Source organism: Kitasatospora paranensis (assembly GCF_039544005.1).
GTDB lineage: Bacteria > Actinomycetota > Actinomycetes > Streptomycetales > Streptomycetaceae > Kitasatospora > Kitasatospora paranensis.
In genome coordinates this window covers 3,804,865-3,860,884 of sequence record NZ_BAABKV010000001.1, presented here as the reverse complement: position 1 = coordinate 3,860,884, position 56,020 = coordinate 3,804,865, and the positions used below count along the sequence as shown (strand labels likewise).

The window sequence follows — 56,020 nt, the reverse complement described above, 5'->3', positions numbered from 1 at the left end:
GGCCGCCCGGTCCTCCGCGCGGTGCCGCGTGCGGATCCGCTCCGCCTCCGCGCGGGCCCGGGCCACGGCGGTGGTGTCGGCGCGTATCCGGTCCAGCCGCACCTCGCCGTCCGCGACCCGGCCCGGGTGGACCTCGGCGTGGCGCTCCGCGTGCGGGACGGTGTCGGTGATCCGGTCGGCGAACCGGCGGACGTCGTCCTCGTCGAAGTCCTTCCGGGAGAAGGTCACTTCCGTCGCCCGGCCGCGCGGCGGCCGCAGCCGCAGCCGCCATCCGCCGCCGTAGCCGCGGACGCTGACGTCGATCCCCGCGAGGGGGAACTGCTGCCGGCCCGCGATCAGCACGCGCTCGTGCAGCACCACCGTGCCCAGCGTGTCCAGCTCGCGGCCGGGGCCGGGGTCGCGCAGCTCGGCGAGTTCGGCCTCGGCGGCGGCCACCCGCTGCCGGTACTCGGCCTCCCGGCCGCGGACCTGGGCGTCGGCCTCCGTCCGCTCGCGGTTCTCCGTCCGGACTTCCGTGCGGACGCGCCGACGCGCCGCGGTGAGGTCGTCCCGGAGGGCGGCGTACTCGGTCCCGAACGCGCACTCCCGGCCGCCCGGGTAGCGGTGCAGGCGCCAGCCGAGACCGGCACCGCCCGCGAGGACGGCGAGCATGACCCATCCGATGGCCGCCATACCCGCCCCTTTCGCCGAGCCGACGCCCATCAGGTGCCCGGTTTGCCGGGATTCGACACATGATGATCCGACAGTCGGTCCGTCGTGGGCGACCTACCCGGGCGCCGCGCAGGTCGCCCGGGCGGCGTGCAGCGCGGCCCGCACCCGGGCCGCGCCCGAACGGGTGGCACCCGCCCCGCCGCCGACCGCCACCGTCCGCGACCCCAGACCCGCGCAGGGCCGGCAGATGCCCGGCCGGGGCACGGGGTCGTGGCACCGGGTGCACTCGGCGTACCGCGCCGGGGGCGGTCCGCCGGGTGGTCCGCCCGGCGGTTCGGTGGGAGGTCCGCCGGGAGGGTCGACGGCGGCTTCGGCGATGCGTTCGGGCGGCATCTTGCGGTGCAGGCGGTTGCGGAGGAAGCCCGCGGGGAGTGGACCGTCGCGGGCAGGCCCGGCAGCAGCGCCTGGGCCAACTCGACGGCAGTGCCGCCGCGTTCCAGCCACTGCGAGACCAGCGGTGCCAACTCCCCGGCCTCGGCGGCGCCCAGCCGCAGGCGCGGTTCGGGCCGGATCACCCGGAACAGCGTCGCCACCGCGGAGCGGGTCTGTTCGTCCGGTTCGGGTGCGGCCGGTGCGGGAGCGGCCGGTTCGGCCGGTGCGGCCGGGAGGGCGGGGAGGGAGGGTTCTTTCCCAGGGTTCTTTATAAGGACGCCAGTTGTATCGACGGGCGGCCCGCCGGAACCCGGACGGGTGGTCCCCGGTGCCACCGGCTGGGGCGTGTCGTACACATGGATCTCGGAGTGGATCGTGCCGTCGGGCATCCGCACCTTGACCACCCGGTAGTACCCGGCCGCGATCAGCTCCTTGACCGCCTTGCGGATCGCCGCGCGGCCCTGCGGACTGCTGTCGGCCATCTGCCGCGCGTCCTCGCGCCACCCGTCCGGGCGGGAGAGCAGATCGGCCAGCAGGCCGCGGGCGGTGTAGCTGAGCCGGCGGTCCTGGATCAGGACATTCGGCATTACCGTGAACTGGTGCCTCTGCGCGGTACGATGGATATGCATCAGGGGGCTTTTCCTGTTGCCGGACCCCGGGGTGTTGGTAGCGCCGCCGGGGTCATCTGCGTGCTTCGGTCACCACGGAACGTAGCACGGGAGTGACGCTGAGTTCCAAGCGTGGGCGTGTCGGTGCGACTGTTGACGATTCGTCAGATGATCCCAGCGGCAGGGCCGGTGGTGTCGCGGCGGGCCCGCTCCGGTCAGGAGTGCGGTCGGTACCGGACGGGTTCCGTGTCCGCCCACGGCCCGGTGGACTCCTCGCGGGGCACCCACAGGAGTGGCTGGGTGGCGCGACACGTCTCCTCGACGCCCTCGTCCCAGGGGAAGCGCCCTTGCTTGTCCGGCCAGAACATCTGGGTGATCGGCAGTGGCGGCCGCTGGTAGAAGTCGACGCCGGCGCCGAAGAAGCCGAGGTACCAGCTCGGGTGGACCGGCCGGATCGCCACCGAGAAGCCGCCGCCCAGGACGTCGTCGCGGCGCTGGTCCGGTTCGAGCGGATGCCCGGCGCGGATCTCGCGGGCGAGCACGTTGACGATCCGCATGCCGGTCTGCGGGGTGATCCGAAGATGCTGACCTCGGGGCTGCGCAGGGTGTGCCAGAGCCCGATCGAGTAGGACCAGTCGCCGGGCAGGCCGCCGCCGACTCCGTTGACGTTCCAGCCGTGCGCGCGGATGTTCGCCGCGATCCGGCTGTCGCGTGCGTCCCACGTGGATTCGTCGCCCGTGGTGTCGCAGAGCAGGCAGCCGCAGTCGGGGAGATCCATGCCGGTGAGCCTACGGCGGCCGATGGCGGCAATGCCCCTGGGGCTGCCCGCTCGTGCACCGTTCGCCGTCGGCCGGGCCGTCCCTCCGGGTCACCCCGAAGGGAGGATCAGGAACCGGCGAGGGCTCGGGTCAGGGCCAGACCAGGCAGTACAGCTGGTGGCCGGCGTCGTGCAGGCGGTTGGCGAAGTCCTGCCACTCGTGCAGCATCGTGTAGATCACGAACGCGTCGCGCGGGCCGCGCCGGTCCGGGACGGTCGACCAGATGAAGGCGGCGGCGCCGAGCTGGGTCTCGTCGGCCGTGCGCAGGGGTTCGACCACGTTCTGCGGGAGCTGGACGACGGCGTAGTCGGGGTGCAGGACGACCAGCTCCAGCGGCGGGACCTGGTGCAGCGGGACACCCGTGATGCCGGTCAGCACCATGGCGCTCATGGTCTCCGGCTTGATCTTGGTGGAGAGGTGGCCGTTCTCCGAGCCGCTGGTCTCCATGAGGTCGCCGAGGCGCCCGAGCGAGCCGAGCTCGCCCGCGTCCAGGCCGAGGCCGCCGGGGCCGAGCGCCGTGGGAACTCTGGCAGCCGTGGCCCGGTCGGGTGCGCCGAAGTACTTGTAGGTGACTCCCACGCGCCCCTCTCCCCGCTTTCCCCTGCCCGTACCCGTACCCCCGTGCGCGGCACCGGCGGGCCGACGGGAGCTACCCGTGACCTCGTCGGAACCGTCCTGCGCCTCGGACACTCGGACCATCCTCACCGGAATTCGCCGGAATCGACAGACCCCCGCACGCCCGGTGTCCTCCCGAACGTGCCACTTACCCGTCTTGTGCCGCCCTACACCGCCGAAAACGTGCGCGACGGCCGTACGGACACCGTACAGTCCGCGCGGCCGGCCGAGGCAGCAGCACACGGATCATCGTTCCAGATGATCGGGTCCGGCATGCAGAGGTCAAGGACACGATTTGAGAGCATGTTGAGGTGACCAACCCCGTGAGCACCCCCAGACCCCCCGAACACGGGCCCGCACGACGGCCCGGCCGGTTACCCGTACGAGGCCCCGCACTCCCAGGAGCTGTTCGAGCGCGCCTCCGTCGTGACCCCCGGTGGCGTGAACTCGCCAGTGCGGGCCTTCCGTGCGGTCGGCGGCACGCCCCGCTTCATGGTGTCCGGCACCGGCCCGTACCTCACCGACGCGGACGGCCGCGAGTACGTCGACCTGGTCTGCTCCTGGGGCCCGATGATCCTCGGCCACGCCCACCCGGCGGTGATCGACGCCGTCCAGCAGGCCGTCTCCCGCGGCACCTCGTTCGGCACCCCCGGCCAGGGCGAGGTCGAACTGGGCGAGGAGATCGTTGCCCGGATCGCCCCGGTCGAGCAGGTCCGCCTGGTCTCCAGCGGCACCGAGGCCACCATGTCGGCGATCCGCCTGGCCCGCGGCTTCACCGGCCGCGCCAAGATCGTCAAGTTCGCCGGCTGCTACCACGGCCACGTGGATGCCCTGCTCGCCGCCGCCGGCTCGGGCGTCGCAACCTTCGGCCTCCCCGACACGCCCGGCGTCACCGGTGCGCAGGCGGGCGACACCATCGTGCTGCCCTACAACGACCTCGACGCCGTCCGGGCCGCCTTCGCCGCGCACCCCGGCGAGATCGCCTGCGTGATCACCGAGGCCTCCCCGGCAACATGGGCGTCGTCCCGCCGCTGCCGGGCTTCAACCGGGGCCTCGCCGAGATCTGCCGCGCCGACGGCGCGCTGTTCATCTCCGACGAGGTGATGACCGGCTTCCGCGTCTCCAAGGCCGGCTGGTACGGCCTGGAGGCGGCCCACGAGGGCTGGGTGCCGGACCTGCTCACCTTCGGCAAGGTGATGGGCGGCGGCTTCCCGGCCGCGGCCTTCGGCGGCCGCGCCGACGTGATGGCCCACCTCGCCCCGGCCGGACCGGTCTACCAGGCCGGCACCCTCTCCGGGAACCCGGTCGCCACCGCCGCGGGCCTGGCCCAGCTGCGCCACTGCACCGACGAGGTGTACGCGACGGTCGACCGGGTCGCCGGGCAGGTCTCCGGCCTGGTGTCGGAGGCGCTCGCCAAGGAGGGCGTGGCCCACCGGCTGCAGAAGGCCGGGAACATGTTCTCGGTGTTCTTCACCGAGGAGCAGGTCACCGACTACGACGCCGCGCGCCGCCAGCAGGCCTACCGCTTCAACGGCTTCTTCCACTCGATGCTGAGCCAGGGCGTCTACCTGCCGCCGTCGGCCTTCGAGTCCTGGTTCGTCTCGTCCGCCCACGACGAGCGGGCGATCGAGCGGATCGCCGCCGCCCTGCCCGCGGCCGCCCGTGCTGCCGCCGAGGCCACCGAGGAGACCAAGTGACCAGCGAGACCACCGTCGTCCACCTGATGCGGCACGGCGAGGTGCACAACCCGGAGGGCATCCTCTACGGGCGCCTGCCCGGCTACCACCTCTCCGAGCTGGGCCGGCAGATGGCCGACCGGGTCGCCGAGCACCTCGCCGACCGGGACATCACGCACGTGGTGGCCTCGCCGCTGGAGCGCGCCCAGGAGACCGCCGAGCCGATCGGCAAGGCGCACGGCCTGGAGGTCGCCGTCGACGAGCGGCTGATCGAGGCCGACAACATCTTCCAGGGCAAGACCTTCGGCGTCGGTGACGGCTCGCTGCGCAACCCGGGCTACTGGCGGTACCTGACCAACCCGTTCAAGCCGTCCTGGGGCGAGCCGTACATCGAGCAGGTGGTGCGCATGATGGGCGCGCTCGCCGCCGCCCGGGACGCCGCGCGCGGGCACGAGGCGGTCTGCGTCAGCCACCAGCTGCCGATCTGGATCGTCCGCTCGTTCGCCGAGCGCCGCCGACTGTGGCACGACCCGCGCAAGCGGCAGTGCTCGCTGGCCTCGCTGACCAGCTTCACCTACGAGGGCGACCGGATCGTGTCGATCGGGTACCGCGAGCCGGCCCGCGACCTGCTGCCGGCGCACCTCGTCGGCAAGGGCGGCAAGGACAAGCCGGTGGGGAAGAGCTTCGGCGCCTGACGGCGCCCGCCGCCCCGATGATTTGCCCGGTTTAAGCGGATCATAAGTACAGGAACCGCAGGTCAGAGGGGTCCGACGCGCAACGTCGGACCCCTCAAATCTGCCCAAAGTCCCATGCGAAACTTTTCACATGTCTGGGACGCCGCACCGCCGCTTCCGCCTCGCCGCCGTTCTCGGCGCGGCCGCCGCACTCGCCCTCACCGCCTGCTCCTCGGGCGGTTCGACGGGTGGCGGCGGCAAGACCGGTTTCGTCACCGGCAAGGGGGCATCGCCACCGCGAGCCCCGGCAGCCGTACCGCCGCGCCGGACGTCACGGGCAAGTCGCTGGAGGGCAAGCCGGTCTCGCTCTCCGACTTCAAGGGCAAGATCGTCGTCCTGAACATCTGGGGCTCCTGGTGCGGCCCGTGCCGCGCGGAGGGGCGAACCTCCAGCAGGTCTCCCAGAAGTACCGCTCCCAGGGCGTCCAGTTCCTCGGCATCAACACCCGGGACGTCGACCCGGCCAACGCCGTGCGCTTCGAGCACGAGACCGGCATCGACTACCCGAGCCTCTACGACCCGGACGGCGCCCAGATCCTGCGCTTCCCCAAGGGCAGCCTCAACCCGCAGTCCATCCCCACCACCATCGTGGTCGACCGGGACGGCAAGCTGGCCGCCCGGGCGATGCGGGCGCTGTCCAGCGAGGACCTGGAGGCGATGATCAAGCCCGTGCTCGCGGAGCAGAAGTGAGCGCGGCCCTCGCGAGCACCATCGGCTACAACGACACGGTGGCGAGCGGCGCCCTGCTGCTGGCCCTGCCGATCGCGCTGGCCGCCGGCCTGCTCTCCTTCCTCTCGCCCTGCGTGCTGCCGCTGGTGCCCGGCTACCTCAGCTACGTCACCGGCTTCTCCGCCGCCGACCTCTCCGACGCGAGGGGCGCCAAGCGGGGGCGCATGCTGCTCGGTTCGCTCCTGTTCGTGGCCGGCTTCACCGCCGTCTTCGTCTCGACCGGCGCCCTGTTCGGGCAGTTCGGCAACGTCCTGAAGGACCACACCCGGCTCATCGACACGGTGCTGGGCGTGCTGACCATCCTGATGGGCCTGGCCTTCATGGGGCTGATGCCCGGCTTCACCATGCGGGAGCTGCGCTCGCACCGCCGGCCGGCGATCGGGCTGGTGGGCGCCCCGCTGCTGGGGATCGTCTTCGGCGTCGGCTGGACGCCGTGCATCGGCCCGACCCTCGCCGCGATCCTGAACCTCTCGGCCGAGCAGGCCAGCGCCGGGCGCGGCGCCCTGCTGATGACGGTGTACTGCGCCGGACTCGGCGTACCGTTCGTCCTGGCCGCGCTGGCCTTCCGGAAGGCCCTGAGCGCCTTCGGCTGGGTCAAGCAGCACTACCAGTGGGTGATGCGGATCGGCGGCGGGATGCTCGTCGTCGTCGGCGTGCTGCTGGTCACGGGTGCGTGGGACGCGATGGTGCAGCAGATGCAGTACCTGACCGACGACTTCTCGATCGGAATCTGACCGTGAGTGACACCAGGACCGGCCCCGCCGAGGACGAGACCGCCGACGCCTCCGTCGAGCGCATGAGCACCGCCCCCGAGGACTCCGCCGCGGACACCCCGGTCGGCATAGGACTCTGGGGCTGGCTGCGCTGGACGTGGCGGCAGCTGACCTCGATGCGGGTCGCACTGATCCTGCTCTTCCTGCTCTCGCTGGCGGCCATCCCCGGTTCGCTGATCCCGCAGGAGAGCGAGGACTCCTTCAAGGTCGAGACCTGGAAGGCCGCGCACAAGGGCATTTCCCCAATCTACGAGAAGCTCCAGCTGTTCCACGTGTACAGCTCGGTGTGGTTCTCCTCGATCTACATCCTGCTGTTCGTCTCGCTGGCGGGCTGCATCGTCCCGCGCACCTGGCAGTTCGTCGGGGTACTGCGGGCCCAGCCGCCGGCGGCCCCGCGCAACCTGACCCGGATGCCGGTCTACGCGGCCTGGCGCACCGACGCCGACCCGGAGGCGGTCGCCGCCGCCGCGCACCGGCTGCTGAAGCGCCGCCGCTTCCGGGCCGACCTCGCCGGCGGCGCGGTGGCCGCCGAGAAGGGCTACCTGCGCGAGGTCGGCAACCTGCTCTTCCACTTCTCGCTGTTCGCCCTGCTGACCGGCTTCGCCTGGGCCAGCCTGGCCAGCGGCACCGGCAGCAAGATCGTCATCGAGGGCCAGGGCTTCGCCAACACCACCACCCAGCTCGACGACTTCAAGGGCACGCGGTTCTACACCACCGACGACCTCGCCCCCTTCGGCTTCAAGCTGGACAACTTCACCGCCCGCTACCAGACCACCGGCGCGGACATCGGCACCGCCCGCGAGTTCACCGCGCACATCCGGTACTGGAACGGCAGCGACTCGGCAAAGCTCACCAAGGGCGACATCCAGGTCAACCACCCGCTGGAGATCGGCGGTTCCAAGGTCTTCCTGAACGGCCACGGCTACGCCCCGGTGGCGACCGTCCGGAACGCCAAGGAGAGGTCGTCTACTCCGGCCCGACCCCGTTCCTGCCGCAGGACTCCAACCTGACCTCGGTCGGCGTCTTCAAGATCAGTGACTACGGCGACAAGGACGGCAAGCGCACCCAGCTGGGCTTCTCCGGCATCTTCTCGCCGACCTCGCCCCTCACCCCCGACCCGGTCAAGGGCTGGAACTCGCTCTTCCCGGCCGCCGCCGACCCCCGGCTGGTCCTCACCGTGTACGCCGGCGACCTGGGCACCGACTCCGGCCTGCCGCAGAACGTGTACCAGCTGGACACCACGCACCTGACCCAGCTGAAGCAGGACGGCAAGCTGGCCAGCGCCGCGCTCAAGCCCGGCCAGACCTGGACGCTGCCCGACGGCTACGGCACCCTCACCTTCGACGGGTACCGCCAGTGGGCGCAGTTCTCCGTCTCGCACCGCCCCGGCAACGCGATCGCGCTGGCCGGCGCGGTCTGCGCGATCCTCGGCCTGATCGGCTCGCTCTTCGTCCAGCGCCGCCGGATCTGGGTCCGGGCCACCACCACCCCCGACGGCGTCACCCTGGTCGAGGTCGCCGGGCTCGCCCGCAGCGACTCCTCCCGGACGGCGGAGGAGCTCGCCGAACTCGCCGTGGACCTCCAGACGGACGCTCCGGCCGTGGACGACGAGGCCGGCTCCGACACTCTCGTACCGGCGGCAACCGCACCGGCAACCCCCGCAGACCCGGACTCCAAGGAGTAGACGGTGAATCTCGCCTCGGTCGACCCGCAACTGGCCGACCTCTCCAACAAGCTGATCTACTCGGCGATGGCCGTGTACACCCTCGCGATGTTCGCGCACCTCTTCGAGTGGACGTTCGGCAGCAAGGGCGCGGTCGCGGTGCGGTCCGCCGAGCAGTCGGGCGGCCTGGCGCAGACCCTGTCCGCCGCCGCCGAGTCCGCGAAGTCGGCCCGCAGCGTCACCGTCACGGTCGCCACCGCGAACGGCGGGACGACCACGCTGACCCGCACCGCGCTCGCCGACGCGGGCGCCACCGTGGTCACCAGCGGCCGCGGCGACGGCGTCCCGGAGGACGGCCCGGGTGCCGCCGGCACCAGCGAGAAGGGCGACCTGGCCGGCCGGATCGCGGTCTCGCTGACCGTCCTGGGCGCCCTGCTGCACGCCGCCGCGGTGTTCTCCCGCGGCATGTCGGTGATGCGCTGGCCGTGGGGCAACATGTACGAGTTCTCGTGCGCCTTCGCCCTCACCATGATCCTGGCCTACCTGGGCCTGCTGGTGGCCCGGCGCAACGTCCGCTGGCTCGGCCTGCCGGCCGTGCTGGCCGCGCTGCTCACCCTGGGCCTGGCCGTCACCGTGCTCTACACCGCCTCCGAGCAGCTCGTCCCGGCGCTGCACTCGTACTGGCTGGGCATCCACGTCTCCACCGCGATCATCTGCGGCGGCGTCTTCTACGCGGGCTTCGTGGTCACCGTGCTGTACCTCGGCAAGGAGTCCTACGAGCGCCGGATCGCCGAGGAGCGCCCGCTGGGCATGTTCGGCACGGTCTGGCACCGGCTGCCCGCCGCGGGCAGCCTCGACAAGCTGTCGTACCGGATCAACGCGCTGGTCTTCCCGCTCTGGACGTTCACCATCATCGCGGGCGCCATCTGGGCCGAGTCCGCGTGGGGCAAGTACTGGGAGTGGGACCCGAAGGAGACCTGGTCGTTCATCACCTGGGTCGCCTACGCCTGCTACCTGCACGCCCGGGCCACCGCCGGCTGGCGCGGCCGCAAGGCCGCCTACCTGGCGCTGCTGGCCTTCGCCTGCTGGCTGTTCAACTACTACGGAGTGAACATCTTCGTCACCGGGAAGCACTCGTACGCCGGAGTCTGACCCCGCCCGGGGTCACCGGACCGTGAGGTACCGCCCGTCCGGTCGTTGACCAGGACGTCCAGCAAGCCGCGAGGAGGGGCCGCCATGGAGAGCGAAGAGGTCATGCTGACCGTCCGGATCACCACTGCGGAGAGAGCGCTGCTCCGACGGCTCGCGCAGGGCCACCGCAGCGACGTCTCCGAGGTCGTCGCGGACGGGCTGCTGGACGTCCTGCCGAGTCTGCACTGCGCCCCGGACGCGTACCGGCTGCTGGCGGCCCTGACGCCGCCGGCGCCGTGCGCGCAGACGGTCTGGCTGCCCGCCGAGCTGGCCGACCTGCTCGTCCCGGCGACCACCCGGATCGCGCAGACCACCGGGGTGCGGCTGGGCTCGTCCTGCGTGATGCTCGGCGCGGCCGTGCGGCTCTGGCTGGGCCAGGACCCGCAGCTGCTGGCCGAGCACCTGTCCACCATGCACGCGGGCCGCCCGGCCGCCCTGGTGGCGGCCTGAGCGGCCCGGGAGACGACGTGGGGCCCCGTGCGGTGCGCACGGGGCCCCACGTGTCGTCAGGCGGCCTGCTGCCAGCTGACGGGGGAGTAGTAGGCCGGGCGGCGCTCCAGGCGCTGCCAGCTGGCGATCGGCTCGACGGACCGGGCGGCCCGGGCCTGCTGGGCGGCGGCGGCCCGGCTGAGCAGGACGGCGGTCAGGGCGGCCAGCTCCTCGTCGGTCAGCGAGCCGCGGACGATACGGACAAGGGATTCGGCGGAAGCGCTCATGGTCCTTGTTTCTCCCCCATGGTGAAGTCTGACGGGTTCCGGGCGGTGCAACGGCGGGTTACATCGGCGGGTTGCCGTGCTTCCGGCTCGGCAGGTCGGCGTGCTTGGTGCGGAGCATGGCCAGGGAGGCGGCGAGCACCTCGCGGGTCTCGGCGGGGTCGATGACGTCGTCGACGAGGCCGCGCTCGGCCGCGTAGTACGGGTGCATCAGCTCGCTCTTGTACTCCTTGATCTTCTGTGCGCGCATCGCCTCCGGGTCCTCCGCGGCGGCGATGTCCCGGCGGAAGATCACGTTGGCGGCGCCCTCCGCGCCCATCACCGCGATCTCGTTCGTCGGCCAGGCGAACGACAGGTCCGCGCCGATCGAGCGGGAGTCCATCACGATGTACGCGCCGCCGTACGCCTTGCGCAGGATCAGCGAGATGCGCGGCACGGTGGCGTTGCAGTACGCGTACAGCAGCTTCGCGCCGTGCCGGATGATCCCGCCGTGCTCCTGGTCGACGCCCGGCAGGAAGCCGGGCACGTCCAGCAGCGTCACGATCGGGATGTTGAACGCGTCGCACATCTGCACGAAGCGCGCGGCCTTCTCGGAGGCGTTGATGTCCAGCACGCCGGCCAGCGACTGCGGCTGGTTCGCCACGATCCCGACCACGTGCCCGTCGATCCGCGCCAGCGCCACGATCACGTTGGTCGCCCAGCGCTCGTGGACCTCCAGGAACTCGCCGTGGTCGACGACCTCCTCGATGACCTTGCGCATGTCGTAGGGCCGGTTGCCGTCCGCGGGCACGAGGTCCAGCAGCGACTCGCACCGCCGCTCGACCGGGTCGTCCACCGCCGTCGCCGGCGGCATCTCGCGGTTGTTCTGCGGCAGCAGCGACAGCAGGTAGCGGACCTCCTCGATGCACGACTGCTCGTCGTCGTACACGAAGTGCGACACGCCCGACGTCGCGGAGTGGACGTCCGCACCGCCCAGGCCGTTCTGCGAGATCTTCTCGCCGGTCACCGCCTGCACCACGTCCGGGCCGGTGATGAACATCTGCGAGGTCTCGCGGACCATGAACACGAAGTCCGTCAGGGCCGGGGAGTAGGCGGCGCCACCGGCGCACGGGCCGAGCATCACGGAGATCTGCGGGATCACCCCGGACGCCTTGGTGTTGCGCTGGAAGATGCCGCCGTACCCGGCGAGCGCGGTGACGCCCTCCTGGATGCGGGCGCCGGCGCCGTCGTTCAGCGACACCAGCGGGGCACCCGCCGAGATCGCCATGTCCATGATCTTGTGGATCTTCTGCGCGTGGGCCTCACCCAGCGCCCCGCCGAAGATCCGGAAGTCGTGCGCGTACGTGAAGACCGTCCGGCCGTGCACCGTGCCCCACCCGACGATCACACCGTCGGTGTGCGGCTTCTTCGCCTCCAGGCCGAAACCCTGCGCCCGGTGCCGCCGCAGCGGCTCCACCTCGTGGAACGAACCCTCGTCCAGCAGCAGCTCGATCCGCTCGCGCGCGGTCAGCTTCCCCTTCGCGTGCTGCGCCTCGGTGGCCTTCTCGCTCGGCCCCCGACGCACCCGCTCCCGCAGCTCGTGCAGTTCCGCCACCCGCCCGCGGGCATCGGCCGGGATCGCAGGGATCTCGCCGCCGACCGGCGCATCGTGCAGAACCGTCATCTCGAACCACTCCAAGTGTGAGGGAACTGTCCGGCAGGGCGGCCCGCGATCTGCGGCTGCTCCGGAGGCGAACACTTCTTCACCTACGACACTACGAGGCCGGGCCGCCGCCGCTCGGCGTCGATTCCGTACAAGGTCGGGGCCCAGAAGCTGTGCAGGGCTCACAGTGCACGTCGGCCGCTCGGCCGTTCGGGCGGGATCCGCCGAGGGCCGGCCGGGCTGTCGAAAGCCCGTTCACCCGGTCCGATCGAGGGCCGGAAGCGCCAGGTCAGCCCCGGTGCGACGGCTGGGCCGGACGGGCCGCGACGGCCGTGTGCACCGGATCCCCGGCCCGTCCGCGGGCGTGCCGGGCCGCCCGGCGGCCGGGGCGTGGATGGTAGGGAAGCGCCAAATCGGGATCAGCCCTGCGGGTCGTCCCCGGGCTCGTCCTTTCGGCGCAGCTGCTCCTCGCGGCGGCGCAGGTCGGCCTCCCACTGCCGGAGCCGATCCTCGTCCTGCCGGTTGGACCGGTCGAGGGACGCGAGGAACTCCGGGTTGTCGTCCGGGGCGACGAAGACCGGCGCCGGACGGCCCGCACCGAAGGCGTCGCCCGGCCGGGCGCTGGACGGTGCGCCGGCCCGCCGGACGCCGCCGCGCCGGCGCCCCGCCGCCAGCCAGGCGATCGAGCCCACCAGCGGGAAGAGCAGCACGATCACGATCCACACCACCTTGGGCAGGTGGCGGACCTCCTCCTCCGGGGCGGTCAGGCAGTCGATGAACGCCCATACCCAGAGCGCGAGCAGGAGAAGCAGCGGCAGGATGCGCAGCACGACGGTCGTCCCCCCGGGGAACAGCGGAGCAGTGGCAGAACACGGGCCCTTGGCGGGGCCAGGGTAACCGGTGGCGGATACTGACTGGCATGGCATACGACGATCTCCGCTCCTTCCTCCGCGCCCTGGAGCGGGAGGGCGACCTCAAGCGGATCAAGACCGAGGTGGACCCGTATCTGGAGGTCGGGGAGATCGTCGACCGGGTCCAGAAGGCCAAGGGCCCGGCCCTGCTCTTCGAGAACGTCAAGGGCTCCGACATGCCGCTGGCGATGAACGTCTTCGGCACCGAGCGGCGGCTGGCCAAGGCACTCGGCCTGAAGTCGCCCGACGACATCTCCGAGAAGATCGCCGGCCTGCTCAAGCCCGAGCTGCCGCAGGGCTTCACCGGCTTCCGGGACGCCTTCGGCAAGCTCGCCTCCATGGCGCACGTGCCGCCGCGGCACGTGAAGTCCGGCGACGCGCCCGTGCAGGAGGTGGTGCTCACCGGCGACGACGTCGACCTGGAGAAGCTGCCCGCGCTCTTCACCTGGCCGATGGACGGCGGCTCGTTCTTCAACCTGGGCCTCACCCACACCAAGGACCCGGACAGCGGCACCCGCAACCTCGGCCTGTACCGCCTGCAGCGCCACGACAGGCGGACCATCGGCATGCACTGGCAGATCCACAAGGACAGCCGCAACCACGCCGCGGTCGCCGCCAAGCGCGGCGAGCGGCTGCCGGTCGCGATCGCCTTCGGCTGCCCGCCCGCCGTCACCTACGCGGCCACCGCGCCGCTGCCGGGCGACATCGACGAGTACCTGTTCGCGGGCTTCGTGGCCGGCGAGCGGGTGCGGATGGTCGACTGCAGGACCGTCCCGCTGCAGGTCCCGGCCGACGCCGAGGTGGTGCTGGAGGGCTGGCTGGAGCCCGGCGAGATGCTGCCGGAGGGGCCGTTCGGCGACCACACCGGCTTCTACACGCCGCAGGAGCCGTTCCCCGCGCTGACCATCGACTGCGTGACGATGCGCCGCCGGCCGCTGCTCCAGTCGATCGTGGTGGGCCGGCCGCCGACCGAGGACGGGCCGCTGGGCAAGTTCACCGAGCGGTTCTTCCTGCCCCTGCTGAAGATCATCATCCCGGACATCGTCGACTACGACCTGCCCGAGGCCGGCGGCTTCCACAACTGCGTGATCGTCTCGATCGACAAGAAGTACCCGAAGCACGCCCAGAAGGTGATGCACGCCATCTGGGGCGCCCACATGATGTCGCTGACCAAGCTGATCGTCGTGGTGGACGCCGACTGCGACGTGCACGACTACCACGAGGTCGCCTGGCGGGCGCTCGGCAACACCGACTACAGCCGCGACCTGGTCGTCGTCGAGGGCCCGGTCGACCACCTCGACCACGCCTCCTACCAGCAGTTCTGGGGCGGCAAGGCCGGTATCGACGCCACCCGCAAGCTGCCCGAGGAGGGCTACACCCGCGACGGGGGCTGGCCCGAGATGGTCGCCTCCGACCCCGCGACCGCCGCCCTGGTGACCAAGCGCTGGAAGGAGTACGGGCTGTGACCACGGCCGCCGCATACGAGGTCCCGCCCGGCAGGATCAAGGCGTTCCTGCGCCTGGTCATGATCGAGCACTCGGTCTTCGCCCTGCCCTTCGCGTACATCGCCGCGCTGACCGCGATGTTCCTGGCCGACCGCCGGGTGCACTGGGGCGAACTGCTCGTCGTCACCGTCTGCATGGTCGGCCTGCGGACCTTCGCCATGGCCGCCAACCGGATCATCGACCGCGAGATCGACGCCCGGAACCCCCGCACCGCCGGCCGCGAACTCGTCACCGGCGCCGTCTCGCTGCGCACCGCCTACGTCGGCTCCGCCGTCGCCCTGGTCGTCTTCCTCGGCGCCGCGGCCCTGCTCAACCCGCTCTGCCTGGCGCTCGCCCCGGTCGCCGTCGTGCCGATGGTGGTCTACCCGTACGGCAAGCGGTTCACCGACTTCCCGCACGCCATCCTCGGCCTCGCCCAGGCGATGGGCCCGGTCGGTGCCTGGCTGGCGGTCACCGGCAGCTGGTCGTGGGAGGCGGTCGTGCTGGGCCTGGCCGTCGGCGTCTGGATCGGCGGCTTCGACCTGATCTTCGGCTGCCAGGACGTCGCCGCCGACCGCGCCGAGGGCGTCCGCTCGGTGCCCGCCCGCTTCGGCATCCCCGCCGCGCTGTACGGCGCCCGGGCCTGCCACGCCGTCACCACCGCGCTGCTCGCCTGGTACGCCGTCCTCACCGACGCCGGCCCGGCCTTCTGGGTCGGCCTCCTCGTGGTGGCCTGCGCCTTCGTCTACGAGCACTCCATCGTGAAGCCCGGTGACCTCTCCCGGCTCAACCGGGCGTTCTTCACCACCAACGGCTTCGTGGGCATCTCGCTGTTCGCCTTCGCCCTGCTCGACCTGATCACCCGGGGCCTGCGGATCTGACCGGCCGTGGGGCGGCCCGTCAGCCCGCCGCCCGCAGCGCCAGCCTGGCGTAGGCGCGGACGTCCGCGTCCGAGTCGGCGAGCCGCTCGCGCAGCGCGGCCCCGGCCACCGGGTCGCCGGTGTGCGCGGCCAGCGCCCGGACGGCGGACTTGCGGACGTCGGCGTCGGTGTCGCCGAGCAGGGCCGTCAGCGGGCCCACGGCGGCCGCCGCACCCAGGGCGGTGGCCGCCGCCTTGCGGACCTGCCAGGCCTCGTCCGGCACGGCGGCCAGCGCGGCCAGCGCCGGCGGGCAGCCGATGCCCGCCGCGCCCTGGTAGGCGGCGGCCCGGACCAGCGGGTCGGGGTCGGCCGCCAGGACGAGCAGGACGGGCTCGGCGGCGCCGTCCCCGACGGTGCCGAGCCCCTCGCCGACGGCCACCCGGACCTCGCGGGCGCCGTCGCCGGCGGCGGCCGCCAGCGCAGCCGCGTCGTCCAGGGCGACCAGCCCCCGGACGGCCTGCAGCCGGACGGGCACCGCGGGGTCGGCCAGCGCGGCCGCGTACAGCTCCGGGCCGCCCGTCCGCAGGGCCCGCGACAGGTCCAGGACCCCGGCCCGCACCACCGGGTCGGCCGACCCGGCATGCGCTGCCAGGGCGGTGCCCAGACCGCCGTCCAGCACCTCCACCAGCTCGCGCAGGCCCGCCACCGCGGCCGCCCGGACGCGCTCGTCCGGGTCGCCGAGCGCGACCGTCAGGGCCGGCCCGGTGCCCGCCGGCGCGCTCTCGGTCAGCACCGCGACGGCCGTCCTCCGCACGTCGGCCGCGGCATCGTGCAGGTAGGGCGCCAGCGCCTCCAGCGACGGCTGCGCCTCGGCCAGCCGCAGCAGGTCGAGCACCCGCGGCGAGGCCGAGGCCGAGGCCGTGGCCGCGGCCGGGGCCTGCGCCGGTGCGGCGACGACGCCGGTGCCGGCCCGGCCGACCGGGATCGGATGCACCTCGCCGATCAGGACACTCTCCCCGGCGGGCGGCTCCAGGCCCTCCACCGGGACGAGGTAGGGCGCCACCGGCCGGGTCAGGAACTCCATCGCGCCGTCCGCGGTGCGGCGCAGGTCGAGGTGGCGGAACCACCGCCGGTCGTCCCGCCCGGGGTGGTCGACGCGGTCGTGGTACAGCCCCCAGCGGCTCTCCTCGCGGGCCAGCGAGGACCGGGCGGCCATCTCGGCGCAGTCCCGGATGAAGTCGACCTCGACGGCCCGCATCAGCTCGTGCGGGGTGCGGGCGCCCATCGCGGCGATCTCGCCGCGCATCCGCTCGAAGTGCTCCAGGGCCACCGACAGCCGGGCCCCCGTCTTCGGCGGCGCCACGTAGTCGTTGACGAACCGGCGCAGCTTGTACTCGACCTGCGGCTGCGGCGGGCCGTCCGGGTTGCGCAGCGGCCGGTAGACCAGCTCGTGCGCGGCCTTCACCTGGTCGTCCGGCAGCTCGGCGCGTTCGGTGGGCAGATGGGCGACGGCGTGGCTGCCGGCCAGGTCGCCGAAGACGAACGCGCCGATCATGTAGTTGTGCGGCACCGACGCCAGGTCGCCGGCCGCGTACAGGCCCGGCACGGTGGTGGCGGCGTTCTCGTCCACCCGCACCCCGCTCGCCGAGTGCCCGCCGCACAGGCCGATCTCGGAGATGTGCATCTCCACGTCGTGGGTGCGGTAGTCGTGGCCGCGGCCGGCGTGGAAGGTGCCGCGGCTGGGCCGCTCGGTGGTGTGCAGGATCGTCTCCAGCGCCTGCACGGTCTCCTCCGGCAGGTGCGTGGTCCGCAGGTAGACCGGCCCGCGGTCGGAGCCCAGCTCGGCCGCGAACTCGGCCATCATCTGCCCGGACCAGTAGTCGGAGTCGACGAACCGCTCGCCGTGCCGGTTCACCTGGTAGCCGCCGAACGGGTTGGCGACGTACGCGCACGCCGGGCCGTTGTAGTCCTTGATCAGCGGGTTGATCTGGAAGCACTCGATGCCGGTCAGCTCGGCACCGGCGTGGTACGCCATCGCGTAGCCGTCGCCCGCGTTGGTCGGGTTCTCGTAGGTGCCGTACAGGTAGCCGCTGGCGGGCAGGCCGAGCCGGCCGCACGGGCCGGTGGCCAGCACCACCGCGCCCGCCCGGACGGTGACGAACTCCCCGCTGCGGGTGTCGAAGCCGGCCGCGCCCACGGCCCGGCCGTCCGCGGTGAGCACCCGCACCGGCATGACCCGGTTCTCGATCGTGATCCGCTCGCGCATCCGGCGCTCCCGCAGCACCCGGTACAGCACCTTCTTGACGTCCTTGCCCTCCGGCATCGGCAGCACGTAGCTGCCGGAGCGGTGGACCTGCCGCACCTGGTACTCGCCGTGCTCGTCCTTCTCGAACTTCACGCCGTACCGCTCCAGCCGCTGCACCATGGCGAAGCCGCGGACGGCGGTCTGCCGGACGGTGCGCTGGTCGACGATGCCGTCGTTGGCGCGGGTGATCTCGGCGACGTAGTCGTCCGGTTCGGCCCGGCCCGGGATGACGGCGTTGTTCACGCCGTCCATGCCCATGGCCAGCGCCCCGGAGTGCCGCACGTGGGCCTTCTCCAGCAGCAGCACGTCGGCGCCGGCCTCGGCGGCGGTGATCGCGGCCATCGTGCCGGCGGTACCGCCGCCGATCACCAGCACGTCGCACTCCAGCCGACGGGCGTCGGCGAGGTCGGGGATCTCCATCGGGTTTCTCTCTCGCGGGTGGGTGGGTGGGTGGATGGTGGGTGGGGCGGCGTCCGGGCCTGCCGGGCAGGCCCTACAGGCCGCCGAGGACGGCCTCGCGCAGGCGCAGCACTGCCGGGTCGTCGCGCCGGGCGGCGTCCCGGGCGTGCGGCACCTCGTGGACGGCGGCCAGGGTGCCGCCGCCGAGGACGGCGACCCGGTCGCCGAGCAGCAGCGCCTCGTCGACGTCGTGGGTGACGAACACCACGGTGCAGCGCTGCTGCTCCCACACCGTCAGCAGCAACTGCTGCATCGCGCCCCGGGTCTGCGCGTCCAGCGCGCCGAAGGGCTCGTCCATCAGCACCGCCCGCGGCGCGCCCACCAGCGCGCGGGCCAGCTGGACCCGCTGGCGCTGACCGCCCGACAGCTCCCGCGGCAGCCGCTCCGCGAGACCGTCCAGGCCCACCCGGCGGATCCACTCGGCGGCCGGGGCCCGCCGTTCGGCCCGCGGTACCCGGCGGACGGCCAGCGGCAGTTCGACGTTGCGGCGGACGCTGCGCCAGGGCAGCAGGCCGTCGTCCTGGAACACCAGCGCCCGCTCGGCGCCGGGGCCGCGCAGCGGCTCGCCGCCCGCGAGCAGCTCACCCCCGGTGGGCCGCAGTAGCCCGGCGAGGGCCCGCAGCAGGGTGGACTTGCCGCCGCCGGAGGCGCCGACCACGGTCAGCACCTCGCCGGGGGAGACGTCCAGGTCGACCCCGTCCAGCACCGGGTGCCCGGGGTGGCCGAGGCTCAGCCCCCGGGCGGTCAGTCGCAGGCTCATCGCCCGTCCTCCGGTCCGTCGGCCGCACGCGGCGGCAGCCATGCGGTCAGCCGGCGCCCGACCAGCTCGACGGCCCCGGAGGTGAGCCGGCCCAGCAGGCCGATGGTGGCCATGCCGACGAACACCCCCGGGTAGTCGAGCACCGTGTACGCCTGCCAGGTGCGGTAGCCGACCCCGTACTGGCCGGAGACCATCTCGGCGGAGATCACGCAGATCCAGGACACCCCGATGCCCACCGACAGCCCGCCGACGACACCCGGCAGGGCGGCCGGCAGCACCACGCTGCGCAGCACCCGCAGGCGGCCGCCGCCCATCGTGCGCACCGCCTCCTCCCAGCGCGGCGGCACCGCCCGCACGGCGTGCCGGGTGGAGACCGTGACCGGGAAGAACGCGGCGGTGCAGGTGATGAAGACGATGCCCTGCTCGTTCTCGGGGAAGAGCATGATCGCGACCGGGACGAGGGCGATCGCCGGGATCGGCCGGATCAGCTCCAGCACCGGCCCGAGCAGGTCGGCGGCCGACCGCGACCGGGCGGTCAGCACCCCCACGGCCACCCCCAGGACGGCGGCCAGCAGGAAGCCGAGGCCGATCCGCCGCAGGCTCTCCGCCAGGTCCTGCCAGTACGCGCCGGTGCCCAGTTGCTGCCCGAAGGCGTGCCACACCTGCACGGCCGTCGGCAGGTGGTCGAAGCGCACCCACAGTCGGACCTGCTGCGCCGTCAGCAGCTGCCAGAGCCCGACGAAGGCGGCCAGGGCGAGGGCGCGGACGGCCCGTCGGCCGGCCCGGCCGGGGCGCCGAGGCGTGGTGGGCCCGGCCGCGCGCGGTGGCGCCGGGGCCGGCCGGACGGCGGTACTCATGCCGCCGCCAGGGCTTCGTCCCAGGTCAGGGCGGTCGCCCCGGGGTGGGCGGCGAGGTAGCCGCGGGCGCCGTCCTCGGTGGTGAAGGGGAGCAGGGCGCTGCCGTCGCGGACCCAGTGGTCCTTGTCGGCGAACCAGCGGGTGCCGGTGGCGGCGTCCGGGACGTACGCGGCGCGGAGCTTCTTCCCGGCCGTGCGGGCGGCCCGTACGGCGCGCAGCAGGCAGCCCGGGTCGGCGGCCGGGTGGGTGCTGTCCTCGCCCTGGTACCAGATCTCGCCGGCCTGCTTCGGGTCGTCGGCCGGCCGGCCGCAGGTCTCGTCGGTGCCGGTGATCCGCGCGGGCGGGACGTCCGGCAGGGCGGCCGTCCGCAGGTACGACGGGTCGACGAACTTCTCGACGTCCAGGGCCTTGAGCACGCCGACGGACTTCAGGAAGGGCACGTCCTGGCGGAACGCCTCCACCAGTTCGGGCCGCAGCGCGAGGTTGAAGGTAGCGATGCCGTTCGGGCCGTTGTAGAGGTGGACGACCTCCGGCGGCAGGCCGGTGGCATCGGCGACCTTGCGGCTGGCGTCCAGCGGGTGCTCGTCGAGGTAGCGGGTGGCGTCCTCCTGGGCGCGCAGGAAGGCCTGCACCACCGCGGGGTGCCGGCTGCCGAACCTCTGCCGGATCACCACGCCGTGCAGGGTGGGCCGGCCGAGCGCGGCGCCGTCGTACAGCAGGTGGCCGTCCCCGGCGAAGACCACCGCGCCCGGCCAGGCCACGAACTGGGCGAGCGCGTCCACGCTGCCCGCCTTGAGCGCGGAGGCGCCGACCGCGGGCTGCTGGTTCTGCTTGCGGATGCCGTCGTCGGGCACCCCGGCCCTGCGCAGCGCCTGGACGAGGGTGCCGTCGGCGGCGGAACCGACCGAGGTGGACACCCGCTTGCCCTTCAGGTCGGCCAGGGTGTGCGCGGGCGAGGCGTTCGGGACGACCACGCCGTTCAGCGCGCCGAGCAGGTTGTACCCGGTGACCGAGACGAGCCGGGTGCCGTCGCCGCCGGCCTCCTGGGCCCGCGACCCGTTGATCAGCAGCGGATAGTCGCCCATCGACCCGATGTCGATCTTGTCGGCGAGCATCTGGGCGGTGATCGGCGCCCCGGAGTCGTAGTCCTGCCAGACCACCTTGTACGTGGTGCCGTCCTTGCGCCCCTGGGCGGCGAGCTGCTGCTCGAAGTACCCCTGGGCGCGCAGCAGGGTGCCGGCGGTGACGGTGTTGATGGTCTTGGACTGGTAGCCGACCACCACCTGGACGGTGGCGTCGGAGGCCGCGGCCGAGGAGCAGCCGGCGGTGGCGGCGGCCAGCAGCACGGCGGCGAGCAGTGGTCTCAGCGGGCGGGCGGCGGGGCGGCGGGGCATCCGGGGGCTCCTCAGCGCAGCAGGTAGGGCATGTTGACGGTGACCGCGCCGGTGGGGCAGCGGGCGGCGCACGGGCCGCAGTACCAGCACTCGTCGACGTGCATGTAGGCCTTGTCGGTGTCCGGGTCGATGGCCAGCGAGTCCAGCGGGCACATCTCGACGCAGAGCGTGCAGCCGTCGATGCAGAGCGAGGCGTCGATGGTCACGGGGACGTCGGTGCGGTGGTCGGCGAGCGCCATGGCGGCGGGCTCCTAGGGGAGGTCGCGCAGCAGCCGGCCCTGCATGGTGAGCCGGTCGCCGCGGAAGCGGACGTATTCGAGGTCGACGGGCCGGCCGTCGGCCAGCGCGGTCAGCCGCTCCAGCATCAGCAGGGCGGCGCCGCGCGGGACTTCCAGGACGGTGGCGGAGTGCGCGTCGGCGTTGACCGCCTCCAGGGTGATGTCGGCCGCCCCGAGCGGCTGCCCGGTGACCTCCTCGATCAGCCGGAACACATCGGTGTGCGCGAGGTCGGCGGCGTCCAGCGCGGCGCCGACGTCCGGCGCCAGATAGGTCAGGTCGAGGGAGAGCGGCAGCCCGTTGAGGCGGCGCAGCCGCTCCACGTACACCACGTCCGCGCCATCCGGCAGGCCCAGGCGCCGGGCCACCGGGCCGGGCGCGCGGACGGGCCCGAAGGCGCGGACCTCGTTGACCACCTCGCCGTGCTCGTGCAGGGTCTCGGCGAGGCCCTGCAGCCGGTTCAGGCCGTGCGGCACCTTGTCGGCGACCACCAGCGTCCCCGAGCCGGGCACCCGGCGCACCAGGCCCTCGGTGCGCAGCAGGTCCAGGGCCTGCCGGACGGTGTTCCGGGACTCCCCGAACTCCTGGGCCAGCTGCTCCTCGTGCGGCAGCGCGCCGTCCTTGTACGTACCGCCGAGCACCTGCTGCCGCAGCACGTCCGCGACCTGCCGGGCCCGGTCGGCGCGCAGCCGCCGGACGCCGGGGCGGGCGGTGTTCTCGCTGGTCATCGCGGGTGCTCCGGAGGTCGGTGGCGGCCGGGCGGCCGGTGGGCGGCGGCTTCGGCCTGAACCCTAGGGCCGCACCGATGGCGTCCGGGTTGCCGCAGCATTACGCCACCTGACGGCCCGTCCGCGCCCCGGCCCACCTGCGCGGACGGGACTCCGGGCGGGCGAACCGCCACCCGCCGCGGATGTCCTCCGGCCCGGGCGGCATGCCGCGATGGATGCTGGAAACGCGAACGGCACCGGCCGACGAACCTCCGAGGAGTGGTACCCGTGATCGGAAAGCTGCAGTGCGTGGTGCTCGACTGCCACTACCCCGCTGGTCTGGCGCACTTCTACGCCGCCCTGCTCGGCGGCGAGGTCGACCGTCCCGACCCGCGCTGGTCGCTGGACGACGAGTGGTCGACGGTGCACCTGCCCGGCGGGGAGGTGCTCGCCTTCCAGCGCGTCGAGGACTACCGGCCGCCGATGTGGCCGGACCCGGCGCACCCGCAGCAGCTGCATCTCGACGTCGAGGTGGCGGACCTCGACGAGGCCGAGCGGCGGGCGGTCGAACTGGGCGCCGTCCCGCAGACCGGCGACCGCGGCTGGCGGGTCTGCACCGATCCGGCGGGGCACCCCTTCTGCCTGGTGCTCGCCCGCCAGGCCTAGCCTCGGGGCGGGGGTGGTGCACCGGCCCCGGAGGGCGGGTGATAGGTGTTCGGACCGTCGCCGGTCGATGGCCGACGGCTCGTCACCCACCCGGGAGGATCTCCGTGCCGAAGGGCCGTCCCGTGCGCCGCCGCGCCGCCGCACTCTCCGCCGCCGGCCTGCTGGCCGGCTGTGCCCTGCTGAGCGCCTGCGCCGAGCCCGGCGGCTCGCAGGCCGCGCCGGCCGGGGCCGTCACCGACGCGGCCGCGGCCGGCGACGCGGCGGCGCCGTCGGCCTCCGCCTCGGCGTCCGGGTCCGCGTCGGCGTCGGCCTCGGCCTCGGCCTCGCCGTCCGGGTCGCCCTCGGGATCGGCGTCGGCCTCGGCGGCGTCCGGATCCGCGTCCGCCCCGGCGTCCCCCGGGGCCCGCACGGCGCCGGTCGGGACGTCCTCGGGGGCGTGTTCACCGGGCTGGCCTTCGACACCTGCACGGCGCCGCCACTGGCGACCATGAACGCCTGGCGCGGCACCTCCCCGTACGGCGCGGCCGCGGTCTACGTGGGCGGCCGCAACCGCGGCTGCGCCCAGCCGCAGCTGACCGCCTCCTGGGTGCGCGCCGTCAGCGCCGCGGGCTGGAAGCTGATCCCGCTGTACGTGGGTGCGCAGCCGCCGTGCCAGACCGGCAGCAGCCCGGAGCGGATCACCGCCGCGACGGCGTCCGCGCTGGGGGCGTCCGACGGCGCGGACGCGGTGGCGAAGGCCTCGGCGCTGGGGATGCGGGCCGGCAGCGCGCTGTACCTGGACGTGGAGGCGTACAACACGGCGGACACCGCCTGCGCGGACGCCGTGCTGACCTACACCCAGGCCTTCACCCGGGCGGTGCGGGCCCGCTCGTACCGGTCGGGGTTCTACGGCTTCGCGTCCTCCAGCGCGGCGGGGATCGCGAAGGCGGCCGCGCAGGGCGCGCCGGACCTGCCGGAGGCCCTCTGGTACGCCAAGTACGACGGCGCCGCCGACACCAGCGGCAGCTTCCCGTACGCGGCTGGCCTGTTCTCCGGGCACCGCCGCGGCCACCAGTACCAGGTCAACCAGCGCGAGACGTACGGCGGTGCGGGCGTCACCGTCGACCGCAGCGCCTGGGACGCGCCGGTCGCCGTCGTCGGCTGAGCCCGGCCCCGGCCGGGGCCGGGAGGGTTCAGGTCAGCAGCAGGGCGTCGCCCACCCGGAGCCGCCCCGGGCGGGCGACGGTGGCCAGTGCGTCCAGCCGGCCGTCGTGCTCCCGCACGACGGCCTTGAGGATCTCGGGGGCGTGCGGCAGCCCGGGCTGGGCGACGCCGCTCATCGCGCACCGCTCGCTGGCCCGGACGAAGGCCAGCCGGACGCCGCCGCGCACCCGGCCCTCCCGGCCGAACCAGGTGTCCTCGACGAACGGCGGGGTGCCCGCCGGGGTGCGCAGCAGGACGTTCGGGCGGAAGCGCCGCTCGTCCACCACGGTGCCGGGCAGTGCCTCCCGGACCCAGTCCAGGGTGGCGGTGGTGAGCACCGAGACCGGCAGCTGGTCGAAGTGCGACACGGCGTCCTCCCGCGCCAGCGCGACGTCGTCGCGTTCCAGGTAGGCGCGGAGGAAGGCATCCGGGTCCTCGACCGGGCCGCCGAGCGGGTCGAGCAGCTCGGGGGCGTCGAGCCGCTGGCCGAGCCGGGAGCCGAGCCGCAGCAGGCCGTCCATCCGGCGGAAGCGCCGGGTGGTCTTGCCGGAGCCGAGCCTGCCGGAGGTGTCCCGGACGGCGTAGAGCCGGTCACCGGCGAGGCCGCGCCCGTCCACCTCGACGGAGTCGAGCCGTTCGCCGCCGGTGGACTTCACCGGATAGCGCCAGATCCGCTCCACGACTCCCGAGATCTCTGCCATGCGCCGAGCGTAGCGGCGCACCGGCGGCATGGTCTAGACCTATCGGTTGTCAGCCGATCCGCGCGACCGCCCGCACCGGGGCCCCGTCCGCCGCCGCCAGTCGCAGCGGGAACAGCGACACCGCGATCGGCGCGCCCGCTTCCTGAGCGGCCAGCAGCGGCGTCAGATCGGTCAGGTTCTCGGCGATCACCCCGCCGCCCGGACGGCCCAGCAGCACCCGATGGGCCGCCAGCGTCGGCTGCTCGGCGGCCGGGTCGTGTTCGTCCGCCAGCTCCGCCAGCAGGGCCGCCACCCCCGGATCGGCGGGTCCGGGCTCCGGCGTCGGGTCCACCGACAGGGCGTCCAGGCCGACCGTCCGGATGCCGGCCGCCACGATCGCCTCCGCCGCCTCCGGCGTCAGATAGGGGTGCGCCAGGTAGTGGTCGCTGCCCCAGTGCCGGGGCCAGCCGGTCGCCAGCAGCAGCATCGCGCCTGGGGTCAGCGCCGCCAGTGCCAGCGCCGGCCCGAGCCTGGCGGCCGTCACCGCCGTCCGCGGCTCCAGCCCCCGCAGGTCCGCGACCACCGCCGGCCCGGTGAACAGCTCCAGCGGCAGCCCGTCCAGGGTCGGCCAGGTCACGTCCACGTGGTACGGCGCGTCCACGTGTGTCCCGGACTGCGAACCCAGGTGCAGCCGCAGCACGTTGACCCCGGCCGTGTCGGTGGTCAGCGCCGCCGCGAGCGCCACCTCCGGGTCGCCGGGGTAGACCGGCATGCCCGTGGTGACCGGATGGGTGAGGTCGATCAGCGTCTCGGCCATGCCGTCCATCCTGCCCCGCCGGGCCCGTCCGCCGCAGCGGTGTCCGCCCTCCGGGTCCCGTCCGGCAGGATCCGGAGGACAAGCTCTAGGGTCGGGTGCATGAGTGATCAGCAGGTACGCAGGCCCTGGGTGGTGGGAGTCTCCGGGGCGTCCGGGACGCCGTACGCGGCATCGGTGCTCCGCGCGCTGTTCGCGGCGGGCGAGGCGGTCGACCTGGTGGTCAGCCGGGCCGCCCGGCTGACCATCCTCGACGAGACGGGCATCGCGTTCCGCGACGCGCACTGGCACGACGACCTGACGGCCTGGCTCGGCGCCGCGCCCGGTGACGTCCGGTACTGGCCGGCCGGGGACTTCGCGGCCGGCCCGTCGTCCGGCTCCTACCCGGCCAAGGGCATGCTCGTCGTCCCCGCGACCACCGGCGCCGTCGCCGGCATCGCGCTGGGCCTGAGCAAGGACCTGCTCCAGCGCGCCGCGAGCGTCACCCTCAAGGAGCGCCGTCCGCTGGTCGTGTGCCTGCGCGAGACGCCGCTCAATGGGGTGACGCTCAAGCACCTGGTCGAGCTCGACGCGCAGGGCGCCGTCGTACTGCCCGCCTCGCCGGGCTTCTACGCGGGCGGCTCGACCGCCCGTGAACTGGTGGACTTCGTGGCCGGCCGGGTGCTGGACGCGGTCGGGGTGCCGCACACCCTGTACCGGCGCTGGGAGGGCGAACTGGGAGCGGCGGGCCGGGCAGAGTGAGACGGCGCGGACCGGGAGAGTATGTTCTTTGCGATATCCGGGTTGATCCGCGCACGCCGCCTTCGAATCCGGATAATGATCTCTGGGTCGGGTGAGGTTCGGAAGGACGCTGGCAGGCATATGGACACGGTGGACAGACAGCTCATCCAGGCGCTCCGGGAGAACGGCCGTGCCTCGTACGCCGAGCTGGGCCGACTCGTCGGCCTGTCGGGGCCAAGCGTCACGGACCGCATCAACCGACTGGAGCAGGCCGGCGTCATCACCGGCTACCGCGCGACGGTCAACCCGGCGTCGCTGGGCTTCGGCGTCACCGCCCTGATCGGTCTTCAACTGACCGACGCAGCAGACCACGAGGACGTCGCGCACCGGCTGAAGGACCTCCCCGAGGTCGAGGACTGCTGGTTCATCGCCGGCGACGACTCGTACATGCTCAAGGTCCGCGTCCCCGACGTGGAGGGCCTGGAATCGGTCGTCAAGCGGCTCTCCGGGACGAAGGGCGTGGCCCGCACCCGGACGACCGTGGTGCTCTCGACCAAGTGGGAGAACCGGGTCAGCGAACTCCCGCTGACGACCGGCGAATGACCGAGGTCCGCGGAGGACCGGGCAGGGGAGGGACGGACGACATGGCGCTGATCGGCCTGGAGGAGCTGCGCGCCGCCCAGCGGCGGATCGCCGGGGTGGCCGTGCGCACCCCGCTGCTGCCCTGCCCCTGGGCGGCGACCGGGGACCGGCGGCTCTGGCTGAAGCCGGAGAGCCTCCAGCCGACCGGCGCCTTCAAACTGCGCGGCGCCTACAACCGGCTGGCGGCGATGACCGCCGAGGAGTGCGCCCGCGGCGTCGTCGCGCAGTCCAGCGGCAACCACGCGCAGGCGGTCGCCTACGCGGCCGGCCTGCTCGGCATCAAGGCCGTCATCGTCATGCCGGACACCTCGCCCGGGGTCAAGGTCGACAACACGAGGGCCTTCGGCGCCGAGGTGATCCTGGTCGCCCCAGGCGAGCGCGACACCCTGCCCGCCGAACTGGTCGAGCGGCACGGCTACGTCTGGGTGCCCCCGTACGACGACCCGTACATCATCGCCGGGCAGGGCACCGTCGGCCTGGAGATCGGCGAGGACGCCCCGGACGAGCTGGACACCGTGCTCGTGCCGGTCAGCGGCGGCGGACTGATCTCCGGCACGGCCGCGGCCCTCAAGCTGACCTGCCCGGGCGTCCGGGTCGTCGGCGTCGAACCGGAGCTCGCCGCCGACGCCCAGGCCAGCCTGCGGGCCGGCGAGCACCTGTCCTGGCCGGTCGAGGACACCTACCGGACGATCGCGGACGGGCTGCGCACCCCGACCGTCGGGGTGCTGCCGTTCCGGCACCTGACGGCCTATGTGGACGACATCGTCACCGTCTCCGAGGACGAGATCCGCGACACCGTGGCGCTGCTCGCCCGGCGCGGCCGCCTGGTCGCCGAACCGTCCGGCGCGGTCGCGGCGGCCGGCTGGTTCCACCGCGCCGACGAGGTCGGCGGCCGTGTCGCGGCGGCCGTGGTGAGCGGCGGCAACATCGAGCCCGCCCTGCTGGCCGAACTGCTGGCGCGCTGATCCGGCGGCAGGGGCGCGCTCGGCCGCGCCCCTGCGGGCAGCCCCGCCGTCGTGAGGCGTAGGCTCGGTTCCGGCATTGTTTCGGCAGGTACGAGAGGCGGTTCACCGCATGGACGCAGGGCTCAAGCGCGAGCTGGAGGCGAAGGTCCACTCGGGCGAGCGGTTGACCCGCGAGGACGGTATCGCCCTCTACGAGAGCGACGACCTGGCCTGGCTGGGCGGCCTGGCGCACCACGTGCGGACGCAGAAGAACGGCGACGTCGTCCACTTCAACGTCAACCGCCACCTCAACATGACCAACGTCTGCGCCGCCTCCTGCGCGTACTGCTCCTTCCAGCGCAAGCCGGGGAGAAGGACGCCTACACCATGCGCATCGAGGAGGCCGTCCGCCTCGCCAAGGCGATGGAGGTCGACTCCCTCACCGAGCTGCACATCGTCAACGGCCTCCACCCGACCCTGCCGTGGCGCTACTACCCGCGTTCGCTGCGGGAGCTGAAGCAGGCCCTGCCGAACGTCTCGCTGAAGGCCTTCACCGCCACCGAGATCCACTGGTTCGAGAAGATCAGCGGCCTGTCCGCCTCCGAGATCCTGGACGAGCTGATCGACGCCGGCCTGGAGTCGCTCACCGGCGGCGGCGCGGAGATCTTCGACTGGGAGGTCCGCCAGCACATCGTCGACCACGAGACCCACTGGGAGGACTGGTCGCGGATCCACCGACTGGCGCACGAGAAGGGCCTCAAGACCCCGTGCACCATGCTGTACGGGCACATCGAGGAGCCCCGGCACCGGGTCGACCACGTGCTGCGACTGCGGGAGCTGCAGGACGAGACCGGCGGCTTCCAGGTCTTCATCCCGCTGCGCTACCAGCACGACTTCCACGACTCCAAGGACGGCATCGTCCGCAACCGCCTGATGGAGCGCACCGAGATGGCGACCGGCGCCGAGGCGCTGAAGACCTTCGCCGTCTCCCGGCTGCTGTTCGACAACGTGCCGCACGTCAAGGTCTTCTGGGTGATGCACGGCGTGACCACCGCCCAGCTCGCGCTCAGCCACGGCGCGGACGACATGGACGGCTCGGTGGTCGAGTACAAGATCACCCACGACGCGGACAACTTCGGCACCCCGAACAAGCTCGGCCGCGACGACCTGCTCGACCTGATCCGCGACGCGGGCTTCCGCCCGGTCGAGCGCAACACCCGCTACGAGATCATCCGCGAGTACGACGGGCCGGACCTGACGCGCCGCGAGACCCCCAGGCGATGCGCCTCTGACGCCCCTGCGGCAAGGTCACCGGGCCCGCCGACGCACCGTCGGCGGGCCCTCGCCATGCCCGGGGCGCGCCCCCGGCGCGGCCCGGGGGCGCGTGTCGCGCACCGCGCGCACCGTCCGCCGCGCACGCCCCCGGAACGGGCTCCGGCCGCCGCCGGAACGGCTCCCGCACCCCTCGGGACGCGTATGCTCACAGGCTCACCACACGCCCCGGGTTTCGTTCCGGCCCGGGACTTTGGGAGGATCGTCCCCATGTCCGGTTCCCACCGCGCCTCCGCCCATCGCCGCTCGGCCCCCGTGCCGGGCCCCCGCAGCAGTGCGGAGACGGCCGCGCCGAGGTCCCGCGGACACCGGCGCCGGACCAAGCAGCGCCGCCGCGGCCGAGCCCTGATGAGTGGTACGGCGATGCTGCTGGCCGCCGCCGCGGGCTGGTTCACCGTCGGCCCCGGCCACGGCGAACTCCCGGGCCTCACCTCGGCCGGTGCGCCGGAGCACACCGAGGCGGACATCCAGCGGGCCGACCTCGCGCCACTGCCGGCCGACGCCCGTACCGAGGCGCCGACCGCCGACCGCTCCGACCGCGACGCGGGCACGGTGGCGGCCATCCCCGGGCTGGGCCCGTCCTTCCTGGCGAAGATCCCCGCCGAGACGACCCAGCTGGTGGTCGCCTCCGGCAAGGACAAGGACTCCGCCGACACCGTCGTCACGCTCTGGACCCGAACCCCCGAGGGTCGCTGGCGGGCCGGCCAGGCCTGGGCCGGGCACAACGGCTACAAGGGCTGGACGGCGACCAAGAGGTCGGGCGACCTGCACAGCCCGGTCGGCGTCTTCGCACTCACCGACGCCGGCGGTCGCAAGGCCGACCCGGGCAGCAAGCTGCCGTACGACAAGGACCCGAACTTCGTGGTCGGCGGCACCGGGTTCAACGGCGAGCAGCTGTCCGGCTCCTTCGACTACGTGGTGGCGATCAACTACAACCGGGTGGCCGGGCGCTCCCCGCTGGACACCACCTACCCGCAGGGCGCCGCCAAGGGCGGCGGCGTCTGGCTGCACGTCGACCACGGCGGCCCCACGCACGCCTGCGTCTCGCTGCCCGAGGCCGACATGATCGAACTCATCCGGACGCTCGACCCGGCGGCCCACCCGATGATCGCCATGGGGGACGCGGCCGCGCTGGCCACCTGAGCCGCTTCATTTGCGGCGCTTTGTCACCCTTCTACAGCTAACGACCCCGGATCCTGTACCGGGGCGTCACCGGGAGACTCACCGGTAACCCGGTTGAGTTGATGTATGACCGCCTCCCGCATCGTGGCGCTCGGCCACTACCAGCCGCCCAAGGTCCTCACCAACGACGACCTGGCGAAGCTGGTCGACACCGACGACGAGTGGATCCGCTCCCGGGTGGGCATCCGCACCCGGCACATCGCGGTCGACGAGACCCTGGTCGACATGGCCGCCGAGGCCGCCCAGAAGGCGCTCGCGGCCAGCGGCCTGCACGCCGGGGACATCGACCTCGTCGTGGTCGCCACCTGCACCGCCGTCGAGCGCAGCCCCAACACCGCGGCCGCCGTCGCCGCCCGGCTCGGCATCACCGCCCCGGCCGCGTACGACATCAACACGGTCTGCTCCGGCTTCTCGTACGCCCTGGCCACCGCCGACCACGCGATCCGCGCCGGCGCGGCCGCCCGGGCGCTGGTGATCGGCGCCGAGCGGATGTCCGACACCATCGACTGGACGGACCGCTCCACCTGCGTGATCTTCGGCGACGGGGCGGGCGCGGCCGTGGTGGAGGCGGTGCCCGACGAGCAGGCCGGCATCGGACCGGTGGTCTGGGGGTCGGCGCCGGAGAAGGGCGACGCGGTGGTGATCACCGGCTGGGACCCGACCATCAGCCAGCAGGGCCAGGCCGTGTTCCGCTGGGCCACCACGAAGATCGCCCCGCTGGCGCGGGAGACCTGCCGGAAGGCCGGCCTGGACCCGTCCGAGCTGCGCGGCTTCGTCGCGCACCAGGCGAACCTGCGGATCATCGACGCCATCGCCGCCAAGCTGGGGGCCGCGCCCGACGCGGTGATCGCCCGGGACGTCGTCGACTCCGGCAACACCTCGGCGGCCTCCATCCCGCTGGCCCTCTCCAAGCTGGTGGAGCGGGGCGAGCTGCGCTCCGGCGACCCGGTGCTGCTCTTCGGCTTCGGCGGCGGCCTGGCCTACGCCGGCCAGGTGGTGCGCTGCCCGTAGGGCCACCCGGCACAACGCCGTGGGGCGCCGGAATCCTCGTGATTCCGGCGCCCCACGGCGTTCTGCTGCTCGGGCACGTCACGGTACGTCGGCGAACCTCCCCCGAGGACACGGCCGCCGTCCGCCACACCCCGGACAGGAGGCCGGGGTTTCGCGTGCGAGGTGGGTGAGGGGGACCGCTACTTCGGCGGCTTCTTGCCGGCGACGCCCATGTAGACCTGGAGGGCCAGGTTCGGCCGGAGGTCCTTGACCTTGACGCCCCAGGAGGTGAAGGCCTTCTGGTGCTCCGCCGCGGCGGCCAGCAGCGAGACCAGCGCACCGGCCACCGCGGCCGGTTCGATGGTCTTGTCGGTCTTGCCCTGGTTCGATCGGACGGCCTCGGTCAGTGGTGCCACCACCGAGTTGAGAACCTTCATGCGGATCTTGAAGAACCGCTTGTCCCCCTCGGCTGCACCGAGAGTCACGACGCGAAGAATGGCGTCGTTCTTGCGCCAGAAGGCGAGGAAACCGTCCACCAGATCTTCCGAAGTGGCGGCACCGGTCTTTCCCGCCCAGGACTTTCCTTCGACGAGCTCTTTGAGCCCGCCGCTGTCCTCGGCCATTTCCTCGGCGATCTCGAGGACAGCGCCCTCGACATCCGGGAAGTACTGGTAGAAGGTCGCGGGGGAGGTACCCGCCATACGGGCGACGTCGATGACCTTGACGTCCCGGTAAGGCGACGTGCTGAGCATCTCGCGGAGGCAGTCGAGCAGCTTCTGCCGCGTCTCCTGTCCGCGTCGCCCGGCGACGCGACCGTCGACGGTGCGAACTTGTCCTGTCATGCCGTCAGCTTACCGTGGCACGATCTTGCCGCGATTCGGTGATGCGACAATTACGCCGCCCGGGGTGGTAATGGAGGGCGTTGTCGGAGGCCTGGCGAATTTCTTGCAACGGATCTTGTGCCCCCCGTGCACTGATGACCCCACAGCGTGACGGCGGGTCTGCTGAAGGTCGGTCGGATGACGGTGGGTGATCGTCGGACGGCCACCGGGGCGGCCCGCGGCGGCCCGTTCGAGTGCCGTTCGGGCGTGGGAGGGCCCCGGGCCGGGCACGCCGTCGGTGCGGCACGGGCGGGGGAGATTGGATCCCGGGCGGCGGGCGTTGGACAATCGGGGGCGCGCCCCGGACGGGGCGGCAGGACGGGGAGGTGGCAGCTCAGTGGACCAGCTGACGGCGCACGATCCAAGGCGGATCGGGCCCTTCGAGGTGCTGGGACGGCTCGGCGCGGGCGGAATGGGGCTGGTCTACCTGGCACGGTCCGCCTCGGGCCGCCGTGTCGCCATCAAGACCGTACGCACCGAACTCGCCGAGGACGACCTCTTCCGGGTCCGCTTCGCCCGTGAGATCGCCGCCGCCAAGACCGTCGGAGGCTTCTACACCGCCGCCGTGGTCGACGCGGACGCCGACGCCCGCGTCCCGTGGCTCGCCACCGCCTACGTCCCGGCGCCCTCGCTGGAGGACCTGGTCAACCACTGCGGGCCGCTGCCGGTCGTCGCGGTGCGCTGGCTGGTGGCCGGCATCGCGGAGGCGCTCCAGTCCATCCACGCCGCCGGGCTCGTCCACCGCGACCTCAAGCCGTCCAACGTGCTGGTGGTCGAGGACGGCCCGCGCGTGATCGACTTCGGGATCGCGGCCGGCGTCTCGCACACCCGGCTCACCATGACCAACGTCGCGGTCGGCACGCCCGCCTACATGTCCCCCGAGCAGGCCCGGGACAGCCGCAGCGTCACCGGTGCCAGCGACGTGTTCTCGCTCGGCTCCCTGCTGGTCTTCTGCGGCACCGGACACCCGCCCTACCGCGGCGGCAACCCGGTCGAGACCGTCTTCCAGCTGCTGCGCGAACAGCCCGACCTGTCCGGGCTCCCGGTCGAGCTCGTCGACCTCGTCCGCGCCTGCATGCGGCCCTCGCCCGAGCACCGGCCGACCCCGGCACAGATCCAGGCCGAACTGGCCCCGCACCTGTTCTCCCGGGACGACGCGCTCGGCGACGCCGGGGACTGGCTGCCGCCCAACGCGCTGGAACTGATCGAGCAGAAGCGCGGCCGCCGCCCCGCCCCGGCGCCGGCGCCGGTCGTGCCGCCGCCCCCGCCCCCGTCCCGCCGCAGCCCGCAGCCCGGCCGGCCGAGGGCGCCGGCGGCGGATCGCTCGGCGGGGAGGCCGCCACCGAGAAGATCGCCGCCCGGCGCCGTCCGGCGGGCGAGGAGGTCCGGCTCTCCGGCGGGCCGGTGCGGATAGGGCCCGGCCCGCGGGCCGACCAGAGCGTGGGCGGTGGCGGCCAGGCGCCGGCCGCCACCGACTGGGTGCGCCGGACCTCCGCCCAGCAGCAGCACTCCGTCGTGCCGCAGCCCGTGTCGCCGCCCCCGCAGCCGCCCGTGCGGCAGACCGCGCCGCCCGTCCCGCCCGCCCCGCGCTGGCGGCCCTGGCGGTTCCGGATGTCCAACGACGTCTGGGGCACCCCCGTGGTCGCCGGCGGCACGCTGTTCGTCTCCAGCTTCGAGGTGCACGCCCTGGACATCGCCTCCGGCGAGCGGCGCTGGAAGACCCGGGACGTCGCCTGGGCGCTCGCCGTCGCCGACGGCCGGGTGCACGCCGCCGACGGCCCGCACCTGTACACCGTGGACGTCACCGACGGCACCGAGCGCTGGCGCAACTCCCTCGACGGCTGGGTCTACTCGCTGGACGCCGCCGACGGGGTGCTCTGCTGCGGGATCAGGGGCGGCGGTGTCCAGCTGCGGTCGGCGGCCAACGGCGCCGAACTGTGGCGGGCCGACGACGCCCAGCAGGACTACGAGAACCCGCAGTCCGGCCCCGCCCTGGTCGGAGGCGCCGGCTACTACTACGGCGGTGGCCGGCTGCGCTGCGTGGACCCGCGCGGCGGCGGCCTGCGCTGGTCGTTCCCGGTCGGCGAGGACGTGCCGTCCCGCCCCGTCGAGCGCGGCGGTGTGCTGTACGTCACGGCGGGCAGCCGGGTCTACGCCCTGGACGCCGCGACCGGCACCGAGCGGTGGCGCTTCGACGCGCCGGTGGTGCTCTTCACCCCGCCCGCCCTGGACGGGACGGCCACGGCGTCGGCGCTCTACGTCGCGGACTACCTGGGCACGCTCTACGCCGTCGACCTCGCCACCGGCCGGGAGCGCTGGCGCGGCCGCACCGGCAGCCGCCAGGGCGCCGAGCCCGCGGTGGTCGCCGACGGCACCGTGCTGCTGGGCTCCGGGGACACCCTGTACGCCTTCGAGGCCGCCACCGGCCGCGAGCGCTGGCGCTACACCGCCCGCGGCGAGATCGTCGGCTCCCCGGCGGTCACCGAGGGGCTGGTGCACATCGGCAGCCGCGACCACTCGCTGCACACCGTGGACCTCGCCACCGGCCGGCTGCGCTGGGAGCTCGGCACCAAGGGCGAACTGACCGGCTCCCCGGTCGCCGTCGCGGGCCGGGTCTTCGCAGGCAGCAAGGACCGCTGCGTCTACGCCCTGGACTCGTTCTACGGCACCGCGGTGCCGTAGGGCCCGCCCGGCGGGCCCGGCACCGCCACCCCGGTCAGGACAGGCCGGGGTGGCGGGCCACCCAGCCCTCCCAGGCCGAGGCGATCATCGCGTCGACGTCGTACCTGGCCGTCCAGCCCAGCTCCTTGCGGATCAGCTCCGCGGAGGCCACCACCCGGGCCGGGTCGCCGGGGCGCCGCGGGGTGGACTCCGGCGGCAGGCCCCGGCCGGTGATCCGGGCGATCGCGGTGAGCATCTCGCGGACGGAGACGCCCTCCCCGCGGCCGATGTTCAGGGTCAGGCTGACCGGCCCGGCGGCCGCGTCCAGCCGCCGGACGGCCGCCAGGTGCGCCGAGGCGATGTCCTCGACGTGGATGTAGTCGCGGATGCACGTCCCGTCCGGGGTCGGGTAGTCGTCGCCGAAGACCAGCGGCGGCAGCCCGTCCGTGATCCGCTGGAAGACCATCGGGACGAGGTTGGAGACCCCGTCGTCGGCCAGCTCCGGCGCCGCCGACCCGGCCACGTTGAAGTACCGCAGCGAGACGGTGGACAGCCCGTACGCCTTGGCCGCCGCCGCCAGCAGCCATTCGCCCACCAGCTTGGTCTCGCCGTACGGGTTGATCGGCGCGCACGGTGTGTCCTCGGTCACCAGCTCGACGTCGGGCATCCCGTACACCGCGGCCGACGACGAGAAGAGCACCTTGGGGACACCGCCGCCGACCGCGGCCGCCAGCACCGTCCGCAGGCCCTCGACGTTCTCCCGGTAGTAGTGCAGCGGCTCCGCCACCGACTCGCCGACCTGCTTCTTGGCGGCGATGTGCAGGACACCGGTGACCCCGTGCTCGCGGATCGCCGCGTCCAGCGCCTGCCGGTCCAGCGTGGAGCCGACCGCCAGCGGGACACCGGCCGGCAGCCGGTCGGGCGACCCCGAGCTCAGGTCGTCGAAAACGACGACCCGCTCGCCGGCCGCGGCCAGCTGCCGCACCACATGTCCGCCGATGTAGCCGGCCCCGCCGGTGATCAACCACGTCATACTCGAAATCCTATGCGGGAGCCGATCCGCGCAGGCGGCAGCCACTGCGCGGACGGCCGCACCGCACCCGCCCGGCCCTGCGAGCTGCCGTAGGGGCGAGTTATCGGACACCCTGATAAGTGCGGTCCGGTACGATCGCAGGCGGTTATCGTCAGCGGGAGGAGCAGGTCGCGGGATGACCGCAAGCACTCCCGGTACGGCACCGAGAACCGCACCCCAGGTCAGCATCGTGGTGATCGTCTTCGACGACGCCGCGCACGTCACCGCGGCGGTGCGCTCCGCGCTGGGCCAGGGCGACGCCGTCGCCGAGGTGATCGTCGTCGACGACGCCTCCACCGATGCCACCCCCGAACGCCTCGCGCGGCTCGCCGCCGCCGATCCGCGCGTGAGAGTCATCACGCGCACCGAGAACAGCGGCGGCTGCGGCACCCCCGCAACCAGGGCCTGGAGGCCGCCGGCTCCCCGTACGTCATGCTGCTCGACAGCGACGACGTGCTCGCCCCCGACGCCGTGAACACCCTCCTCGCCACCGCCCTCGCCGAACAGGCCGACGTCGTCGCCGGCGTCTGCGTCCGGCGCGAACTGCCGGCCGGCACCGACACCCCCTGGCAGCGCGACCTCTTCCCGGCCGTCGGGGCGCCGCCGCGCCGCTACGACGGCATCGGCGAGCGCCCCGAGTTCCTGCGCGACACCCTCTGCGTCAACAAGCTCTACCTGCGGGACTTCCTGGAGAAGCACAGCGTCCGCTTCGCCGAGGGCCCGGTGCACTACGAGGACTTCGTCTTCACCGCCCGGCTGTACGCCGCCCGGCCCCGGCTCGTCGCCGTCGGCGAGACGGTCTACCTCTGGCACGTGCGCCGCGAGGCCGGCCGGCAGTCCATCTCGCTGCGCCGCGACGAGATCCGCAACTGGCAGGACCGGGTCGACGCCCACGCCGAGGCCGTCCGGATCCTCTCCGACGCCCCCGAGCCCGGCCTCGCCGACGCCGCCCGCACCAAGTTCGTCGACCACGACCTGCGGATGTACGTCCGCGAGCTGCGCCAGAAGCCGGCCGGCTACCGCGCCGCCTGGTGGCGGACGGCCCGGGCCCACGTCTCCGGCTTCGGCCCCGCCGCCCTCGCCGCCGCCGGCCCGGCCGGCCGCTGGCTCGCCGCCCTGCTGCTGGCCCGCCCCGAAGCGGTCGAGGGCGCCGAACTGGCCCGCGCCTGCGAGCTGGCCGCCACCCCGGCCCGGCTCGCCCCGCCCTACCTGACCGACGACGACGGCCAGCCGGTCCTCGCCGAGGGCGTGCCGCTCACCGGCCTCGCCGACCTGCCGAGCTCCCGCCTTCCGCTCGCCGTCGACGGCAGCGTCCGGCTCGGCCCGGTCTGCGCCGTCCGGCTGCGCGTCCACGACCCGTACGGCCTGGTCTCCGCCGCCCGGCCGGTCAACGCCCAGCTGGAGCTCCGCACCCGGCTCGGCCCCCGCTCACCGTGCGGCGCAGCCTCGAACTCACCCCGCACCCCGACGGCGGCTGGACGGCCGGCACCAGCGTGGACTCCTTCGAGCTGCGCGACGTCGGCGAGATGACCGCCTGGACCCTGCGGGTCGGCATCGGCTTCCAGGACGGCGGCCGGGCCGTCACCGCCGTCCGCGCACCCGGCCTGGTCAAGCGCCATGCCGTCGTCTACCGGCCGCCCGTCCGGCTCGCCCTCGCCCAGGCCTACCGCACCGCCAACGGCGAGCTCGGCCTGCGCGTCGCGGACGGTGTCCGCGGCGGCTGGGAGGTCGTCCGGGCCAGGCTGCGCCGGGCCCTGGCCCGCCGCGGCTGACACACCCGGCCGCGGCACGGCGCACCGCCCGGAGCTGGCCGAACGGCCCGACCGGGCGCCGGGGGCCGCCCGGGGGACGGGGCACACCCCGCGCGGTGGGAGAATTCATGGGATTCCCACGATGCCGTGGCTCAATCGAACGAGCACCACAACCCTCAGCGCAACCGACGACAAGGACCCACGCTCCATGCCCCCCAGCCAGGCGCAGCCGCTGGTCAGCGTCATCGTGATCGTCTACAACGACGCCGCCCGGCTGCCCCGGGCGGTGGCCTCCGCCCTCGGGCAGTCGCTGCGCGGCCTGGAGGTGCTGATCGTCGACGACTGCTCGACCGACGACAGCTTCGCCGTGGCCCGGCGGCTGGAGGAGGAGAACCCCGGCCGGGTCCGCGCCCTCCGGCTCCCCGCGAACAGCGGCGGCTGCGGCGCCCCCGCAACCACGGCGTCGCCGAGGCCCGCGGCGAGTACGTGATGTTCCTGGACAGCGACGACGAGCTCGCCGAGCACGCCGCCCGCAACCTCTACGAGGCGGGCAGCCGGACCGACGCCGACCTGGTCTCCGGCCTCAGCGTGCGGCGCTTCCTCGGCAACCGGTGGGGCAAGACGACCGCCTGGTACCCGTGGATCTACGCGCGGACCCGCACCCTCGACTCCATCGCCGAGCTGCCCGACCTGCTGGTGTGGGACACCCTCTCCACCAACAAGGCGTACCGGCGGAGCTTCCTCGCCGAGAAGGCGCTGACCTTCCCGGTCGGCATCCTCTACGAGGACCTGCTGTTCTCCTCCCAGGCGTACCTGGCCGCCGAGAAGATCACCCTGATCCCGAACCGGGTCTACTGGTGGGACGTCGCCCCGCCGGCCAAGGGCGAGCGGTCGCTGTCCAACCGCCGCCACGAGATCCGCAACTTCACCGACCGGCTGGAGATCCACCGCCGGATCGACGGGATGCTCGCCGAGCGCGGCCTGGACGAGCTGAAGTACCGCAAGGACGTGAAGTTCCTCAAGCACGACCTGGTCCTGCACCTGCGCGACCTGCCGTTCCTGCCCGAGGACTTCCGCAAGGAGTTCGCCGGGCACGCCCGCGACTACCTCGCGGGCCTCGCCCCCGAGGCCTACGACGAGGTCGGCAGCCCCCAGCGGGTCTGCGCCTACCTCCTCGGACAGGACGACTGGGACAACCTGCTGCCCGCCGTCGACACCCTCATCAACCGTGACAAGCTCTCCGCCCCGCTCGTCGAGCGGGACGGCCGCGTCTACTTCTGCCCCGAGCACCTCGACGACCCCGAGGGCCGGCGCGTCCTCGACGTCACCGCCCACGGCTACCACGACGCGCCGCTGCGCAAGCTCTTCCTCCGCAACCGGCTCACCCACTACGCGGCCGGCCCCCGCGGCGTCGAGCTCGCCGGCCGGATCGTCAACCCGCTCGGCCGGATCCCGGCCGACGCGGAGATCAAGGCCCGGCTGGAGTTCACCCCGCGCCGCAAGGGCATGAAGGCGTTCACCTTCCCGGTCGCCGACCTCCGGCACGACGGGGACGGCATCAGCTGGCGGGCCACCGCCGACCTCTCCCGCCGGCTGCGCCCGATCGGCGTGCTGGACGCGGTCTGGGACGTCCGGTGCACCCTCACCGTGGGCGACGAGCGGACGACCACCCGGCTCACCGTCGGCGACGTCGACCTCGACGCGGCCGCCGCGCCGTCGGTGCGGCCCCGGCTGACCCGGCTCGTCGGCGACCGGCTGACCCCGCACGCCACGGCCCACGGCCACCTGGCGTTCGAGCTGACCGGCGAGGGCGCCGCAGCCCGGCGCGGCACCGACCTGATCGACCGGGCGCTGCGCGGCGAGGCCTCGCCGTTCGCCAACGCCGCCGCCGAGCGGGCCCGCCGCACCGTCCGCGGCGCGATCGAACTGAAGCGGACCCTCAACAACGGCGACACCAAGCTGAAGGTCTACCACCAGGCGCTCCAGAAGCTGCCGGTGGTCAAGGGCCAGGTCGTCTTCGAGAGCCAGCAGGGCCGCCAGTTCAGCGACAGCCCGCGCGCGGTCTACGAGGAGCTCGTCCGCCGCGGTGCGCCGATGAAGGCGGTCTGGTCGTACGCCGGCAGCGCCGAGGGCTTCCCGTCCGATGCCGCACTGGTGCGGCGCTGGTCCTGGCAGTACCTGCGGGCGCTCGCGCAGGCCGAGTTCTGGGTGGACAACCAGGGCTACCCGCACCGGCTGCGCAAGCGGCCGGAGACCACCTACATCCAGACCTGGCACGGCTCGGCGCTCAAGAAGATGGGCTTCGACCTGGCCTCGCTGAAGCGCCAGACACCCGTCCAGCAGGCCGAGTACCTGGCGGGCCTGGACCGCTTCGACCACTTCGTGGTCCGCTCCGAGCACGACGTGCGGACGCTGGCGCCGGCCTACCGGATCCCCGAGGACCGCGTGCTGCGGACGGGCTACCCGCGCAACGACGTGCTGCTGCGCGAGGACGCGGTGAAGGACCGCCAGCTGGCCGGCGAGTTCGGCATCGACCTCGCGAAGCCGGTGGTGCTGTACGCGCCGACCTTCCGGTCGGACGCCCGCGGCAAGGTCCGGGCCTTCGAGCTGCCCTTCGACGTGGAGGAGTTCGCCGAGCGGTTCGGCGACCGGATGACCCTGCTGGTGCGCTGCCACTACCTCAACCGGGTGGTGCTGCCGCCGTCCGTCCGCGGCAGGGTGATCGACGTCTCGGACGTCCAGGACGTCACGCCGCTCTACCAGCTGGCGGACGCCCTGGTCACCGACTACTCCTCCCTGATGTTCGACTACGCGCTGCTGGACCGGCCGATGCTGTTCTTCGCCTACGACTGGGAGGAGTACGCGGAGGACGTCCGCGGCACGTACTTCGACCTGTTGCAGGAGGCGCCGGGCCCCGTCCTGCGGGACGCCGGCGAGCTGTTCGCGGCCCTGGAGGACCTGGACGCGGTCGGCAAGGAGTACGCGGACACCCGGCGGGAGTTCGCGGCGGCGTACGGCGAGTACGACCGGGGTGACGCGGCGGCCCGGATCGCCGATCTGATGTTCGGCGCGGACCGGGAGGCGCAGGCATGAGCCGCGACATCTTCATCGTCAGCAACAGCGTGGACGAGCTCGGCGGCGTCGCCAGCTGGTCGCACCGGATGGCCGAGCTGCTGAGCGGCCGCGGCCACCGCGTGCAGCTGATCGGCATCACCCCCGCCGTCCTGCACAAGGACTTCGGCGACGATCTGCCCTACACGATGACCACGCTCCACGACGAGCAGCCGCCGCCGGCGTGGACGCCCCGCTACCCCTGGCAGCAGCTGGACGTCCGGGCGCGCCGGCGCAGCGCGGCCCGCGCGGCCGGCATGCGGGAGGCCGCCGAGCGGATGAACGCCCTGTTCCGGACGGCCCGTCCGGGCGCGGTGGTGATCGTCACCCAGGTCTGGGCGATGGAGTGGGTGGCCCTCGCCGACCTGAAGGGCCTTCACGTGATCGGGATGAGCCACGAGTCGTTCGAGACCTGCCGCGCCTCCTCCCGGTTCGCCCGGGTGCAGCGCTACTACGCCGACGTGGACCGGCTGGTGGTGCTGACCGACGAGGACGCCGACGCCTGGATCCGCCAGGGCATGAACTCCACCTGCGGCATCCCGAACCCGCTGCCCTTCCCGGTCGCCGGGACGGGCGCACCGGCTGCCCGGACGGTCGTCTCGATCGGCCGGCTGCACCAGGAGAAGGGCGTCGATCTGCTGCTGGAGACCTGGGCCGAGGCGGTCGCCGACCGGCCGGGCTGGCAGCTGAGGATCTACGGTCTCGGCGAGGAGGAGGAGGCGCTGCGGGCCCAGTGCAGCAGCCTCGGGCTGGACGGCTCGGTCGAGTTCGCGGGCCGGACGGACGACGTACCGGGCGTGCTCGCCGGGGCCGGGGTGTTCGTGCTCTCCTCCCGCGGCGAGGGCTTCCCGATCTCGCTGATGGAGGCGATGGCCTGCGGTGTGCCGTGCGTGGCCTTCGACTGCGCGCCGGGTGTGCACGAGATCGTCCGGGACGGCGAGGACGGCCTGCTCGCGCAGGTCGGCAACACCTCGGCGCTGGCGCGCCAGCTCGGGCGGCTGATGGACGACCAGGAACTGCGCGACGCGATGGGCGAGCGGGCCCGGGCGGCGATCGGCCGCTACGCGCCGGAGCGGGTGCTGGACCGCTGGGAGGAGCTCTTCGCCCTGCTGGAGGCGTGAGCTCGGCGGGTGGCGCGCCCGGATCGCCGGGCGCGCCCTACCGGGGAAGCGGACATACCGGTGAAATGCTGACAAAGTCAGCCTTGCTGGCACCGTCCGAGTCCCGCCTTCTGGAGGAATTCCGGTGCGCCCGAAGAAGGAACCCACCCGCCCGAACCCGTCCGGGCCCCGCCCGACCGGACCCAGGCTGTGGCTGCTGCCCGGTGCGGCGCTGGCGCTGACCGGCCTGCTCGTCAGCGGCTGCACCAGCGGCAGCGGCTCCACGGCCGCCTCCGGATCGGCCGCCGCCTCGCCCTCGGGCTCAGCCTCGCGCGGCGCCTCCGCGGCTCCCTCCGGCTCCGGCACGAGCCTCCAGGACGACTACCAGCGGGTCATCCGGAACGTGCTGCCCTCGGTGGTGCAGATCACCTCGGGCGACAGCCTCGGCTCCGGCATCGTCTACGACGCCCAGGGCGACATCGTGACCAACGCCCACGTCGTCGGCTCGGCCACGAACTTCACCGTCACCCTGGCCAACACCACCACGGCCCTCACCGCCACCCTGGTCGGCACCTACCCGGACTCCGACCTCGCGGTGATCAGGCTCGGCAGCCCGCCCGCCGGACTCAAACCGGCCACCTTCGGCAAATCCTCCACCGTCGAGGTCGGCCAGATCACCCTGGCCATGGGCAGCCCGCTCGGCCTCGCCAGCAGCGTCACCCAGGGCATCGTCTCGGCCACCGGGCGGACGGTCACCGAGCCCGGCAGCGGAAGCTCCCCCGGTGCCACCATCGGCAACATGGTGCAGACCTCGGCCGCCATCAATCCGGGCAACAGCGGCGGCGCGCTCGTCAACCTCGACAGCCAGGTGATCGGGATCAACACCCTCGCCGCCGTCGACCAGGAACTGAACGGCGGCGCCGCGCCCGGGATCGGCTTCGCGATCCCGGCCGCCACCATCACCAGCATCGCCAACCAGCTGATCAAGGACGGCAAGGTCACCAACTCCGGCCGCGCCGCACTCGGCATCACCGCCCGGACGTACGTCAACAGCAGCTTCCAGCCCGCCGGCGCGGTGATCATCAGCGTCACCCAGGGCAGCGGTGCCCAGGCCGCCGGCCTCCAGCCCGGCGACGTGATCACCAAGCTCGGCGACACCGACGTCACCACGTTGAACTCGCTGACCACCGCGCTCGCAGCGCTGGCGCCGGGCAGCCAGGTCAACGTCACGTACACCCGCAACGGGGAGAGCAGGACGACGCAGGTGACCCTCGGGACCCTGCCCAGCGGCTGAACCCCGCCCTGAACCGGGCCCGGCGGCCGTACCGCGCAAGGGAGGCGGCCGCCGGGCCCTCCAACGTCCGACGCCGGGCCCCGCCCCGGCCGCCTCAGGCGCGGACCGCCCGGGTGTGCCAGGGCAGCTCCACCGTGACCGTGGTCGGCCCGCCGACGGGGCTCTCCACGAGGAACACGCCGTCCACCGCGCCGACCCGCTCGGCCAGGCCGGCGAGCCCGCTGCCCGGGTGCCGGGCGGCGCCGCCCCGGCCGTTGTCCTGGACGATCAGCATCAGCCTGTCCTCCGCCCGCCAGACGTCCACGGTCGCGGCCCGGGCGCCGGCGTGCTTGGAGACATTGGTCAGCAGCTCGCTGACGGTGAAGTAGGCGATCCCCTCGACGGCCGGGTCGGGCCGGCCGGCCCCCTTGAGGTCGACCTGCACCTTCACTCCGCCGGGCACTGTGCACCGGGCGGCCACCGCCGACAGCGCCGCGTCCAGCCCGCGGTCGGTGAGCACCGCCGGGTGGATGCCCCGGGCGAGATCCCGCAGCTCCTGCAGGGCGAGCTTGACCTCGCCGTGGGCCGCGCCGACCATCCGGGCGGCCGCCGCGACACCCTCCGGGTCGTCGGTCTCGGCGAGCTTCTCCTTGGCCAGGCCGAGGTCCATCGCGAGGGCGACCAGCCGGGCCTGCGCCCCGTCGTGCAGATCCCGCTCGATCCGGCGCAGGTCGGCGGCGGCGGTGTCGACCACCGCCCCGCGGTCGTCCTCCAGTTCGCGGACCCGCTCGCTCAGCGCGGTGGGGCAGAGCAGGGTGCCGACGAGCATCCGGTCGACGGCCGCGAGCCCGCGCACCGCCCACGGCAGCACCGGCCAGCCGACCACCAGCAGGACGAGCGTGAAGGCGAACCCGAGCACCCCCAGGGCAGCAGCAGCACGGTGTACAGCGCGGAGCGCCAGCTCAGCCCGTCCGTCAGGCCGGCGATCACCCAGCCGGCCACCCCGGGCCGCACCGGCGTCAGCGGCTCCGGCTCGGCGATGTCCGAGCCCAGGGCGTGCCGGGCCCGGCGGCGGCCCAGCGCGCCCGCCCGCCGGCCGGCCGCCAGGCCGAGGGCGAGCAGCGGCAGGCCGACGACCGTCACCGCCAGGCCCAGGCCGACGCTCAGCGAGACCACCGTCAGGACGAAGCCCGCGATGCCGATCGGGAGGTTCAGCAGCAGGTGCTGGACCTCGAGCCACAGCCGAGGGCCGTACAGCGAGGGCGGGGCAGACTCCGCCCCGTGGCCCGCCTCTTCCTTCATTGCCGCCCGTCCGCTCTTGTCGGTGCCCGCGTGGCCGCCGGCCGGTGAGGCCCGCGGCCGTCCGCCGCGGGCGGTGCCGGGGCCACTGCTGCGGCCCGGGCGCATCGGGATTCCCGATGCGGCACCAGCATCGCGGGTGCCGGGGCCGTCCGGCCATGGTGCTGGGTCCCGTCCGTGTCCGGGGGTTATCCCCACCCCCGGGTCGCGCCGTCGGGCCGCCGTCGACTCGGGGTGCGTGTGCGGCGGGTGTCCAGTGGGCGTCTTGCGTACCGGGCGGGTGCAGGAGCAGACGATCGGTGCACTTAGACTCACGCCTTAGCGTTGGTTATGGGTGCGTAAAGAAGTTCGGATTCCCGCCGGTGGACGGCGGGCCCGGCCGAGGTGGAGGCGAACGCAATGGAGGGGCAGCCGACTGCTGCCGGCGCTGCCGTGGGCAGTGGCTACTTCGACGCGTACGCGGCGGTGGGCCTGCTTGCCGTCGTCGGCGTGCTGTTCGTCGCGGTGTCCTTCACCGCCAACCGGCTGCTGCGTCCGGTGGTGTACTCGCCGGAGAAGCTCCTGGCGTACGAGTGCGGGGTGGACCCGGTCGGCGAGGGGTGGGCGCACACCCACATCCGCTACTACGTCTACGCCTTCCTGTACGTGATCTTCGCGGTCGACGCGATCTACCTGTTCCCCTGGGCGACGGTCTTCGCCGCCGCCGGGTACGGGGCGGCGACGCTGGTGGAGATGTTCGTCTTCATCGGCTTCCTCGCGGTCGGACTGCTCTACGCCTGGAAGAAGGGCGTTCTGGAATGGACGTGACCCACGGCCACGCGCACGGCGCCTCCCAGGGGCCCGTGCCGCTCGGCATCCCCGACCCGGCGCACCCGGGAGCCGTCGAGCCCCGGCGGCTCGGCCCGCTGGCCCGGCTCGCCCCGGACCCGGTCAAGGTGGTGCTCAACTGGGGCCGCCGCTACAGCCTCTGGTGCTTCAACTTCGGCCTCGCCTGCTGTGCGATCGAGTTCATCGCGGCCTCGATGGCCAAGCACGACTTCATCCGGATGGGTGTCATCCCGTTCGCGCCCGGCCCCCGGCAGGCCGACCTGATGATCGTCTCGGGCACCGTCACCGACAAGATGGCCCCCGCCGTCAAGCGCCTGTACGAGCAGATGCCCGAGCCCAAGTACGTCATCTCCTTCGGCGCCTGCTCCAACTCGGGCGGCCCGTACTGGGACTCCTACTCCGTCACCAAGGGCGTGGACCAGATCATCCCGGTCGACGTCTACGTGCCGGGCTGCCCGCCGCGGCCCGAGGCGCTGCTCCAGGGCATCCTCAAGCTCCAGGAGAAGATCGCCACCGAGTCGATCCCGCAGCGCTACGCCGCGCCCGCCGCCGCGTTCCGCCGCGGGCTGGTCGCCGGACCGGAGGGCGGCCAGTGAGCACCCCGGACACCCCGGACACCCCGGACCGGCCGACTGCGGAGCAGCCGACCGCGGCCGAACCGACCGTGCCTGCCGAACCGACCGTGCCTGACGAGCCGGCCGAGCCGACCCCCGCCGAGCGCACCGCGGCCGCGATCGGCCCGTGGGCCACCGCCGCCGAGGCGTACGACCTGTTGACCGTCGACGTCCCCGCCGAGCACTGGATCGAGGCGCTCACCGCGGCCCGCGACGGCCTCGGCCTCACCTACTTCGACTGGCTGAGCGCCGTCGACGAGCTCACCGAGGGCTTCTCGGTCGCCGCCCACCTCGCCGAGGCCGGCACCCCCGGGGCCGTCCGCCACCTGCTGGTGCGCACCCGCGTCCCGCGCGCGAGCGCCTCGCTGCCGTCCGCGGTCGGCGTCTACGCCGGTGCGGCCTGGCACGAGCGCGAGACCCACGAGATGTTCGGCATCGGCTTCGCCGACCACCCGCACCTGGTCACCCTGCTGCTGCCGGACGGCTTCGAGGGGCACCCGCTGCGCAAGGACTTCGTCCTGGCCGCCCGGGTGGCCAAGGCGTGGCCGGGCTCCAAGGAGCCCGGCGAGTCGGACCACGGCGACGGCCCGGCCCGCCGCAAGATGCAGCCCCCGGCGTCCCCGACCCGAACGAGTGGGGCCCGCTCAAGGGCACCCTGCCGCCGGTCGCCGAACGCCCGGCCCGAGCCGCCCGCACGCCGCGCGCCGCCGGTGCGGCGGGCCCCCGCGCGGCCGCCGCAGGGGCCGCGGGTGCCGCCGCCGCGGAGGGCCCGGCCGTCCGGGCCGACCGCCCGCGCCGGACGCGGTCGATCAGTGACGGCTCCGTCAGCCAGGCTCCCGAGCAGTCCGCCGCCGCGGCGCCCGCGACCGGCGCTCCGGCGCCCGCCCCCGCCGAGGAGCGGCCGCGCCGTGCCGAGCGGACGCGCTCCACCGACGCGCCCTGGCACGCCCCGGTGCCGGCCCACGACGCCCCCGCGGCTCCCGAGCCCCCACGGCTCCCGAGCCGACCGAGGGCACCGAGCCCCCGCCGAGCCCCGAGCCCCCGAAGAACGCAGAGCCCCCGGCGGACACCGAAGCCCCCGGGACCCCGGAGACACCGGCCCAGGACGGAGACGGCGCGTGAACCTGATCGACACGCTGCTGCGCTGCGTCGCCACCCTGGCGGTCTTCCTGGTGCTCCCGCTGGTCATCGGCCAGACCGAGCACAAGGTGATGGCGCACATGCAGGGCCGGCTCGGTCCGATGTACGCCGGAGGATTCCACGGCTGGGCACAGCTGGTCGCCGACGGCGTGAAGTTCGCCCAGAAGGAGGACATCGTCCCGGCGGGCGCCGACCGCAAGGTCTTCCAGCTCGCCCCCGCGGTGTCGCTGCTGCCCTACCTGGTGGTGCTGCTCGCCATCCCGGTCGGGCCGGGCGGCTTCGTCGGGCAGGCGATCGACGCGGGCATCTTCTTCGTGCTCGCGGTGATGGGGATCGGCGTGCTCGGCTCGCTGATGGCGGGCTGGGCCTCGGCCAACAAGTTCTCCCTGCTGGGCGGTCTGCGCACGGCGGCCCAGCTGATGTCGTACGAGCTGCCGATGCTGCTGGCCGCCGCGTCGGTGGCGATGGCGGCCGGCACGGTGTCGCTGCCGGGCATCGTCGACGCGTTCCACTGGTGGTGGATCCCGTGGCAGGCCCTGGGCGCGTTCGTGTTCTTCACGGCCGGCCTCGCCGAGCTCCAGCGGCCGCCGTTCGACATGCCGGTGGCCGACTCGGAGATCATCTTCGGCGCGTACACCGAGTACACCGGCCTGCGGTTCGCGTTCTTCCTGCTCTCCGAGTACGCGGGCATCCTGGTGGTCTCCGCCCTGACCACGGTGCTCTTCCTCGGCGGCTGGCACGGCCCGATGCCCGACTCGCTCGGCTGGCTGTGGACCCTGCTCAAGACCTTCGCGCTGGCCTTCGTGGTGATCTGGCTCCGGGTCACCTACCCCCGCCTGCGCGAGGACCAGCTGATGCGCTTCGCGTGGACGGGGCTCATCCCGCTCGCGCTCATCCAGCTGGCCCTCACCGGCATCGTCAAGGTGGCGATCTCCTGATGAACATCCCAGGTACCGGCCTGGCCAAGGGCCTCGCGGTCACCCTGCGCACCATGACGAGGAAGAGCGTCACCGCGCAGTACCCCGACGTGCAGCCGCTGCTGCCGCCGCGCTCGCGCGGCGTCATCGCGCTGCTGGAGGAGAACTGCACGGTCTGCATGCTGTGCGCCCGCGAGTGCCCGGACTGGTGCATCTACATCGACTCCCACAAGGAGACGCTGCCCGCCGCCGACCCGAACGCCCGGGCCCGCACCCGCAACGTGCTCGACCGGTTCGCGATCGACTTCTCGCTCTGCATGTACTGCGGGATCTGCATCGAGGTCTGCCCGTTCGACGCGCTCTTCTGGTCGCCGGAGTTCGAGTACGCCGAGACCGACATCCTCGACCTCACCCACGAGCGGGACCGGCTGCGCGAGTGGATGTGGACGGTGCCCGCGCCGCCCGCGCTCGACCCCGCCGCCGAGGAGCCCAAGGAGATCGCGGCCGCCCGCAAGACGGCCGACAAGATGGCGGCCGCGGCCGCCGCCGAGGGTGGTGCGGACGCATGACCGGAACCCTGCTCGCCGCGACCGGCTCGCTCGCCCCGGCGACCCGCTCCTTCCTCTCCCCGTCCGGCGCGGAGATCGTCTTCCTGCTGGTCGGGATCGCCGTGCTGGCCGCCGCCGTGGTCTCGGTGACCACCCGGCAGCTGGTGCACGCCGCGCTCTGGCTGGTCGTCGCCCTCGGCGGCCTGGCCGTGGAGTTCCTGCTGCTGACCGCCGAGTTCATCGCCTGGGCACAGGTGCTGATCTACCTCGGCTCGGTGGTGGTGCTGGTGCTGTTCGGCCTGATGCTCACCCGTGCGCCGATCGGCCGCTCGCCCGACGCGGACTCCGGCAACCGCTGGGCGGCGCTCGCCGTCGCCCTGGCCGCCGCCGGCACCCTCGTCACCCTGGTCGTCGACGCCTTCCGGTCCGGCTGGATCGAGCTGGCGCCCGGCGCCGGCTCCACCCGGGCGACCGGCGAGTACCTCTTCCGCCACTGGGTGCTGCCCTTCGAGGCGCTGTCCGTGCTGCTGCTGGCCGCCCTGGTCGGCGCCATCGTGCTCTCCCGCACCGGCAAGGGCCGCGTCCCCGGGCCGCGGGCCGGCCGGCTCCGCGCGGGCAAGCCGGTCGGCCGCCCCACCCCGACCGCGCAGGAGCGCTGACCGCCGATGCACCTCGTCTACCCTGCCGTCCTCGCCGCGCTGCTGTTCAGCGTCGGCGTCTACGGCGTGCTCGCCCGGCGCAACGTCGTCCTGGTGCTGATGTCCGTCGAGCTGATGCTCAACGCCGTCAACCTGAACCTGGTCGCCTTCGACGCCTGGCTGCGCGACGCCCTGCACGCCGGACAGGCACTCACCCTGTTCACCATCACCGTCGCCGCCGCCGAGATCGGCCTGGGCCTCGCCGTCGTCCTGCTGGTCTTCCGCACCCGCGGTACCGCCGACGTCGACCGGCTCACCGCCCTCGGCGACCCGTCCGAGGCAGTCGAGGAGCCGGCCGTCGCCACCGCACCGGAGGGCCGGGCCGCATGAACCTCGCGCTCCCCGTCCTCGTCCCCGCGCTGCCCGCACTCGGCGCCGCCGCCACCCTCGCCACCGGCCGGCGGTACCCCGCGCTCGCCCGGCCGCTGGCGATCCTCCCGGTCGCCACCGCCGCCGTGCTGGCCCTCGTCGTCGCGCTGCAGCTCGGCAGCGGCCGCAGCCTGGACGCCGGCACCCGGCTCACCCCCACCGGCGGCCCCGACATCGCCCTCGCGCTCCACCTGGACGGCTTCGGGGTGCTGATCGCCGTCCTGGTCGGCCTGGTCGCCACCTGCGTGCAGGTGTACTCCACCGCCTACCTGAGGGACGACCCCCGCTACCCCTCGTACGCGGCGCTGGTCTCGCTCTTCACCGCGGCCATGTTCCTGGTCGTCTACTCCGGCGACCTGATCGTGCTGCTGGTCGGCTGGGAGGTCATGGGCATCTGCTCGTACTTCCTGATCGGCCACCACTGGGAGACCGCCGACGCCCGCTCCGCCTCGCTCAAGGCCTTCCTGGTCACCAAGCTCGGCGACGTGCCGTTCCTGTTCGGCCTCTTCCTGCTCGGCGCGGACGCGCACAGCTTCCGGATCACCGACGTGCTGGCCGCCGCCGCGCAGGGCCGCCTCGGCCACCCCACGCTGATCGCGCTGCTGCTGCTCGCCGGCGTGGCCGGCAAGAGCGCGCAATTCCCGCTGCACACCTGGCTCCCCGACGCGATGGCCGGCCCGACCCCGGTGTCCGCGCTGATCCACGCCGCCACCATGGTCGCCGCCGGCATCTACCTGGTCGCCCGGCTGATGCCGGTCTTCCTGCTGTCCGGTGCCGCCCTGGTCGTGCTGGCCGTGATGGCCGCCGTCACCATGATCGGCTCGGCGCTGTGCGCCCTCGCCCAGGACGACCTCAAGCGGGTGCTCGCCTACTCGACCGTCGGCCAGCTCGGCTACATGGCCGGCGCGCTGGCCAGCGGCGACCGCGACGCGGCCGTCTTCCACCTGATCAGCCACGGCGTGTTCAAGGCGCTGCTGTTCCTCGCCGCCGGCGTGGTCATCCACGCCGCGCACACCAACTCGATCTCCGCGATGTCCCGCATGCCCGGGCTGCGCAGCCGCGTCCCGGACGCCTACTGGACGATGGGCATCGGCCTGGTCGCGCTGGTCGGCCTGCCCCCGTTCGCGGGCTTCTTCTCCAAGGAGGCGGTGCTCTCCGCCGCCGAGCACGCCGCCCACGGCGAGGCCCTCACCCGCGGCGTCGGACCGGCGTCGGCCGTCCCCGAGGCCGCCGGCTGGATCGTCCTGGTCTCCGCGCTGCTGACGGCGCTGCTCACCGCCGCCTACGCCACCCGGCTCTGGCTGGTCGCCTTCCACGGCCGGGCCACGGCGGCGGCCGCCGCCCCGGCCCCCGCCGCCGGGGCGCCGTACTCGCCGGAGATCGACGAGGCCGACCCGGCCACCGCCGAACCGGCGGCGATGCGCTGGCCGCTGTGGGTGCTGGCCGTCCCCGCGATGGCCTTCGGCGTCACCGCACTGCGCGACGGCTGGCTGCCCGCGTTCCTCGACGGCGGCCCGCTCCGCCCCTCGACCACCACCGCCGTCCTCGGCACCGGCCTCGCGCTGGCCGGCATCCTGATCGCGTACGCCGCCTGGCGCTCGCTCAGCGCCCGGCAGGCCGTCCGTCCCGGGCCGGCCGATCGGGTCCCCGAGCAGGCCGGGCCGCCGGCCGCCGAGAGACTGCCCGCCGACCCGGGCCCCCTGCTGCTCGGCCCGCTGTACCGCCCGGCGCAGCACGGCTTCGGTGTGGACCGGCTGTACAGCGCCTTGTTCGTCCGGCCGACCGAGGCCGCCGCCCGGCTCGTCCGCTTCCTCGACCGCGAGGTCGTCGAGAGCTACGTCCGCGGCACCGGGCACGGCGCCAATGCGCTCGGCTGGCTGGTGCGCCGCGCCCAGAACGGCAACGCCCAGGCCTACCTGAACGCGCTGCTGGCCGGAGCCGTCCTGCTCGCCGTCCTGGTGGCGGTCGGCACATGACCCGCACCGCCGTGAACCGCCCCTCCCGTCCCCGCCCGCCGCAGCACGAACCTGGAGCCCCCGATGAACGCGGTCCTCATCGCCCTCCTGCTGCTGCCGCTGGCCGGCGCCGCCGCCACCCTGGCCCCGTTCGGCGCGGACCGGGCCACCGCCGACCGCCGGGCCCTGCGGTTCGGCACCGCCGTCACCGGCGCCGTCCTCGTGCTCACCGTCGTCCTCGCGGCCGGCTTCGACCACGACCGGCCGAGCCGGATGCAGGCCGTCACCGACGTCCGCTGGATCCCGGCCCTCGACGTGCGGCTCCACCTCGGCGTGGACGGCATCTCGCTGCCCCTGCTGGTCCTCACCGCGCTGCTCACCTTCCTCTGCGCGGTGTACTCCACCCGGCGGCTGCCGTCCGGCGACGGCGTGCCCTCCGCGCAGGCCTTCACCGGGCTGCTGCTCCTGCTGGAGGTCGGCATGCTCGCCACCTTCGCGGTGCTCGACCTGGTGCTGTTCTTCGTGGCGTTCGAGGTCGTACTGATCCCGATGTACTTCCTGATCGCCCGCTGGGGCAGCGGCGCGAAGGTGCCCGCCGCCAACCGCTTCATCCTCTACACCCTGCTCGGCTCCGCGGTGATGCTGCTCGGCTTCCTGCTGATCGGCACCAAGGCCGGCACCTTCGACATGACGCGGCTGGCCGCGGCGCACGGCAGCGGCCTCTCGCACACCACCCAGGTGGTCGCGGCGCTGGCGATCCTGCTCGGCCTGGCCGTCAAGGCGCCCGCCTGGCCGCTGCACAGCTGGCTCCCGGACGCGCACACCTCGGCGCCCACCGCCGGCTCGGTGCTGCTGGCCGGCGTGCTCCTCAAGATGGGCACCTACGGCCTCGTCCGGGTCTGGCTGCCGATCGTCCCGGAGGGCGCCGCCACCTTCGCCCCCTACCTGGGCGCGTTCGCCGCGGTCGGCATCGTGTACGGCTCGCTGGCCTGCCTGGCCCTCGCCCGCCCGGGCGCCAAGGGCGACCTCAAGCGGCTGATCGCGTTCTCGTCCGTCGGCCACATGGGCTTCGTCCTGCTCGGCATCGCCTCGCTCACCCCGGCCGGCGTGAACGGCGCGCTGTTCGCCAACATCGCGCACGGCCTGGTCACCGGCCTGCTGTTCTTCCTCGTCGGCGCGGTCAAGGACCGCTACGGCACCTCCGACCTCGACACCCTGGCCGGCGCGACCGGCGCGGCGCTGTACGGCCGGACACCGCGGATCGGCGCGCTGCTGGCCTTCGCCGCCGTCGCCAGCCTCGGGCTGCCGGGCCTGGCGGGGTTCTGGGGCGAGGTGCTCGCGATGTTCGGCGCCTTCGACCCGGCCGCCGGGCTGTCCCGGCCCGCCTTCCTGACCTACATGGTGCTGGCCGGCCTGGGCACCCTGCTCACCGCCGCGTACCTGCTCGTCGTGGTGCGGCGGATCTGCATGGGCGACCCGAAGCAGCCCGCCGCGGTCTCCGGCGTGCCCGACCTGCTGGCGTACGAGGCGGTCAGCTGGACGCCGCTCGCCGCGCTCACCCTGGTCGCGGGCCTGTGGCCGGCCCTGCTGCTCGGCCTGTCCGACCCGGCCGTCAAGCACCTCCTCGGGGGTGGCTGAGCCGTGATCAGCACCCCGCTCGGATCTCCTCCCCTGGGGCAGCCCGCCATGAACGCTCTCGCCGTCGCCGACCCGGGCGGCCTCATCCAGTCGGTGGACTGGACGGCCGTCGCACCGCCGCTGATCGCGGCGCTGGCCGCGCTCGCCGTGCTGCTCGCCGACCTGTTCCTGCCGGACGGCCGCAAGCGCGTCCTCGGCTGGGCCTCGGCCGCGGGCCTGCTGCTCGCCCTGCTGTCGATGCTCCCGCTGGTGCGCGGCGATGCCCGGGCGACGTTCTGCCTGCGGACGGTGGCCGGGCCGGGCGCCTGCAGCTACGTCGCGGACCACTTCGCGCTGGCCTTCCAGCTGATCGCCCTGGGCGGCGCGCTGGTCGCCGTGCTGCTGTCGCTGCACACCGTCGACGAGGAGCGGCTGCCCGGCGGCGAGTACTGGTTCCTGCTGCTCAGCAGCGCGGCCGGGGCCGCCCTGCTGCCCGCCTCCCGCGACCTGGCGACGCTGATCATCGCGCTGGAGGTCGTCTCGCTGCCGGGCTTCGCCCTGGTCGCGCTGCGCCGGGACGCCCGGGGCGCCGAGGGCGCGCTGAAGTTCTTCCTGTCCTCGGTCACCGCCACCGCCGTGATGCTGCTCGGCGTCTCCTTCGTCTACGCGGCCACCGGCTCGATCCACCTCAGCGCGATCGCCGACGGCCTGGCGCACGTCCCCGGCCAGCTGAAGCCGCTCGCCGAGGCCGGCGCGGTGCTGACCATGGTCGGCTTCGCCTTCAAGGTCGCCGCCGTGCCCTTCCACTTCTGGCTGCCGGACACCTACACCGGCGCGCCGCTGCCGGTGGCCGGCTACCTGTCCGTGGTCGGCAAGGCCGCCGGCCTGGCCGGCCTCGCCCTGGTCACCTCGGTCGCCTTCCACCCGTACGGCCACACCTGGGGCCTGGTGCTCGCGGTGCTTGCCGCCCTCACCATGACGGCCGGCAACGTCGGCGCGCTGCGCCAGCGGCCGGACACCCCGCACAGCGCCGTCCGGCTGCTCGCCTGGTCGTCGATCGGCCAGGCCGGGTACCTGCTGGTGCCGCTGGCCGCCGCCGGGTACCAGGGCACGCCCCGGCCGCTCGGCGCCACCGTCGCCTACGCGCTGATCTACGGCCTGGTGAACCTCGGCGCGTTCGGCGCGGTCGCGGTCGTGGCGCGCACCCGCGGCACCCGGCTGGACGACCACCGGGGCCTCTTCGCCGGCCACCGGTGGGCCGCCCTGGCGCTGGCGTTCTTCCTGCTCTGCCTGGCCGGTCTGCCGCCGGGCGTGGTCGGCCTGTTCGGCAAGGTGGTGGTCTTCCGGGCGGCCGTCGACGCCGGGCTCGGCTGGCTGGCCGTGGTGATGGCAGTGAACGTCGTGATCGCCCTGTACTACTACCTGGCGTGGACGGCGAAGCTGTTCGTCCCGGCCGGGGAGGCGCTGCCGGCCGCGGACCGCCGGGTGCCGGGGCCGCTGGCCGCCGCGCTGGCGCTCACGGCGGGCGGTGCGGTGGTGTTGTCGGTGGCGCCGCAGCTGGTGCTCCAGGTGGTGGGCGGCAGCCTGTTCTGACCCGGGGCGCCCACCCGGGCGGCGGTGTCCGGATGCGGCGGGGAACGAACGACCGGCATCCTGCCGTTGATCCGACGAGGGATGCCGCACCGGGGCTCCCCACCGCACCATCACGGAGGGTCCGCCGTGCACCGCCAGCACAACGGGTTGAGGACGGCTGTTCTTCTCGGGGGTCTCTCGGCCCTGATCCTGCTGATCGGCAGCTTCTTCGGCCGCACCGGCCTGCTGGTCGCCCTGGCGATCGCGCTGGCCACCAACGCGTACGCGTACTGGAACAGCGACAAGCTGGCGCTGCGCGCCATGCGGGCCCGCCCGGTCAGCGAGATCGAGGCGCCGCAGCTGTACCGGATCGTCCGCGAGCTCTCCACCTCGGCCCGGCAGCCGATGCCCCGGCTGTACATCTCCCCGACCCCGGCGCCGAACGCCTTCGCCACCGGCCGCAACCCGCGCAACGCGGCGGTCTGCTGCACCGACGGCATCATGCAGCTGCTGGACGAGCGCGAGCTGCGCGGCGTCATCGGCCACGAGCTCAGCCACGTCTACAACCGGGACATCCTGATCTCCTCGGTGGCCGGTGCGCTGGCCTCGATGGTGATGTTCCTGGTGCAGTTCGCCTGGCTGATCCCGGTCGGGCGCAGTGACGACGACGAGGGCCCGGGCCTGGTCGGGATGCTGCTGATCATGATTCTCGGGCCGCTGGCGGCCTCGCTGATCCAGCTCGCGATCAGCCGCTCCCGGGAGTACCAGGCCGACGCCGACGGGGCCCGGATCACCGGTGATCCGCTGGCCCTGGCGAGTGCGCTGCGCAAGCTTGACGCCGGCACCCAGCGGCTGCCGCTGCCGCCCGAGCCGCAGCTGCAGACCGCCAGCCACATGATGATCGCCAACCCGTTCCGGCCGGGCGAGGCGGGTGCGAAGTTCTTCTCCACCCACCCGCCGATGGGCGAGCGGATCGCCCGCCTGGAGCGGATGGCCGGGCACTGAACCGGCACCGGACGGGGGCCGGTCGGGTGAGTCCCGGGGGCCGCTGCGGCGAGCCTCCCGGCGGCCGCCGCACTGCCTGGTACTGATGGGCGGATCATCCGTTGAACGGCCCGGCGGTCGTCCGGGTGACAGGGAGCGGCCCCGTGACGATTCTGCCGACGGACACCGGGCACCACCCGGAGCCCCGCCCCGCCCGCCGC

47 protein-coding genes and 8 pseudogenes (2 of these 55 running past the window's edge) are annotated in these 56,020 nt (G+C 73.6%); 36 read left to right on the top strand and 19 right to left on the bottom strand.

The window, feature by feature from the left end; translation table 11 throughout:
- From ABEB13_RS18530 to ABEB13_RS18515, 4 genes and pseudogenes are all read right to left on the bottom strand, one after another.
- On the bottom strand, positions 1-672 hold the 5' portion of the coding sequence (locus ABEB13_RS18530) for a hypothetical protein (RefSeq protein ID WP_345706384.1). The gene continues 72 nt to the left of window position 1, outside the view; 672 of the gene's 744 nt are visible here — the first part of the coding sequence; its start codon is at positions 670-672; the stop codon falls past the left edge of the window.
- Between the two features lie 29 nt (positions 673-701).
- Entirely contained in the window at positions 702-1,670 is a 969-nt protein-coding gene (locus ABEB13_RS18525) for a hypothetical protein (protein ID WP_345706383.1), read from the bottom strand.
- 236 nt (positions 1,671-1,906) lie between these two features.
- Positions 1,907-2,469: pseudogene (locus ABEB13_RS18520) on the bottom strand (DUF4262 domain-containing protein).
- Between the two features lie 130 nt (positions 2,470-2,599).
- Positions 2,600-3,088 (bottom strand): hypothetical protein, encoded by a 489-nt coding sequence (locus ABEB13_RS18515; RefSeq protein ID WP_345706382.1) that lies wholly within the window; start codon positions 3,086-3,088, stop codon positions 2,600-2,602.
- A gap of 477 nt (positions 3,089-3,565) precedes the next feature.
- Between ABEB13_RS18515 and hemL the strand changes: the two are divergent.
- From hemL to ABEB13_RS18475, 8 genes and pseudogenes are all read left to right on the top strand, one after another.
- A pseudogene (hemL, locus tag ABEB13_RS18510) lies at positions 3,566-4,821 on the top strand (glutamate-1-semialdehyde 2,1-aminomutase).
- A gap of 26 nt (positions 4,822-4,847) precedes the next feature.
- A complete protein-coding gene (locus ABEB13_RS18505; protein ID WP_345709721.1) occupies positions 4,848-5,495 on the top strand; it encodes a histidine phosphatase family protein in 648 nt (215 codons plus the stop codon).
- A 130-nt stretch (positions 5,496-5,625) separates the two neighbouring features.
- A pseudogene (locus ABEB13_RS18500) lies at positions 5,626-6,223 on the top strand (TlpA family protein disulfide reductase).
- Positions 6,220-6,996 (top strand): cytochrome c biogenesis CcdA family protein, encoded by a 777-nt coding sequence (locus ABEB13_RS18495; RefSeq protein WP_345706381.1) that lies wholly within the window; start codon positions 6,220-6,222, stop codon positions 6,994-6,996. The pseudogene ABEB13_RS18500 and the gene ABEB13_RS18495 overlap by 4 nt, the downstream one beginning before the upstream one ends.
- Before the next feature lie 2 nt (positions 6,997-6,998).
- A complete protein-coding gene (gene resB / locus ABEB13_RS18490; protein WP_345706380.1) occupies positions 6,999-8,045 on the top strand; it encodes a cytochrome c biogenesis protein ResB in 1,047 nt (348 codons plus the stop codon).
- Positions 8,024-8,719, top strand: coding sequence for a cytochrome c biogenesis ResB family protein (locus ABEB13_RS18485; protein ID WP_345709720.1), 696 nt, complete (start codon positions 8,024-8,026; stop codon positions 8,717-8,719). Before resB ends, ABEB13_RS18485 begins: the two co-directional genes overlap by 22 nt.
- 3 nt (positions 8,720-8,722) lie before the next feature.
- Positions 8,723-9,850: a c-type cytochrome biogenesis protein CcsB gene (gene ccsB / locus ABEB13_RS18480; protein ID WP_345706379.1), complete on the top strand. Its 1,128-nt coding sequence runs from the start codon at positions 8,723-8,725 to the stop codon at positions 9,848-9,850.
- Positions 9,851-9,934: 84 nt separating this feature from the next.
- The gene (locus ABEB13_RS18475; protein WP_345706378.1) at positions 9,935-10,339 is read left to right on the top strand and encodes a hypothetical protein; all 405 of its coding nucleotides are present in this window, start codon (positions 9,935-9,937) and stop codon (positions 10,337-10,339) included.
- A 56-nt stretch (positions 10,340-10,395) separates the two neighbouring features.
- On the opposite strand, the gene ABEB13_RS18470 is transcribed toward ABEB13_RS18475, so the two are convergent.
- The 3 genes from ABEB13_RS18470 to ABEB13_RS18460 form a co-directional block, all read right to left on the bottom strand.
- Positions 10,396-10,605, bottom strand: coding sequence for an acyl-CoA carboxylase subunit epsilon (locus ABEB13_RS18470; RefSeq protein ID WP_345706377.1), 210 nt, complete (start codon positions 10,603-10,605; stop codon positions 10,396-10,398).
- A gap of 58 nt (positions 10,606-10,663) precedes the next feature.
- A complete protein-coding gene (locus tag ABEB13_RS18465) occupies positions 10,664-12,265 on the bottom strand; it encodes an acyl-CoA carboxylase subunit beta (RefSeq protein WP_100889680.1) in 1,602 nt (533 codons plus the stop codon).
- 398 nt (positions 12,266-12,663) lie between these two features.
- Positions 12,664-13,074, bottom strand: coding sequence for a PLD nuclease N-terminal domain-containing protein (locus tag ABEB13_RS18460; protein WP_345706376.1), 411 nt, complete (start codon positions 13,072-13,074; stop codon positions 12,664-12,666).
- Positions 13,075-13,163: 89 nt separating this feature from the next.
- Between ABEB13_RS18460 and ABEB13_RS18455 the strand changes: the two genes are divergently transcribed.
- Both ABEB13_RS18455 and mqnP read left to right on the top strand, forming a co-directional pair.
- The gene (locus ABEB13_RS18455; protein ID WP_345706375.1) at positions 13,164-14,621 is read left to right on the top strand and encodes a menaquinone biosynthesis decarboxylase; all 1,458 of its coding nucleotides are present in this window, start codon (positions 13,164-13,166) and stop codon (positions 14,619-14,621) included.
- Positions 14,618-15,520, top strand: a complete 903-nt coding sequence (gene mqnP / locus ABEB13_RS18450) for a menaquinone biosynthesis prenyltransferase MqnP (protein ID WP_345706374.1) — start codon at positions 14,618-14,620, stop codon at positions 15,518-15,520. The genes ABEB13_RS18455 and mqnP overlap by 4 nt, the downstream gene beginning before the upstream one ends.
- A gap of 19 nt (positions 15,521-15,539) precedes the next feature.
- On the opposite strand, the gene ABEB13_RS18445 is transcribed toward mqnP, so the two are convergent.
- The 6 genes from ABEB13_RS18445 to ABEB13_RS18420 all read right to left on the bottom strand — a co-directional run bounded on the left by ABEB13_RS18445 (position 15,540) and on the right by ABEB13_RS18420 (position 22,278).
- Positions 15,540-18,224: a fumarate reductase/succinate dehydrogenase flavoprotein subunit gene (locus tag ABEB13_RS18445; protein WP_345706373.1), complete on the bottom strand. Its 2,685-nt coding sequence runs from the start codon at positions 18,222-18,224 to the stop codon at positions 15,540-15,542.
- Positions 18,225-18,297: 73 nt separating this feature from the next.
- The gene (locus ABEB13_RS18440; RefSeq protein WP_345706372.1) at positions 18,298-19,023 is read right to left on the bottom strand and encodes an ABC transporter ATP-binding protein; all 726 of its coding nucleotides are present in this window, start codon (positions 19,021-19,023) and stop codon (positions 18,298-18,300) included.
- The gene (locus ABEB13_RS18435; protein WP_345706371.1) at positions 19,020-19,880 is read right to left on the bottom strand and encodes an ABC transporter permease; all 861 of its coding nucleotides are present in this window, start codon (positions 19,878-19,880) and stop codon (positions 19,020-19,022) included. The genes ABEB13_RS18440 and ABEB13_RS18435 overlap by 4 nt, the downstream gene beginning before the upstream one ends.
- Complete coding sequence (locus ABEB13_RS18430) at positions 19,877-21,274, bottom strand: ABC transporter substrate-binding protein (RefSeq protein ID WP_345706370.1); 1,398 nt, start codon at positions 21,272-21,274, stop codon at positions 19,877-19,879. The genes ABEB13_RS18435 and ABEB13_RS18430 overlap by 4 nt, the downstream gene beginning before the upstream one ends.
- Positions 21,275-21,285: 11 nt before the next feature.
- Positions 21,286-21,513 carry a 4Fe-4S dicluster domain-containing protein gene (locus tag ABEB13_RS18425; protein ID WP_345706369.1) on the bottom strand — a complete coding sequence of 76 codons (228 nt, stop codon included), beginning with the start codon at positions 21,511-21,513 and terminating at the stop codon, positions 21,286-21,288.
- Positions 21,514-21,525: 12 nt separating this feature from the next.
- The gene (locus tag ABEB13_RS18420) at positions 21,526-22,278 is read right to left on the bottom strand and encodes a GntR family transcriptional regulator (RefSeq protein WP_345706368.1); all 753 of its coding nucleotides are present in this window, start codon (positions 22,276-22,278) and stop codon (positions 21,526-21,528) included.
- Positions 22,279-22,545: 267 nt separating this feature from the next.
- Here ABEB13_RS18420 and ABEB13_RS18415 point away from each other — a divergent pair, with 267 nt between their 5' ends.
- Complete coding sequence (locus ABEB13_RS18415; RefSeq protein ID WP_345706367.1) at positions 22,546-22,923, top strand: VOC family protein; 378 nt, start codon at positions 22,546-22,548, stop codon at positions 22,921-22,923.
- A gap of 82 nt (positions 22,924-23,005) precedes the next feature.
- On the opposite strand, the gene ABEB13_RS18410 is transcribed toward ABEB13_RS18415, so the two are convergent.
- Positions 23,006-23,332 carry a hypothetical protein gene (locus tag ABEB13_RS18410; RefSeq protein ID WP_345706366.1) on the bottom strand — a complete coding sequence of 109 codons (327 nt, stop codon included), beginning with the start codon at positions 23,330-23,332 and terminating at the stop codon, positions 23,006-23,008.
- 78 nt (positions 23,333-23,410) lie between these two features.
- Here ABEB13_RS18410 and ABEB13_RS18405 point away from each other — a divergent pair, with 78 nt between their 5' ends.
- Complete coding sequence (locus tag ABEB13_RS18405; protein ID WP_345709719.1) at positions 23,411-24,067, top strand: DUF1906 domain-containing protein; 657 nt, start codon at positions 23,411-23,413, stop codon at positions 24,065-24,067.
- A gap of 28 nt (positions 24,068-24,095) precedes the next feature.
- Here the strand turns inward: ABEB13_RS18405 and ABEB13_RS18400 are convergent, their stop codons facing one another.
- Complete coding sequence (locus ABEB13_RS18400; protein WP_345706365.1) at positions 24,096-24,806, bottom strand: MOSC domain-containing protein; 711 nt, start codon at positions 24,804-24,806, stop codon at positions 24,096-24,098.
- A 49-nt stretch (positions 24,807-24,855) separates the two neighbouring features.
- Positions 24,856-25,602, bottom strand: coding sequence for a cyclase family protein (locus ABEB13_RS18395; protein ID WP_345706364.1), 747 nt, complete (start codon positions 25,600-25,602; stop codon positions 24,856-24,858).
- A gap of 99 nt (positions 25,603-25,701) precedes the next feature.
- Between ABEB13_RS18395 and ABEB13_RS18390 the strand changes: the two genes are divergently transcribed.
- The 5 genes and pseudogenes from ABEB13_RS18390 (at position 25,702) to ABEB13_RS18370 (ending at position 31,430) form a co-directional block, all read left to right on the top strand.
- Positions 25,702-26,340: a UbiX family flavin prenyltransferase gene (locus ABEB13_RS18390; RefSeq protein WP_345706363.1), complete on the top strand. Its 639-nt coding sequence runs from the start codon at positions 25,702-25,704 to the stop codon at positions 26,338-26,340.
- A 120-nt stretch (positions 26,341-26,460) separates the two neighbouring features.
- Positions 26,461-26,922, top strand: a complete 462-nt coding sequence (locus ABEB13_RS18385; RefSeq protein WP_100889694.1) for an Lrp/AsnC family transcriptional regulator — start codon at positions 26,461-26,463, stop codon at positions 26,920-26,922.
- Between the two features lie 41 nt (positions 26,923-26,963).
- Positions 26,964-27,926: a threonine ammonia-lyase gene (locus ABEB13_RS18380; RefSeq protein ID WP_345706362.1), complete on the top strand. Its 963-nt coding sequence runs from the start codon at positions 26,964-26,966 to the stop codon at positions 27,924-27,926.
- Between the two features lie 109 nt (positions 27,927-28,035).
- Positions 28,036-29,183: pseudogene (gene mqnE, locus ABEB13_RS18375) on the top strand (aminofutalosine synthase MqnE); the annotation flags it as partial.
- 1,302 nt (positions 29,184-30,485) lie between these two features.
- Positions 30,486-31,430 carry a beta-ketoacyl-ACP synthase III gene (locus ABEB13_RS18370; RefSeq protein ID WP_345706361.1) on the top strand — a complete coding sequence of 315 codons (945 nt, stop codon included), beginning with the start codon at positions 30,486-30,488 and terminating at the stop codon, positions 31,428-31,430.
- A 179-nt stretch (positions 31,431-31,609) separates the two neighbouring features.
- On the opposite strand, the gene ABEB13_RS18365 is transcribed toward ABEB13_RS18370, so the two are convergent.
- Entirely contained in the window at positions 31,610-32,251 is a 642-nt protein-coding gene (locus ABEB13_RS18365) for a TetR family transcriptional regulator (RefSeq protein WP_100889699.1), read from the bottom strand.
- 376 nt (positions 32,252-32,627) lie between these two features.
- On the opposite strand from ABEB13_RS18365, the pseudogene ABEB13_RS18360 reads away from it, so the two are divergent.
- Positions 32,628-34,972: pseudogene (locus ABEB13_RS18360) on the top strand (outer membrane protein assembly factor BamB family protein).
- A 34-nt stretch (positions 34,973-35,006) separates the two neighbouring features.
- Here the strand turns inward: ABEB13_RS18360 and galE are convergent.
- Entirely contained in the window at positions 35,007-35,984 is a 978-nt protein-coding gene (gene galE / locus ABEB13_RS18355) for a UDP-glucose 4-epimerase GalE (protein ID WP_345706360.1), read from the bottom strand.
- 175 nt (positions 35,985-36,159) lie between these two features.
- On the opposite strand from galE, the gene ABEB13_RS18350 reads away from it, so the two are divergent.
- The 6 genes and pseudogenes from ABEB13_RS18350 (at position 36,160) to ABEB13_RS18325 (ending at position 43,279) form a co-directional block, all read left to right on the top strand.
- Positions 36,160-36,498 carry a glycosyltransferase family 2 protein gene (locus ABEB13_RS18350; RefSeq protein ID WP_345706359.1) on the top strand — a complete coding sequence of 113 codons (339 nt, stop codon included), beginning with the start codon at positions 36,160-36,162 and terminating at the stop codon, positions 36,496-36,498.
- Positions 36,456-37,553: a glycosyltransferase family protein gene (locus tag ABEB13_RS18345; protein ID WP_425559889.1), complete on the top strand. Its 1,098-nt coding sequence runs from the start codon at positions 36,456-36,458 to the stop codon at positions 37,551-37,553. Before ABEB13_RS18350 ends, ABEB13_RS18345 begins: the two co-directional genes overlap by 43 nt.
- Positions 37,517-37,795, top strand: coding sequence for a hypothetical protein (locus ABEB13_RS18340; RefSeq protein ID WP_345706358.1), 279 nt, complete (start codon positions 37,517-37,519; stop codon positions 37,793-37,795). Before ABEB13_RS18345 ends, ABEB13_RS18340 begins: the two co-directional genes overlap by 37 nt.
- A gap of 187 nt (positions 37,796-37,982) precedes the next feature.
- Positions 37,983-40,867 (top strand): annotated as a pseudogene (locus tag ABEB13_RS18335) (bifunctional glycosyltransferase/CDP-glycerol:glycerophosphate glycerophosphotransferase).
- A complete protein-coding gene (locus tag ABEB13_RS18330; protein WP_345706357.1) occupies positions 40,864-42,006 on the top strand; it encodes a glycosyltransferase in 1,143 nt (380 codons plus the stop codon). Before ABEB13_RS18335 ends, ABEB13_RS18330 begins: the two are co-directional and overlap by 4 nt.
- A 124-nt stretch (positions 42,007-42,130) precedes the next feature.
- Positions 42,131-43,279: a S1C family serine protease gene (locus tag ABEB13_RS18325; protein ID WP_380233081.1), complete on the top strand. Its 1,149-nt coding sequence runs from the start codon at positions 42,131-42,133 to the stop codon at positions 43,277-43,279.
- 94 nt (positions 43,280-43,373) lie between these two features.
- Here ABEB13_RS18325 and ABEB13_RS18320 read toward each other — a convergent pair.
- Positions 43,374-44,560, bottom strand: a pseudogene (locus tag ABEB13_RS18320) (sensor histidine kinase).
- 396 nt (positions 44,561-44,956) lie between these two features.
- On the opposite strand from ABEB13_RS18320, the gene ABEB13_RS18315 reads away from it, so the two are divergent.
- From ABEB13_RS18315 to ctaD, 12 genes and pseudogenes are all read left to right on the top strand, one after another.
- Positions 44,957-45,364 (top strand): NADH-quinone oxidoreductase subunit A, encoded by a 408-nt coding sequence (locus ABEB13_RS18315; RefSeq protein ID WP_345706356.1) that lies wholly within the window; start codon positions 44,957-44,959, stop codon positions 45,362-45,364.
- Positions 45,355-45,981 carry an NADH-quinone oxidoreductase subunit B gene (locus ABEB13_RS18310; protein ID WP_345706355.1) on the top strand — a complete coding sequence of 209 codons (627 nt, stop codon included), beginning with the start codon at positions 45,355-45,357 and terminating at the stop codon, positions 45,979-45,981. Before ABEB13_RS18315 ends, ABEB13_RS18310 begins: the two co-directional genes overlap by 10 nt.
- A pseudogene (locus tag ABEB13_RS18305) lies at positions 45,978-46,469 on the top strand (NADH-quinone oxidoreductase subunit C); the annotation flags it as partial. The gene ABEB13_RS18310 and the pseudogene ABEB13_RS18305, both read left to right, overlap by 4 nt.
- A 654-nt stretch (positions 46,470-47,123) precedes the next feature.
- Positions 47,124-48,077, top strand: a complete 954-nt coding sequence (gene nuoH, locus ABEB13_RS18300) for an NADH-quinone oxidoreductase subunit NuoH (protein ID WP_380233191.1) — start codon at positions 47,124-47,126, stop codon at positions 48,075-48,077.
- Complete coding sequence (locus tag ABEB13_RS18295; protein ID WP_345709715.1) at positions 48,074-48,625, top strand: NuoI/complex I 23 kDa subunit family protein; 552 nt, start codon at positions 48,074-48,076, stop codon at positions 48,623-48,625. The genes nuoH and ABEB13_RS18295 overlap by 4 nt, the downstream gene beginning before the upstream one ends.
- Positions 48,622-49,263, top strand: coding sequence for an NADH-quinone oxidoreductase subunit J family protein (locus ABEB13_RS18290; RefSeq protein WP_100889708.1), 642 nt, complete (start codon positions 48,622-48,624; stop codon positions 49,261-49,263). The genes ABEB13_RS18295 and ABEB13_RS18290 overlap by 4 nt, the downstream gene beginning before the upstream one ends.
- 6 nt (positions 49,264-49,269) lie before the next feature.
- Entirely contained in the window at positions 49,270-49,632 is a 363-nt protein-coding gene (gene nuoK / locus ABEB13_RS18285) for an NADH-quinone oxidoreductase subunit NuoK (RefSeq protein ID WP_100889709.1), read from the top strand.
- Positions 49,629-51,647: an NADH-quinone oxidoreductase subunit 5 family protein gene (locus ABEB13_RS18280; RefSeq protein ID WP_345706354.1), complete on the top strand. Its 2,019-nt coding sequence runs from the start codon at positions 49,629-49,631 to the stop codon at positions 51,645-51,647. The genes nuoK and ABEB13_RS18280 overlap by 4 nt, the downstream gene beginning before the upstream one ends.
- A gap of 63 nt (positions 51,648-51,710) precedes the next feature.
- Complete coding sequence (locus ABEB13_RS18275; protein ID WP_345706353.1) at positions 51,711-53,264, top strand: complex I subunit 4 family protein; 1,554 nt, start codon at positions 51,711-51,713, stop codon at positions 53,262-53,264.
- 48 nt (positions 53,265-53,312) lie between these two features.
- Entirely contained in the window at positions 53,313-54,836 is a 1,524-nt protein-coding gene (locus ABEB13_RS18270) for an NADH-quinone oxidoreductase subunit N (RefSeq protein ID WP_345706352.1), read from the top strand.
- A gap of 126 nt (positions 54,837-54,962) precedes the next feature.
- Positions 54,963-55,820 carry a zinc metalloprotease HtpX gene (gene htpX, locus ABEB13_RS18265; protein WP_345706351.1) on the top strand — a complete coding sequence of 286 codons (858 nt, stop codon included), beginning with the start codon at positions 54,963-54,965 and terminating at the stop codon, positions 55,818-55,820.
- A gap of 143 nt (positions 55,821-55,963) precedes the next feature.
- Positions 55,964-56,020, top strand: the 5' end (the start) of a protein-coding gene (gene ctaD / locus ABEB13_RS18260) for an aa3-type cytochrome oxidase subunit I (protein WP_345706349.1). 1,659 nt of this gene lie beyond the right edge of the window; only the first 57 of its 1,716 coding nucleotides appear in the window; it begins with the start codon at positions 55,964-55,966; its stop codon lies off the right edge, out of view.

What these genes read in the sequence shown, in the direction of transcription:
- ABEB13_RS18525 (WP_345706383.1), bottom strand. Translation starts at nt 1,670, where the DNA reads ATGCCGAATGTCCTGATCCAGGACCGCCGGCTCAGCTACACCGCCCGC.
- ABEB13_RS18505 (WP_345709721.1), top strand. Translation starts at nt 4,848, where the DNA reads ATGCGGCACGGCGAGGTGCACAACCCGGAGGGCATCCTCTACGGGCGC.
- ABEB13_RS18475 (WP_345706378.1), top strand. Translation starts at nt 9,935, where the DNA reads ATGGAGAGCGAAGAGGTCATGCTGACCGTCCGGATCACCACTGCGGAG.
- ABEB13_RS18470 (WP_345706377.1), bottom strand. Translation starts at nt 10,605, where the DNA reads ATGAGCGCTTCCGCCGAATCCCTTGTCCGTATCGTCCGCGGCTCGCTG.
- ABEB13_RS18465 (WP_100889680.1), bottom strand. Translation starts at nt 12,265, where the DNA reads ATGACGGTTCTGCACGATGCGCCGGTCGGCGGCGAGATCCCTGCGATC.
- ABEB13_RS18455 (WP_345706375.1), top strand. Translation starts at nt 13,164, where the DNA reads ATGGCATACGACGATCTCCGCTCCTTCCTCCGCGCCCTGGAGCGGGAG.
- ABEB13_RS18445 (WP_345706373.1), bottom strand. Translation starts at nt 18,224, where the DNA reads ATGGAGATCCCCGACCTCGCCGACGCCCGTCGGCTGGAGTGCGACGTG.
- ABEB13_RS18440 (WP_345706372.1), bottom strand. Translation starts at nt 19,023, where the DNA reads ATGAGCCTGCGACTGACCGCCCGGGGGCTGAGCCTCGGCCACCCCGGG.
- ABEB13_RS18435 (WP_345706371.1), bottom strand. Translation starts at nt 19,880, where the DNA reads ATGAGTACCGCCGTCCGGCCGGCCCCGGCGCCACCGCGCGCGGCCGGG.
- ABEB13_RS18430 (WP_345706370.1), bottom strand. Translation starts at nt 21,274, where the DNA reads ATGCCCCGCCGCCCCGCCGCCCGCCCGCTGAGACCACTGCTCGCCGCC.
- ABEB13_RS18425 (WP_345706369.1), bottom strand. Translation starts at nt 21,513, where the DNA reads ATGGCGCTCGCCGACCACCGCACCGACGTCCCCGTGACCATCGACGCC.
- ABEB13_RS18420 (WP_345706368.1), bottom strand. Translation starts at nt 22,278, where the DNA reads ATGACCAGCGAGAACACCGCCCGCCCCGGCGTCCGGCGGCTGCGCGCC.
- ABEB13_RS18405 (WP_345709719.1), top strand. Translation starts at nt 23,411, where the DNA reads ATGAACGCCTGGCGCGGCACCTCCCCGTACGGCGCGGCCGCGGTCTAC.
- ABEB13_RS18400 (WP_345706365.1), bottom strand. Translation starts at nt 24,806, where the DNA reads ATGGCAGAGATCTCGGGAGTCGTGGAGCGGATCTGGCGCTATCCGGTG.
- ABEB13_RS18395 (WP_345706364.1), bottom strand. Translation starts at nt 25,602, where the DNA reads ATGGCCGAGACGCTGATCGACCTCACCCATCCGGTCACCACGGGCATG.
- ABEB13_RS18390 (WP_345706363.1), top strand. Translation starts at nt 25,702, where the DNA reads ATGAGTGATCAGCAGGTACGCAGGCCCTGGGTGGTGGGAGTCTCCGGG.
- ABEB13_RS18385 (WP_100889694.1), top strand. Translation starts at nt 26,461, where the DNA reads ATGGACACGGTGGACAGACAGCTCATCCAGGCGCTCCGGGAGAACGGC.
- ABEB13_RS18380 (WP_345706362.1), top strand. Translation starts at nt 26,964, where the DNA reads ATGGCGCTGATCGGCCTGGAGGAGCTGCGCGCCGCCCAGCGGCGGATC.
- ABEB13_RS18370 (WP_345706361.1), top strand. Translation starts at nt 30,486, where the DNA reads ATGACCGCCTCCCGCATCGTGGCGCTCGGCCACTACCAGCCGCCCAAG.
- ABEB13_RS18365 (WP_100889699.1), bottom strand. Translation starts at nt 32,251, where the DNA reads ATGACAGGACAAGTTCGCACCGTCGACGGTCGCGTCGCCGGGCGACGC.
- galE (WP_345706360.1), bottom strand. Translation starts at nt 35,984, where the DNA reads ATGACGTGGTTGATCACCGGCGGGGCCGGCTACATCGGCGGACATGTG.
- ABEB13_RS18350 (WP_345706359.1), top strand. Translation starts at nt 36,160, where the DNA reads ATGACCGCAAGCACTCCCGGTACGGCACCGAGAACCGCACCCCAGGTC.
- ABEB13_RS18345 (WP_425559889.1), top strand. Translation starts at nt 36,456, where the DNA reads ATGCTGCTCGACAGCGACGACGTGCTCGCCCCCGACGCCGTGAACACC.
- ABEB13_RS18330 (WP_345706357.1), top strand. Translation starts at nt 40,864, where the DNA reads ATGAGCCGCGACATCTTCATCGTCAGCAACAGCGTGGACGAGCTCGGC.
- ABEB13_RS18315 (WP_345706356.1), top strand. Translation starts at nt 44,957, where the DNA reads ATGGAGGGGCAGCCGACTGCTGCCGGCGCTGCCGTGGGCAGTGGCTAC.
- ABEB13_RS18310 (WP_345706355.1), top strand. Translation starts at nt 45,355, where the DNA reads ATGGACGTGACCCACGGCCACGCGCACGGCGCCTCCCAGGGGCCCGTG.
- ABEB13_RS18290 (WP_100889708.1), top strand. Translation starts at nt 48,622, where the DNA reads ATGACCGGAACCCTGCTCGCCGCGACCGGCTCGCTCGCCCCGGCGACC.
- nuoK (WP_100889709.1), top strand. Translation starts at nt 49,270, where the DNA reads ATGCACCTCGTCTACCCTGCCGTCCTCGCCGCGCTGCTGTTCAGCGTC.
- ABEB13_RS18280 (WP_345706354.1), top strand. Translation starts at nt 49,629, where the DNA reads ATGAACCTCGCGCTCCCCGTCCTCGTCCCCGCGCTGCCCGCACTCGGC.
- ABEB13_RS18275 (WP_345706353.1), top strand. Translation starts at nt 51,711, where the DNA reads ATGAACGCGGTCCTCATCGCCCTCCTGCTGCTGCCGCTGGCCGGCGCC.
- ABEB13_RS18270 (WP_345706352.1), top strand. Translation starts at nt 53,313, where the DNA reads ATGAACGCTCTCGCCGTCGCCGACCCGGGCGGCCTCATCCAGTCGGTG.